The organism is Alkalicoccus daliensis (genome assembly GCF_900103955.1).
GTDB classification, from domain to species: Bacteria; Bacillota; Bacilli; order Bacillales; family Salisediminibacteriaceae; genus Alkalicoccus; species Alkalicoccus daliensis.
The window spans coordinates 1-57,671 of the sequence record NZ_FNIL01000014.1 but is presented as its reverse complement, the minus strand read 5'-3'; the positions used below and the strand labels follow the sequence as shown (position 1 = coordinate 57,671).

Sequence of the window (57,671 nt, the reverse complement as noted above, 5' to 3'; positions counted from 1 at the left end):
GAAACCAAGCATGAATGGTAGAAGCATCAGCCCAAAAGTTTCACTGTTCCATCCCATTAACGGCCACCAGTCTATACTGGAAAGACTTCCTGCAGGAAACAGAAGTGCCACCGGCAGAATCCAGGCACGTGAAACAATATGTTCTCCTACAATCTTCCCGCGCGGACTTTTTCGTAAAGCTGGCGAAGACTGGGCAGCACCATCTAGCAGTACGAGCACGCTTTCTGCAATCAGCAGGAGCACAAGCAGTGTGCCAAGCGAAAGCAGATTAACTTCATTTAAATCTGACAGCCAGCCGTCTACAAATGCCACACCTGTTCCGCCGGCAGGCAGAAATGGGAGCAAAAGAAGAATAACCGATAAAGTAACTGTCAAGCTGTACCAGCGCATCTGCCGGAATGGCATTTGCACCAGCCAGATAAGCGTGATCAAAGGAATAATTGCGTAAGGAAGTTCGATTCCTATCAAAATAACAGCTGCGGAAACTATCACCCCCACAATTAATCCCTTAGGTATAGGCGTAAGTATAGTCGAGACCACATCATGCACTCTGGTATGAAAATCTTTTCTTTCCCGTTTAACACGGCTTATGTGAAACCAAAGCAGTGCTGCTACAAATATGTAAGTAAGTGGATGTAAAAACAATCTGCCGATCCCAAGCAGTATTTCTATTAAAATATCTCCCATATCAGTACCCTCCTTCCTATAAAAGTCCTCTACCTTCCATTCTAAATGATTAATCTGAAAAGAAAAGTGCTTTCTCAGATTTTCTTTTCCAGCAGAAGAACCTTTAACAGGATAAAAAAAGACCACCCGCGGCCGAATTTTATCGACCGGCGGATGGTCCTGCTGCAATTTAAGAAGCTTGTTCTATTAACAATTCCAGACCTTCTTGATACTGAAGATCATTTTCTTTATCCTGCACAGATTCAATTACACGTTCCTGTAATGTATCTGCTGTTTCTTCATTGATTTCGCCAGTGACTTCAAGTCCTTCATCTTCCTGAAAATTCATCACGGCTTCTTCTGTGGCTTCATCAAAATATCCATCTTCCCGATCAGGATCATAGCCGAGACCATCAAGCATAAGCTGGGCATTTTCAATATCTTCATTCAGCATGTCCAGCACTAACGTTTCTTCTGCATCAATCGGAGCTGCATAAAAATAATCAGGCTGCTCTACTTCTACTGTAGGCGCTACCCCTTCTTCATGAATATTGTTTCCATCAGAGGTGAGCCAGCGGAATAAAGTAAGCTTTAACTGACTGCCGTCACCCATAGGAATCGTCTGCTGGACTGTTCCTTTACCGAAAGTAGTAGTACCGACAAGGTCATGTCCGCCAGCTTCTTGAAGCGCAGCCGCAAGAATTTCAGAAGCGGATGCACTGCCTCCATCTATTAAGGTGACAATTGGATATTCTTTTTCCCCTTCCATATTGGAAACATGTGTAATCCGTTCACCATCTCGATCTTCAATCTGTACGACAACTTCCCCTTCCGGAATTAATAAATCGCCGATATCTTCCACACTCTGCAGGAAGCCTCCGGGATTCCCTCTGACATCAATCATCAGGCCATCAATACCTTCCGATTCAAGTTCTGTAAGTTCTTCTTCAAATCTTTCTGCAGTATTTTCAGAGAAAGACCGAATTTCCAGTACACCAATCGAAGTATCATTCTCTTCAACAACCTCACCGTAAACCGTTTCCACCGGTATCTCATCCCGCACTACATCAATTTCCAATGTATCGGATGCACCTGGACGATCTATCGTAAGTGTTACTGTCGTGCCTTTTTCTCCGCGAATTTTCAATACAGCATCGTACAGAGATAACCCTTCTATGTTTTCTCCATCAATTTCAAGAATTTGATCATTCGGACGCAGCCCGGCATCTTCTGCGGGGGAGTCCCGGAAAGGAGCAACAATCGTCACTCTTCCATCCGTCATACTTACTTCAGCTCCGATTCCTTCAAAAGAGGAATCCAGTGAATTCATAAATTCTTCGGCAGTAGATTCATTCATAAAATCAGAATATGGATCATCGAGGGTTTCAATCATTCCCGAAATAGCACCTTCGATAAGCTGCTCATCCTCTACTTCATTCACATAAGATTCTTTTATAGTATCCATCGCCTGACGAATCTGATCTTCTTCGTTTTCATCAGCCGCAGTTTCTGTATTATCAGAAGCTCCCGATGTTTCGGTATCTCCCTGGCTTGAAGAAGCCTGTTCAGTTGAATTTGGTTCTGCCTGCGGAAGCCCCATAATTGACATCCCTGCATACATACCTCCAGCGCCAATTAAAAGTGCAAGCACAAAGACAACTGGTAAAAATATTTTATTTTTCACGTACCCACCCCATTCACTCTCATAATCAGCCCATTAAAGCATTTGTTTTCTATATAATAACAGAGAACCTTGTAAAGATGAAAGGAAGTGTTTTCAGTTACACAAAATTCCACAGGTATGTACCTTTTGTCTTACTGCTTTCGCTGAAGTGGTGCGCAGAACTGCTATCAAATTATTTTATCAAAGCTTTGCAAAAATCAAGCGTCTCTTCGAAGAGCAGCACATAACTTCCTGGATAACACAAAGACCAGCGTTCTTTTTTTCAAAGAACGCTGGTCTCCGGCTTGTTTTCTTCTGCTGATATAATTTTCCGCTTAAGGAAGGTACGGCGCGGGATTCACTGCTGAGCCTCCACCGGAATATCCCCCAGGGTGTACTTCAAAATGCAGATGGACTCCTGTAGAAACCCCTGTCGTTCCCATTACTGCGATTACTTCTCCTCGTTCTACACGCTCTCCCGGAGAAACGTTCATAGATGCCAGGTGTGCATACAGCGTAGTATAAGGCTTCCCATTAATAACATGGGAGACAAGGATTGTGTTCCCATAACCGCTCATCCATCCTGCTGAAATTACTGTTCCGCTTTCTGCTGCATAAATATTTAACCCGCCGTCACGGCCGAAATCAATGCCATTATGCGGACGCACAGTGTTATGGACAGGATGCAGACGATGCTTATCGTAGGGCGAAGTGACTCTCCCATCTGCCGGCCGGTGAAGAGTGGAGGAAGGAGATGTGGCAGGGACTGCTGCTTCTCTTGAAGTTTCTTCAAGATCTTCCGTATTCGTACCCGCTACTCCACTTTCTTCATTCGAAGAACTATCTTCTTCTTTTTCTTCCTGCTCCGATTCACTTACGTTGGCAGTTTCCTCTGCAGTTCTGGCTGCTTCTCTCTCTGCCTCCTGCACTGCTTCCTCTTCGGCTATTCTTGCGGCTTCCTGTGCTTTTCTTTCTGCTTCTGCAGCTTCTCTTGCCAACCGCTCTTCTTCTTCCCGCTGTCTTCTCTCTTCTTCCAGTCTTCGTTCCTCTTCCAGACGACGCTGTTCTTCTTCCCAGGCTGCAAGATCCTGCTTCGCAGCTTCTTCCTGTGCTTTTAACAACGCACGCTCTTCTTCGAGAGTCAGCAGGTCATCTTCCAGCACATATCCCTGTGCCTCTAATTCTTCTAATAATAGATCCTTGTCAGCACTTTGCTGCTTCAGTGAAGCCTGCAGCTGCTCCAATTCCTGCAGCTGTTCTTCATGGAGCAGAAGTTCTTCTTCCAGTGAAAGCTTTGCCTGCTCGAGAGATTCCATATCCTCGATATGTTCATCAAGGATAGATCGGTCCTGCTGCGCAATATTATGCAAAGTAGACACTCTTTCCAATAGATCACCAAAGCTTTTTGCCCCGAGAATTACTTCAATGTAATGGACGGTACTTCCGCTCTGATGCATGGAACGGACACGTTCCTTCAATACTTCGTCCCTGTCCTCTATTCTCTTTTCCAGTTCTTTTATTTCACTGCGCAGTTTGTCCGTCCGTGCAGTTGTCTTATCTATTTCCTCTTGCTTTGTTTCCAGACTTGAATTCGTCACAGCCATTTCTTCATCCAGCTGCTGAATTTCCGACTTCACCTCAGCAGCTTCCCGCTGCACTTGTTCCAGCTCTTTCTCTGTATCTTCAGCTCTCTTTTCACTGTGCTGCTGTTCTTCCTGAAACAATTCAATATCCCGCTTTAAGCCTTCTCCAGTATTTTCTGCAGAAGCAGAAAGCAGTGGAAGCTGTAAAACCAGGAAAAACACACAGACAGCAAGCAGTCCCTTTTGTAACATCAGCACTCCCCCGAATTCTTTTTATACACGCAAAAACTTTCTGACGCTCATAATGCTTCCCCACACTCCTACCAGGGCCCCGATCGCCAGCAACAGCAGCGACGTCTGCACCAGCAGCGGACCAGCAGGAAGAAAATCAAAAAATTCCAATCCGGTTGCTTCCCCTATCGCTTCATAAAACCGGGTATAGCCGTAAGATAGAATTATAATGGGAACAGCTGCACCGAATACTCCCAGCAGCAGCCCTTCAATAAAGAATGGCCAGCGGATAAAGCTGTTCGTCGCACCGACAAGCTTCATAATCTGGATTTCCGTTTTCCTGGCAATGATCGTCAGTTTTATTGTGTTGGCGATTAAGAATATCGCTGTAAACATTAATCCTAAAATAAGAACAAGACCCACTATTCTGACAAAGTCTGTAGCAGCAAAAAGCTGTTCAAAAATGTCCTGGCCATATTCTGTTTTTTCCACATGCTGCATCGCTTCTATTTCTTCTGCGACCAGCTCCGTCTGCTGCGGCTCTGCTGCCTGCACTACAAAAACATCATTTAAAGGATTTTCCTCCCGCAGTGTTTCGAAGTACTCTCCTTCATCACCGAGGCTGGCAATAAAAGTTTCCAGTCCTTCTTCTCTTGGAATATATTCAACTTCTTCCACTGCAGAAATTTCATGTATGGATGATTCCAGTGCAGTCTGGCTTGATGCTTCTGCAGAACGATCAATAAAGACTCTTACTTCCACATCACTTTCCAGTGAATCTGCAAAATGATTTATATTTAATATCATCAGCAGAAAAGTTCCTACGACGAAAAGCATGACCGTTACCGCACTCACAGAAGCAAAGGTCATCCAGCCGTTTCTCACAATATTTTTGCCGCCTTCTTTCATATGACGGACACCTGTTCTAGCTTTCATAGCCGTAACGCCCCCTGATTTCATCCCGGGAAATACGCCCGCCTTCAATTGCAATGACACGCTTACGCATATTATTTACAATTTCTCTATTATGCGTTGCCATTACAACGGTGGTGCCTCTTTCATTGATTTCTTCAAGAATGTGCATGATCTCCCAGGAAGTTTCAATGTCCAGATTTCCTGTAGGCTCATCTGCAATCAGCACCGCTGGGCTGTTCACGATCGCTCTGGCAATTGAAACACGCTGCTGCTCTCCACCGGAAAGTTCATGCGGCATAAAACGTGCTTTGTTTTTCAGCCTTACAATATCGAGAACATTCATGACGCGTTTACGGATATTCGCCTTGCTGGCCTCAATCACTTCCATCGCAAAAGCAACATTCTCAAACACTGTCATGGATGGAAGCAGCTTAAAATCCTGGAATACAATCCCCATATTCCTGCGTAAATAAGGAACTTTTTTTTCTTTCATTTCCGCCAGATTGCTGCCATTAATAGATATTTCTCCCCGTGTCGGCCTTTCTTCTCTGTACATCATTTTCACAAATGTTGATTTGCCTGCCCCGCTCGGGCCGACAACGTAAACAAACTCGCCTTTTTTTATGTAAACCGAAATTCCGTTAACCGCCATCACGCCATTAGGATACGTTTTCCAAACATCTTTCATTTCTATCATGTCTATCACTTCCTAAACTCAGGGTCCCTTTTCCACCACAAAAACAGGTTAAGGATGATTACTGTATTTTACAAATTATGATATACCGCTCTCCTGGATGCCTCGTACATTATATCACGAAGTTTTCTCAATAAAAGACGATTTCTTTTACAGTTTCATTTCAATTTTCACGCAAAAAAGCTCCCCTTTTACAAATCGCTGTAAAAAAGGAGCTCATATCTCATAATAAATCTAATTAATTCTGATCCGCTACCCATGCTGCTACATCTTCAGCGTCCTGGCCTTCTACAAGGTTCTCAGGCATGCTTCCAGGTCCTTCCTGAATCGCAGAAACTATCTCGTCTTCAGAGTAGCCTTCAAGTGCCGGGCCAGTACCGCCGCTCAAATCACCGCCGTGACAAGAAGCACAATTGCCTTCATAAAGTTCTTCGCCATTGGCCAGATCAACTTCGCCGCCGCTCTCTTCATTGTTTGCTGCTTCTTCGTTCGCATTACCACCTGCATTGTTTGTGTTGTCAGCTGGTTCGTTGTTTCCACCATCATCCCCACAAGCAGCAAGGAGCATCGTAGCTGCGAAAAGGCCTGCTACAATTTTCTTCATATGTTCCCCTCCTAAAATAAGTTAAGTATTCACCGGCAGAAACTTGCAGTCTGCCTATTCCATTATAACCCTTTTACTTTAATTTGAAACCTTCCCCAAGCACTTCTGAGGTGTCACTCACAATAACAAAAGCCTGCGGGTCGATCGTTTGTACTATTTTTTTCAGCTTCGTGATCTCATTTCTCCCGACTACACACATCAGTACCGGCCGGGAGTGATTGGTATAGCCTCCATACCCTGCCAGCTTGGTCACACCCCGGTCCACCTGCGTAAGCAGTCCCTGTTTCATCTCTTCTTCACAAGCGGAAATAATAATAACCATCTTGGAATACGCGAATCCAACCTGGACAATATCAATTGTTTTTCCAGTTACAAACAGCGCGATTAAAGCATATAAAGCATATTCAAATCCGAAAATTACTGCGGAGGAAGAAACGACAAGACCATCAATAATAAAAACACAGGCACCTAACGTCATCCCAGTATATTTATTAATAATCTGCGCAGCTAAGTCCGTTCCTCCAGTTGAAGAATTTGATCGAAATACAATACCGAGGCCTATTCCCACTCCTACTCCACCCATAATGGAAGCAAGTAAAGGGTCCTGGGTCGTCGGTTCCCAGTTTCTCGTCAGGAAAACTACATACGGCAGAAACAGCGTACCTGCCAGCGTCTTTGCGCCGTACAGCAGACTGCCGCGCAGGCTTCCTCCTAACAGAACTATTCCGGCAATAAATAAAGGTATGTTAAATGCCCACTGCGTATAAGCCGGCTCAAAACCGAACAAGGCAACAAACAGTGTGGAAATACCTGCTACTCCCCCGGAAGCGATCTGGTTCGGCAGTAAAAATAAGTTAAAAGTAATCGCCACGATTGCTGCACCGACTAATACATGGCCAAATTCAAATATAACGCGCTGGACCGGCGTTTTCGGCTCCAGCGTCCCATTTCTCTGCATTTTTTTCATCATATATATGTCTCCCCCGATTTACAAAATCCTAACGTAGTATATCACCGGGGTTGTCCCTTGTAAACGCGATTCCGCTAACGCTTTACAACGGTATAGCATTAACAAATTCAGCAGGGAAAGACGGTGGAATCTTCAGTTTCGAAACGTTTTCGTCGAAAATTCACTGCAACCACACTTCCTGCAAAAAACATCCACCTGGAAGAAAGGCCAGATGGATGCAGCTGCTTGCTTTTATTCAATTTGCGATCTCAGATAAGCATCAATAAACGGCGTAATTTCCCCGTCCATTACTGCCTGCGTATTTCCTGTTTCTTCATCCGTACGATGGTCTTTTACCATGTTGTAGGGATGAAACACATAAGAACGAATCTGGCTGCCCCAGCCGATGTCCGTCTGTTCTCCGCGAAGTTCATCTGCCTCTGCGCGCTTCCGGTCGAGCTCCTGCTGATACAGTTTTGCCCGGAGCATTTTCATTGCCTGTTCCCGGTTTTTAATCTGGGAGCGTTCTGCCTGACAGCTTACAACAGTATTTGTCGGGATGTGTGTCATCCGCACTGCAGAATCCGTTGTATTAATATGCTGTCCCCCCGCGCCGCTTGCCCGGAAAGTATCGACTCGTATATCTTCCGGAGAAAGATTCACCTCAAAATTATCATCTATCTCAGGCATGATGTCACATGAAGCGAACGAAGTATGACGGCGCCCCGAGGAATCGAAAGGAGAAATTCTTACAAGCCGGTGCACTCCCTTTTCCGCCTTTAAAAAGCCATATGCGTTATGGCCGGAGATTTTTAACGTCACACTTTTCACCCCGGCTTCATCTCCCGGCAGGTAATCCAGCGTTTCCACTTTATAATTCTGCGCTTCTGCCCAACGGGTATACATGCGGAGCAGCATGGAAGCCCAATCCTGAGATTCTGTCCCCCCTGCTCCGGGGTGCAGTTCCAGCATTGCGTTATTAGCGTCATGTTTTCCGCTCAGCAACAGCTGAAGCTCAAATTTATCAAGCTGCTTTTTCACTTTCGTAACATTCTCTTCCAGCTCTTTCCGAAGATCTTCGTCTGCTTCTTCCTTTACCAGCTCGTAAGAAACATCCATATTTTCCAGCTGCGATTCAATCGAGCGATATTCATTCGTAATAGCTTTTAATGCATTATTTTCTGCAATGACTTCCTGCGCTTCATTTTGATTTTCCCAGAAGGAGGGATCTGCCATCCGGTTTTCAAGTTCTGCAATGCGGGTCTCTTTTTCCTCTAAGTCAAAGAGACCCCCTGAAGTCCGCTAATGTTTTAGCCATAGTTTCCAACTGTTGTCTTATTTCTGCCATTTCCATATATGGATCACCTCGTGAATTATTTTCATCTGATTTCTTTACGGCAAGCTACCTTGAAAATAAAAGTTCCGCTAAAAAGAAGTAATACTGCTGCTTCACTTTCGGAGCGGCTTACCCAAGGGCTTGTTCTCGACTAATTTTGACGGAAAGAACGTCCGCAAAATGGATTCTCGAACGGCGCTGGTGCGTCCTCTCCTTCGTTACACAGCAGTATTAATTTTCATACTTCATGGTGCAAAAATTTTGCATGAGTGTCTCTGTTAATGTTCAGTGTTGATAAGAAAAAACTTCGCTGCAGCCGCCGTCTTTCGTTTCAATCATTCGACCATTTAAACTGTCTTTCAAAAAACTCTAAATCGGAGCGTTATTATCTGGAAAAATCTTCTTTCTTCGCCTGCAAAAGGCAAGCCCATCAGAGGCCTTCTGCCAGCTAATGGGCCTGCGGGCCGCTTTATTCTTCCCGGCCATGGCAGTTCTTATATTTTTTGCCGGAACCGCACGGGCAAGGGTCATTTCGTCCTACTGTTTCCCCTTTTACATACGGCTGGGCCTTAGGTTCTTCCTGCGGCTCCTGCGGCTGGCTTGCACTGCGGTGTACTGCCTTTCCTTCCGCCACCTGCTGGCGCTTCAGATTGGACTGCACCTGCGCTTTCATTATATAACGGGATACTTCTTCTTCAATCGAAGCAACCATCGTTTCGAACATTTCGTACCCTTCAAACTTATATTCACGCAGCGGATCATTCTGTGCATATGCACGCAGGTGAATTCCCTGACGCAGTTGATCCATCTGGTCAATATGCGCGGTCCATTTGGAATCAACAGTACGCAGAAGAATCACGCGCTCAAATTCCCGCATCTGCTCTGTCATAATTTCCGCTTCGCGCTGATTATAATCATTCAGTACTTTTTCCATGATCAGCTCGATCATTTCTTCCGGATCCAGTCCTTTTATTTCTTTTTCGCTGATTTCCGATTCAGCCAGCACCGTGATATTAATATATTCCACCAGTCCCTGCAGATTCCAGTCTTCCGGTACTTCTTCTTCCGGTGTATAGGAATTTACAACACGGGTTACGGTAGATTCAATCATGTGCTCTACGATCGGACGCAGATTTTCAGAATCCAGCACTTCGTTTCTCTGTTCATAAATAACATCACGCTGTTCCCGCATCACGTCATCATACTGCAGCAGCTGCTTCCGGGCATCAAAGTTATTTCCTTCCACTCGTTTCTGTGCCTGTTCCACTGCTTTCGTGATAATCCTGCTTTCAATCGGCTGATCTTCTTCCATGCCGAGGCGCTCCATCATTTTGCTCATGTTGTCTGAGCCAAATCGGCGCATCAATGGATCTTCCAGTGAAAGATAAAAGAGAGACATACCAGGGTCACCCTGACGGCCGGAACGTCCGCGGAGCTGGTTATCGATCCGGCGGGATTCGTGACGCTCTGTACCTAGTACAAAGAGTCCTCCAAGCTCTGCTACACCATCACCCAGCTTGATATCCGTACCACGGCCGGCCATGTTTGTCGCGATTGTCACCGCTTTTTTCTGCCCTGCCTGCTCAATAATCTCCGCCTCGCTTGCATGGTTTTTCGCATTGAGTACGTTGTGTGGTATTTTGTGCTTCTTCAATTTTTTTGAAATAATTTCTGAGTTATCTACACTTACCGTACCTACAAGCACAGGCTGTCCTTTTTCATACAGCTCTTCAATTTTCTTGATAATTGCACGATGCTTGCTTTCTACAGATTTAAAAATCAGGTCCGGTTTATCTTCCCGGATGATTTCCTCATTTGTCGGTACAGCGTAGACGTTCATATTATAGATATTCTGGAACTCTTCTTCCTCTGTCTTCGCAGTACCAGTCATCCCTGCCAGTTTTTCATACATCCGGAAATAGTTCTGGAACGTAATGGAAGCCATTGTCATACTTTCCCGTTTAATTTTTACGCCTTCTTTTGCTTCAATCGCCTGGTGAAGGCCGTCACTGAAACGGCGGCCTTTCATTAAGCGGCCTGTGAACTGGTCCACGATAGCAACCTCGCCGTCTTCCACCACATAATCTTCATCACGCACCATTACTTTATGTGCTTTTAAAGCCTGGTTAATATGATGATTCAGCTGCACGTGCTCCGAATCAAAGAGATTCTCGATATTAAATACACGCTCTGCTTTCGCTACCCCGTTTTCAGAAAGCTGTACCGTTTTTGTTTTTTCTTCGTACGTATAATCATGATCAGCTTTCAGCATTCTTACAAACGAGTTAGCTGTGCTGTATAATTCAGAAGTCTGGTTTGCCGCACCGGAAATAATCAGCGGTGTACGTGCTTCATCAATTAAAATAGAATCCACTTCATCGACAATTGCATAATGAAGCTTTCGCTGCACCATCTGCTTTTTATAAGTAACCATGTTATCCCGCAGATAATCAAAGCCGAACTCATTATTTGTTCCGTAGGTTACATCCGCCGCATAAGCTTCGCGCTTCTCTTCTTTGGACATGCCCGCTACGTTTAAACCGACCGTAAGCCCGAGGAAATTATACAGTTTCCCCATTGCTTCCGCGTCACGCCGTGCGAGGTATTCGTTCACGGTTACTACGTGCACACCTTTCCCCGTGAGGGCATTAAGGTATACTGACAAGGTACCTACGAGCGTTTTACCTTCCCCTGTTTTCATTTCTGCAATGTCACCGCGGTGAAGTACCACACCACCGACGAGCTGTACACGGAAATGTGTCATACCAAGCGCCCGTGTTGCAGCTTCACGAACAACTCCAAACGCTTCCGGCAGAATGTCATCGAGCTTTTCTCCATCTTCATACCGCTGCTTGAATTTTGCGGTCATTCCAGCAAGGTCTCCATCGCTGAGCTTTTTCATTTCTTCATGCTGCGTTTCGATTTCCTCAATCAATTTGTCCATTTTTTTCAGGTGGCGTGCATCTGAATCACCAATTACTTTTTTTAATAATCCTAACATCGGGCATTGCTCCCTTATTTCTTATTTTCCATTCGCCGTAAAAACGAAATTATAGTTAAAAACGAAAGAACGGAGCGTTATTCCCACTCCGCTGTTGTTTCCTTCATTAATTTATACGCTGCTATATATTTTATCAGTTTGCTGAAAACCTTACAAGGACGACAGGCTTCTTTAATTAGTTTCCCATGTTTATTCTTATTGATATTTATTTTAACTTAAAGCTATAATGGTCGATAGATTGTAATAGTACAGAAAGGGGATGCCGGGATTGGTTACTGTGAAAAAAGTCTTAAATAACAACGTGGTCATCGCTGAGCATCCGGATTATGATGAAGTTGTGCTGATCGGTAAAGGATTGGGCTTCGGCAAACAGGCCGGTGAAGAAATTGCAGGGGAGCATGCAGAAAAGTTTTTTGTGCTGCGGGATGAAAAGGAACAGGAGCAGTATAAAAGCCTGCTTGAATATGTTGATGAAGATTTCATCACACTCATGAACGAAGAAATCGAACGCCTGGAGGATAAATTCCGTTCCAGTCTGAACGAGCATATTCATGTTGGATTGACGGACCACTTGTTTTTTGCCGTAAAACGATTACAGCAGGGCCACGGAATTAAAAATCCTTTTCTTAGTGAAACAGAACTCGCCTATCCGCAGGAGTATCAGGCAGCAGTCGAGCTGGCCGAACGATTCGACGAAGCGCTTGGCATCCGCATTCCTGAAGGGGAGATCGGATTTATCACCCTGCACATCCACAGTGCGCTTACGAATCGTGACCTTTCAGAGGTAAATCGTCACACGCAGCTTGTAAGTGAACTGGTAAAAAGAATCGAAACTTATTTTGAAATATCTATTAACCGTAAAGATATTAACTACCTTCGGCTCGTCCGGCATTTAAATCACGCAATTGAACGGGTGGAAAATGAGACGTATGCAGAAAACCAGGATAATTTATTAAAAGTATTGCAAACGGAATATCCGCTCTGCTATAATCTGAGTTGGAAACTGATGAAAATCATGCAGCAGCGATTACAAAAGAAAGTTCCGGATGCCGAAGCAGTGTATTTGACGCTTCACATTCAGAGAATTGTATCGGGCGAACAAAAACGAATATAAACTAAGACGGACTTTTCCGTGTTACTGGTAAAGCAGGCATGAGAGAAAAGGATGGTCGACGGATTTTCAGCAGAGGGTGAACTCTACCCTTTTTGCTGGGTCTGCGCCTCTCTTTTTCTTTCATGCCTTTTTTGTGTTTTTACCCGGAAGCTGCGCTTTTATTTTCATTGGTTCATTTAAAAATTAAGAGGAGGAATTACTGTGTTTAAACGCTTTTTTGGACAGCTGCAGCGCATCGGTAAATCTTTGATGCTTCCTGTAGCGATACTGCCCGCTGCCGGTTTACTCCTGGCATTCGGTAACGCGATGCGCAACCCGAATATGATCAGCCTGATGCCGTTTTTAGAAAATGACATCTTCGCCAGTCTTGCCAACATGATGGAATCCGCCGGTGGTATTGTTTTTGATAATCTTGCACTCATATTTGCCCTCGGGGTCGCCGTCGGACTCGCAAACGGAGCCGGTGTTGCTGCACTTGCCGCACTTGTCGGTTTCCTGATTATGAACGTTACGATGGGTGTGATGGGCGGATTAACGGTAGATGGCGTTATTGCTTCCGATAATCCAGCGGAAGCACTTGTGCTCGGAATCCCTACCCTGCAGACCGGCGTATTCGGTGGTATTATCATCGGTGCACTCGCTGCCTGGGCTTACAACCGCTTCTATACGATTGAACTTCCTGCTTTCCTCGGATTCTTCGCAGGAAAAAGATTTGTACCAATCGTTACAGCATTTGCTTCTTTCTTTGTTGGTATCGCGCTGTTCTTCATCTGGCCGCCAATTCAGGAAGGAATGAACTCTGCTTCACAGTTTTTAATGGAAGAAGCGATGACAGTCGCGGTATTTTTCTTTGGTTTTATTAAACGATTATTAATTCCTTTTGGACTGCATCACATTTTCCACGCACCGTTCTGGTTTGAATTCGGTTCTTACACGAATGCAGCCGGCAACGTCGTTCGTGGTGACCTGAACATATTCTTTGCACAGCTGCAGGATCAGACGGAAATTACTGCTGGTCACTTTATGGCCGGGGAATTCCCGATTATGATGTTTGGCCTCCCGGCTGCCGCACTTGCAATGTATCACCAGGCACGTCCGGAAAATAAAAAGGTTGTCGGCGGTCTTTTAGGTTCTGCCGCACTGACTTCTTTCTTAACAGGTATTACAGAGCCAATTGAATTCTCGTTCTTATTCTTAAGTCCACTGCTGTTTGTAATTCACGCCTTTTTAGACGGGGTCTCCTTCGTCATATTATACTGGCTGAATATCAACATGGGGTACACCTTCTCCGGTGGTGCGATTGACTTTGTGCTCTTCGGTGTCGTACCGAACCAGGAAGCCTGGTGGCTTGTGATACTCGTTGGTCTTGTTTTCGCAGTAATCTATTATGTCCTGTTCACATTCATGATCAAAAAGTTTAATCTGATGACGCCTGGACGTGAGAAAAACGAAGGCGTAGACGGTGGAACTGGTTCTTCTGCGAAAAAAGGCGGAAACACAGAGCTTCCATTCTCCGTACTGAAAGCATTCGGAGGAAAAGAAAATCTTTCTCACCTGGACGCTTGTATTACACGACTCCGCATCACTGTAAAAGATGTTGACCAAGTAGATAAGAATGAACTGAAAAACCTTGGTGCTTCCGGCGTGATGCAGGTAGACAAAAACATTCAGGCAATTTTCGGTCCTCGTTCTGAAACAATCAAGAGTCAAATGGAAGACATTATCAGCGGTAAAACACCAACACCTGCTGATCCGGAGCCGGAAAAAGCACACGGACCAGTGGAAGGCAACTTCACTCTTTCTATGCCGTTAACAGGCGAACTGAAGCCGCTCGAAGAAGTACCGGACGATATGTTTGCACAGAAAATGATGGGAGACGGCTTTGCAATTGAGCCGACGGAAGGAAAAGTCATTTCTCCTGTCGATGGAAAAGTGGTACAGCTCTTCCACACGAAGCACGCAATCGGTCTGGAGTCTGCAGACGGAACAGAAATTTTAATCCACATCGGTATTGATACCGTGAACTTAAAAGGGGAAGGCTTCACTGCGTTTGTAGAGCAGGGAGATACAGTCAACATTGGAGATACGCTGATTGAATTTGATTTGGAAAAAATCCGGAAAGAAGCGAAAGCAGCAATCACTCCTGTCATCTTCACCAACCTTGATGACTCTCAGTCTGTCACAATTGAAAAGCCGGGCGAAGTAAAGCGCGGAGAGACTGGACACATTCGAGTACAATAGTAACAATCGACAAATCCACCCGCTGGTTCACAGCCGGGTGGATTTTTTTGATGCAGCGGAGGGTTTCTTTGAAAAGAAAGTTTGGTGATTCGGCGAAAGAAATTGGGGAAAAATGAATTAACCCTCTGTAAAAATAAATAAAAGGGAACTTGCCTGCTTAAAAATTAGTAAAGGAGTGCAGCACGGGAGTAAATTGCCCACGTGAGAGTAACACCCTGCTAAAAATGAGTAAATCCAGAATCACGACTAGTAAATCGATGTAAACGAGAGTAAAGAGGGAGATCAGCCTCCCCGCTCTAATGAATTCAGTACGATTTTTATGGGTGGATATGGTCCTCTTATTCTGTCATTAGCAGCAGTTATCTGTACACGATGACGTATTATCTGCTTTTATCAGGGGGTATTCTGTTATTAGTGTACGTATCTGTTACTAAAAGGAGGGAATCTGATTTTAAGCATGCAGTTTCCTTATTTATCTGTCATTAGCAGATGCGTATCTGTTATTAGCAAATAAGCACCTCCCCTGCCGTCACCTCTCCTATTGTATCAATTGGCAAGTTACCCATAAAAATAGTAACCTCCTGAACAAAAAAGAACTGCTCCCCGCTGATTCTGCGGAAAGCAGTTCTTTATATAAAATACAGCTTATTTTTTGAAGTTATTCGGGTTCAATCAGACCGTACCGTCCGTCCCGTCGCTTATATACTACATTTGTATCTCCATTAACGGAGTTCGAAAATACGAAAAAGCTGTGACCAAGCATATCCATCTGAAGGATTGCTTCTTCTGCATCCATAGGCTTCAGATCGAAACGCTTTGTGCGGACAATCTCATAGTCCTCATCAGGAAACTCTTCCTCTGCCAGTGGTTCCAGTTCATTTTTAAACATGTACTTTAAACTGTCATCTCCGCGGTAGCGGCGGTTGACCTTTGTTTTATGCTTTCTGATTTGACGCTCCAGCTTTTCGATAACAAGATCGACTGCTGCGTACATATCCGCGTGTTTTTCTTCCGCGCGGAGAAGGAGTTTCGGCATTGGGATCGTAATTTCCACCCGCTGCTCTTTATTAATTACGCTCATTTTCACATGTACATCAGAAGATGGTGCAGCATCGAAATATCTCTCCAGCTTTCCTACCTTCTTTTCCACGTGATCCTTCAGCGCATCTGTAATTTCAAGGTTCTCGCCACGAATATTAAAATTCATAAGCTAACAACTCCTTTCGGTTATACTAACAGTATTCTCCGTTCCCTTCAAAAACTCCTGCTTAAACATTCATTTTCTTTACAAAACTTTTATAAATACTGTGCCGATTCCCGAAAAAAACTATCCCCCTTTCAAGTGGGGTTGTTTAAAAAGGTGGAAAAGACGCCCCTTCTGAAAATAAGCAGCACGGGACGTCTGGTGAAACATAATATTTATTTTTTAGTTACATTGGATGCCTGCGGACCTCTCGCACCTTCTACCAGTTCAAATTCCACTTCCTGTCCTTCATCCAATGACTTATATCCTTCTTCATCAATTGCAGAATAATGCACAAAAACGTCTTCAGCTCCTTCAACTTCAATAAACCCGAATCCCTTTTCTGCATTGAACCATTTTACTTTTCCCTGCATAGGAATCACTCATTCCCTTCATTAAAAAATCAGCGGAAAGCTGTTCTGCCCTTTCAATATACCAACCACCCCGAATACAGTCAATCAATTTATCAGACAATTTCGTTTAATCTAACAAGGCTGAAATTTTAGTTCTTTGGACTCATTTTTCTTTTCATCTATTAGTTTATTATATTTTTAGCAAGTGAAAAATACCATAATTTTACTCTATTGTAATATGATCCACTTAACTTGGGTATAAACGGGATTCATCCCGAACTATACATATTCAATTAGAAAGGAGATTCGTACATTCATACCCTTCGCAGTAATTATCGCAGCATTTCAATCCACTACTACACAAAAAAAGGGAGCTAAACTAACATGTTAAATCAATTTATTTTTGTTGGACGCGTTGCTAAAAATCCCCACATCGTCACTACACAGAATGGTTCCTCACTAACCCGCTTCACACTGGCCGTCAGAAGATCTTTCCGCAACAGTAAAGGAAACTACGATACCGATTTTATCCAGATTGTCTGCTGGAATAAACTTGCAGACAGAGTAGCCGATTACTGCGGTACCGGTTCAATGCTTTCTGTAAAGGGAAGAATACAGATGCGCCAGCTTATCATAAGTGAAGAAAAGCAAATCACCGTTCCTGATGTAATTGCAGACACCGTTACTTTCCTAAAACTGAACAAAGTTTCCAACGATGAAGTTCCTGACTTTGATGATGATCTCGGACCGGAAATCACAGATTTCCCTTCTGATGACGATCTCGTTTCTTAAAGGAGGGCTGACCTTTGAGCGAAATAGATTTACTCAAAGCTGTACTCCGCCGGGTAGCCAAATTGGAAGAAACTTTGTTGAAGCATTACAATCTGCAGGACATTTCTGAGCAGCTTGATGATCAGGCGGACGCCATCCAGCATCTCCATGTAACGCTTGCAGAATTTAAGGGAGCAGTAGATTCTCATCATATGGAAAATATAAATTCAGATGATATGCTGCTTCGTTCCATTCTTCATCAAGGTACAGACAGGTAGCAGAAATAGAAGTGCCCTTCAAACCTTCAGCAGCGTATAAAATGGATAATTATTTAACTGCTTAGCAAAGCAGAAGAAACACCGGCAGAAACGATTCTCCCGGTGTTTTAAGTGTTTTATAATTTATTTGCCGGCACATGGATACGAAAGCTTTATGAACTGCCCTCTTGTAATAAAACTCCTTCTTCCCTTCCAAAATTTGTTACAGCAGTATTTTTTCAAATCAGCCAAATTAAATCACTTCATCTAAAACGTTTTCACGGGAAGTATTTAGGGTATCTTAAAATAAGTTACTTAAAACTGAATAGTTTCAATATTGAAAATAAAATAGGAAAGGGTGGCATTATGCAAAAAGAAGTGAGTATTCAAGTAAATGGCGAGTTGAAAAAAGCTGGAGAGAACCAGACCGTGCTCGAACATTTAAATGAATCGGGAGTCGAAGTCCCCCAAATCTGCTACCACGAAAGCCTTGGAGCAATTAAAACGTGCGATACCTGTATTGTGGAAGTTGATGGAAAGCTCGTACGTTCCTGTGACACAAAAATTTCCCAGGGCACAAAGGTAGAAACAAAACTGCAGGATGTAAAGGATGCACAGGTAATTGCGATGGACAGAATCTTACATAACCACGAACTATACTGTACTGTCTGCGATTACAACAACGGCAACTGCGAAGTGCATAACACTGTAAAAGACATGAAAATCAATCATCAATCCATCCCTTTTGAACCTGCCCCAGCGAAGAAAGATGAGTCTCACCCTTATTACAGATATGATCCTGATCAGTGTATTTTATGCGGCCGCTGTGTAGAGGCGTGCCAGGATGTGCAGGTTACGGAAACTCTTTCCATTGACTGGAATAGTCCCAATCCCCGCGTAATCTGGGATAACGATGTTGCGATTAATGATTCTTCCTGTGTGTCATGCGGCCATTGTTCCACCGTCTGCCCATGTAATGCAATGATGGAAAAGAGTATGGAAGGAAAAGCCGGCTACATGACGGGCATGGATCAGAAAACACTCCGTCCGATGATTGAGCTCACCAAAGATGTAGAGACAGGATATGGCTCTATTCTTGCTATTTCAGATATGGAAGCTTCTATGCGTGATGCAAAAATTAAAAAAACAAAAACTGTCTGCACATACTGCGGTGTAGGATGCAGCTTTGATGTATGGACCCAGGGAAGAGAAATACTTAAGGTAGAGCCGCAGGCGGAAGCTCCTGCAAATGGAATTTCCACTTGCGTGAAAGGGAAATTCGGATGGGATTATGTGAACAGCGGCGAGCGCCTGACAAAACCACTTATTCGCGAGGGTGACAAATTCCGCCAGGCAGAATGGGGCGAAGCATACGATCTGATTTCCAGTAAGATGAAAGAAATCCAGCAAGAGCACGGCAGCAATGCATTGAGTTTTATCAGTTCTTCCAAGACGACGAATGAAGAATCCTATTTAATGCAGAAGCTTGCCCGCAGCGTTTTTCAGACGAATAACGTAGATAACTGTTCCCGATACTGTCAGACTCCAGCGACACAGGGGCTGTTCCGGACCGTAGGACACGGTGGTGATTCAGGGAGCATCACTGATATTCAGCAGGCGGATCTCGTACTGATTATCGGTTCCAATACAGATGAATCCCATCCAGTGCTTGCAACAAGAGTAAAGAGCTCCCATAAGCTTCATAACCAGAAGTTAATTGTTTCGGATCTCCGCAAACACGGAATGGCAGATCGTGCCGACGTATTTATCCAGCCGAAATCCGGCTCAGACCTGGTATGGCTGAACGCAGTTTCCAAATATATTATCGATAACGATCTTCACGACACCGCTTTTATTGAATCGAATGTAAACGGGCTGCAGGATTATCTGCACGGCCTTGAAAAGTTCACACTGGACTATGCAGCTGAACATACGCATCTTTCCAAAGATGAATTAATTAAAGTGGCGGAAATGATTGCTTCTGCTGAAACGGTTTGCAGTCTGTGGGCGATGGGAGTAACGCAGCACCTGGGCGGCAGTGATACCAGTACTGCAATTTCCAATCTGATGCTGATTACCGGGAACTATATGAAACCGGGAGCAGGAACCTACCCGCTCCGTGGCCACAATAATGTACAGGGCGCGAGTGATTTTGGCAGCATGCCGAATAAGTATCCGGGCTACCAGGATGTAACAGATGATGAAGTTCGCAGAAAGTTTGAAGAAGCCTGGGGTACAGAGCTTTCCTCTGAAATTGGCTTAAACAACCACCAGATGGTAGACGCTATTCATGAAGGCAGCTTGAAATCAATGTACCTAAAAGGAGAAGATATGGGAATTGTAGATTCCAATATCAACTATGTCCATGCAGCCTTCGAAAAACTTGATTTCTTTGTTGTACAGGACGTGTTCCTTTCTAAAACGGCAGAATTTGCTGATGTGGTTCTCCCTGCAAGTCCAAGTCTTGAGAAGGATGGCACTTTTACAAATACAGAGCGCCGTTTTCAGCGGCTGTATCAGGCACTGGAGCCACTCGGAGATTCCAAGCCTGACTGGCAGATAATTATGGAGCTCGCGAACACTTTCGGAGCAGACTGGAATTACAGCCATCCAAGCGAAATTATGAAAGAAGCAGCTTCCCTTACACCGTTGTTTGCAGGTGTTTCCTATGACCTGCTGGAAGGTTACAACAGCCTCCAGTGGCCGGTAAATAAAGATGGCTCTGATACGCCGTTACTGTTTACAGAAGGATTCCCTTTCCCGGATGGAAAAGCACGTCTTTTCCCTGTCGACTGGACCAAGCCGATTGAATACGATGCCGAATACGATCTGCACGTAAACAATGGTCGTTTGCTTGAGCATTTCCATGAAGGAAACATGACTTATAAGGCAGAAGGAATTACAAGTAAAACACCAAGCGTATTTTTAGAAGTCTCCCCGGAGCTTGCTGAAGAGAGAGGCATCGAAGACGGCACCAAGGTTCGCCTTACTTCTCCCTATGGGTCCGTAAAAGTTTCGTGTATTGTTACCGACCGGGTGAAAGGAAAAGAAATCTACCTTCCAATGAATGATTCCGGAGAAGCTGCGGTGAACCAGCTTACGAGCAGTAAAGCTGATAAAGATACAGATACTCCTGCTTATAAAGAAGTTTCTGCGAAAATGGAAATTTTGAAGGCGAAAGGAGAAAGCCCGCTGCCGCAGACGAATCACCGCTACGGCAATCCTCAGCCGCAGATCGGTGTAAACGTGGAAGCGAAATGGGCGCGTGAAGATTACGTCTTTCCTGGCGATGTAGTTCGAAAAGGGGCTGAAGCAAATGGCTAAAGCAATCAAAACGATAGAGCCGATTAAAAAAACACAGGAAGAAATTCGTAAAGAAGCTCTTGAGGAAATCCAGGATGCCCTGGTTGATAATAAAGAGGCAGTCCTTGGAACGATCGACATGATGAAAAATTTAGAAAAAAGCGGCGTTACAAGATTTTTAAACGGACTATTTTCAGAAGCGGATCAGGTTCTGGAAGTTGTAGTGCAGGAAGCGGCAAAAGAGGAAAATACGAACGCGCTGCGAAATGCCCTGCTTCTTATGGGTACGCTCGGTACTATCGATATGAAGCAGATTGAACCGCTGCTGCTGAAAGTAAACAACGGGGTCGCCAGGGTGGCGGAAAACCCGGATCCGGAAAAGAAAACAGGCTATGTGGAATTAATGAAAAAATTAAAAGATCCTGAAGTGAACCGCTCCCTTACTATTCTTGTACGGTTTTTAGAAGGTATGGGGCAGACAACAGAAGAGGAAGAACGCAACTAAGTCTGCAGCTTTAAAGGAAAAGAGTTTGTCTTTGATTTTAGTTATTCAGAGAGCTGTTCCGAGCACTCACTGCCTGAACAGCTCTCTATTTTTCTTATAGAGGAGTGACACTTGATTATGGCAGAAGAAGCAAAGAAAAATCGTTGGCTGATTGCTGTAGCGGCAGTAGGTATCCACATCTCCATCGGTTCTGTTTACTCATGGAGTGTATTTTCAAATCCCATGAACGAAGCTTTCGGATGGAGCCTTACCGGTATTTCCATTACCTTTAGTATTGCTATTTTATTTCTCGGGCTCTCCGCAGCATTCATGGGGCACTTCGTTGAAAAATACGGACCTCGCACCTCTGGGCTTGTATCTACCGTTTTATTTGGAATAGGTATGATCGGCTCTGGATTTGCAATACAAATGGAGTCACTTTATATGCTGTATTTCTTTTATGGTGCCCTTGGCGGTATCGGTTTAGGAGTCGGATACATAACTCCGGTTTCTTCTTTAGTAAAATGGTTTCCGGATAAACGCGGACTTGCTACAGGCCTTGCAATTATGGGCTTTGGGTTTGCATCTTTAATTGCAAGTCCTGTCATTCAGCAGCTGATCGAAGCAGTAGGAATCGCAGGCACCTTCTATACACTCGGTATTATATATTTCGTTATTATGCTTGCTTCCTCTCTTTACCTCGAAAGGCCTCCGGAAGGCTGGATGCCGAAAGCAATGAGGGATAAGCAGGAGAGCGGTGAAGAAAAACCTAAAAGAGATATCTCCTATCTGCGTGCAAATGAAGCAATTAAAACAAGACGTTTCTATTTTTTATGGGTGATGCTGTTTATTAACGTGACTTGCGGCATCGGTATTTTATCAGTAGCTTCACCGATGGGACAGGAAATTGCAGGACTTACTGCCGCCGGGGCAGCCACAATGGTGGGAATCATGGGCTTCTTTAACGGTGCAGGCCGTCTCGCCTGGGCTTCCATATCTGACTATATCGGACGGCCGAATGTATACACAGCATTTTTCGTCATACAAATAGTTTCATTTTTCCTGCTTCCAAATCTGACGCACGCTTTAATTTTCCAGGCAATTCTGTTCATTATTATCTCATGTTATGGAGGAGGTTTTGCTTCAGTACCTGCTTATATTGGAGATATTTTTGGAACAAAAGAGCTTGGCGCAATTCACGGGTATATTTTAACTGCCTGGGCAGCAGCAGGACTCGTTGGCCCGATTCTCGTTTCCTGGCTGCGGGAAGTAACCCAGAGCTATGAATTAATCCTCTACATTTTTGCCGGGATGTTTGTTGTCGCTCTTGCGGCCTCTTTAATTATCCGGGTGGACATAAACCGCTTAAAGAAAGCGCAGCAGGAAGAGGAAGAAAACGCAGCTGTGAATTCATAAAATCTGCTGTGGGTTATTAAATAACATTAGTAAAAGCAGCTCTTTCCACTTGGGAAAGAGCTGCTTTAGTTTTAAAATATCAGTTGCAGTGCGGATCAGGAACTTGCAGGCCAACGTTTTACAGCTAGGCTTCTTCTCCTGGCTCTGCAACAATGAAGTGCAGATCACCTGTCCATTTCACACTGGCCGTATCAGCCGGAATCAGCAGATGGTCTCCTTTCACTACGTGTCTCGTTTCTTCATTCACTAATGCTTCACCCTCTCCCTCCAGCACTGTTACCAGCTGATACGGAGCACGCTTGCGGAGCAGCATAGAGCCATTCACACGGCAGCTTTTCACAGAAAAATAGGGATTATCAATTAATTCTTCAATTTTTCCATCGCCCTCTTCCCATTCTTTTCGCGGAGGAGCAGCATCTTCATGAGGCACCATCGTACAGGCAATTGAATCTTCAATGTGAAGCTCCCGCATTTTTCCATCTTGTCCGGGACGGTCGTAGTCATAAAACCGATAAGTAATATCTGAACTCTGCTGAACTTCCAGCAGCACAATTCCTGCACCAATTGCATGAACAGTTCCGCTTGGTACATAAATAAAATCTCCTGCTTGGACCGGCACAGTCCGGAACAGTTCTTTCCATTGTTCTTTTTCTACATATGCTTCCAGCTCTGCCTTCGTCTCTGCATGGTGTCCCAGCACAAGCTCTGCTCCAGGTTCAGCCGAAACAATATACCAGCATTCTGTTTTCCCATACGCATAATCTTCTTTTTGTTTTGCGTATTCATCATCGGGATGCACCTGAATTGAAAGGTCGTCCTGTGCATCAATAATTTTTACCAGAAGCGGAAATTCATCCTGGCTGCTCAACCCGAAAAGCTGAGGCTCTCCCTTCCATAGTTCTCTGAGCGTTTTCCCTTTCCAGCGGCCATCTTCCACCTTATTCGACCCATTTTCATGCCCGGAAATTCCCCAGCACTCCCCTGTCTGATCACTTGGAATATTATAATGAAACTGTGATGCCAGATTTTTTCCGCCCCATATTTTTTCCTTGAAAATAGGAGCTAGTTTTAAGATTGTATTCACGAAATGTTTCCCCCTCGTATGATTTCCTGCATGGACACCCTTCCAGGCAGATGCTATACTTGAAAATGAGTTTTGTGCACTTTTTTGTGCTAATTGCGCAAACGATTGCGCATATGTATAAACATTTTTTTACACTATTTCATAATAATACTTAGAAAGGCCGGTTGCAAATCCTTCCGGCTCAAGGAGGCAGTTTGATTGTTATTAGAAGCTATCTATCATCAGCCGAAATCCCACTACGCCTATGCCTATGATGCAGAAACACTACATATCCGGGTACGGACCAAACGCGGGGACATGGACCGCGTATCTGTTGTTTGGGGAGACAAATATGATTTTCATGAAGAAACAATTACGACAAAGAAAATGTCTGTATTTGCACAGGATGCTCTTTTTGACTACTATGAGGCAGAAGTAAAGCCTCCCTTCCGCAGGTTTGCTTATGCCTTTAAATTTGAAAAAGAGGACAGGGTCATTTTCTGGAATGAACTCGGTTTTAATGAAGGAGAACTGAGTTCCGGAGGTCTGGGGATGCTCTGGTCTCCATCCGGAATGTTTGAATTTCCTTTTCTGAATACCATTGATGTAAATACTCCGCCGGACTGGGTAAAGGATGCAGTATTTTATCAAATTTTCCCGGAAAGATTTGCAAATGGTGATGCGTCGCTGAACCCGCCGGAAGTAGAAACCTGGACAGCGGACGCGATTCCGACCCGCAGCAACTTTTTTGGAGGCGATCTGCAGGGAGTAATTAATAACCTCGATTACCTGAAGGACTTAGGAGTGAACTGCATTTATTTTACTCCGATCTTTGAAGCACATTCCAATCATAAATACGACACGATTGATTATTTGAAAGTCGATCCGCAGTTTGGAGATAACAAAACGGCGAAAAAACTTGTAGAGGAAGCGCACAGCCGCGGAATCCGGGTAATGCTCGACGCAGTGTTCAACCACTGCGGCTATTACTTCCCCCCTTTCCAGGATGCCCTGAAACATGGAGAGAACTCGCGCTTTAAAGACTGGTTTCATACAAGAGGTTTTCCTTTGACCGCAAGTCCTCTAAACTACGATGCTTTTGGCTTTGTTGCTTCCATGCCAAAACTCGATACTGAGCATCCGGAAGTAAAAGCATACTTATTGGAGGTAGCACGCTACTGGGTTGAAGATGTCGGAGTGGACGGATGGCGGCTCGATGTTGCAAATGAGGTGGATCATCGCTTTTGGAGAGATTTCCGGGATACCGTAAAAGCAGCCAATCCCGATGCTTATATTCTTGGAGAGATATGGCATAATTCTCTTGCTTGGCTGGAAGGAGATCAGTTTGATGCTGTAATGAACTATCCTGTCACCAACAGTATCCTTGATTTTTTCGTGAAAGAAGAAATTGATGCTCAAACTTTTATGGGACGGCTTGATACAGTGCTGGTTTCCTATCCGCGCCAGGCAAACGAAGCTGCGTTTAATTTACTGGATTCCCACGATACTCCGCGTTTACTTACGATCGCCGGTGGAAATAAAAAACGGATGAAGCTTGCTGCACTGTTTCAGCTCACTTATACAGGAACTCCCTGCATTTATTATGGCGATGAAATAGGCATGGATGGCGGAGAGGATCCCGGATGCCGGAAACCCATGATCTGGGAAGAAGAATATCAGGATAAAGAGCTGTTTCATTTTTATAAAAATTTAATTTCACTTCGTAAAAATCACCGGGCACTTCGCGATGGAACTTTCCGGGTGCTTTCTGCAGAGAAAGGAAAAAAGTATGTCGCGTACGAAAGAAGTGACGAGCTGCATCGGTTTATCATTGTGATGAACAGTGCGGAGAACAGGCAGACAGTTACTCTTTCCGACCTTGGTACAGGCACTTTTTATAATTTGGCAGATGATCAGGAACAAATTCTGGAAAACGGGAGGCTGCATATCGATCTCGCACCATTGGAAGCGGTGATTTTAAAAACAAAATAACATAAATAAAGACCGGCAGAAAAAACGGCCGGTCTTACTTTTAATTCATTTATGCGTTGCCTTCCTGCTGTGCCAAACGTACCAGCGCACGTGCAATATGGCGCTTTTCTTCGTCTTCTGCTACTTTCCAGAGTTCCTGTAAAAGCTTTTCTTCCGAATTTTGAGGCTCTTCATGGTTTTTCAAATGCTCAGCTACTCTTTCCGCACCTTTTGCAAGCTGCTCTTCACCAAGACCCAGCTTTTCACCGCGATTTACTTGCTTATTCAAATAATCAAGGAATCCTTGGAAGCTGTCAAGAATCTCCTGTTTGCGATCTTCTGAAGTATCTTCCAGTTTTTCTTCCGCTTGTTTTTTTGGATCTACCATTACTTAAAACCTCCTGTTGATATATTTAATTACGCTACACGTCTCTATATCACTTAACAGATGATGGTAAACCTAAACAAAGCATTCTTGTCAGAAAATTGCATAAACACTTCTAATTCCCTAGAGTTACTTGGTGAGAAATGACCATATGCGATCATGCATCCCGGGCAGATTTTCATGGGCAAAGTCCGGATAAATAACAACTTCTTTTTTGGAAGTGATGTTATTGTAGGCCGCAAACTGCGTGGAAGGAGGGCAGACGGTATCCATTAATCCTGTCCCCATCATAATTTCTCCCTTTATCCGGGGCATTAAATGCCTGATATCGATATAATTCAGCCTCGCAAAAAATTCTTCTTTTCTCTCATGGGTCGGATCGTGTCTTCGGAAATGTGTGCGCATTTCTTTGTATGCATCTACTGCCAGATCCATTTCCCATACGCGCAGATAGTCACTTAAAAACGGGTACACCGCTGCTGCTTTTTTCACACGCGGTTCCAGAGCTGCACAGGCAAGCGTCAGCCCTCCCCCCTGTGACCACCCAGTTACAGAGACGTCTGTTTCATCAATCTCTTTCATCTTCATGACGATTCTCGCCAGCTGTACTGTATCCAGATACACATTGCGGAAAAACAGCGAATCTTCTCCTTCTGCAGCCCCACGGATAATATGGCCTTCCAGTGTATTCCCCTGAACGCCGCCGGGATCCTCCGATTTCCCTCCCTGGCCGCGCACATCCATAGAAAATACAGCATATCCTGCAGCTGCGTAAGCAAGCTTTGAAGTCCAGTCTCCGGAATTCATACTGTATCCATGAAATTCAAGCACCGCTGGAAACGTATCTTTTCCTTCGGGAGGATGATGCGGCTGCACATACTTAGCATAAATACGCGCCCCTTTTACTCCCGTAAAGTATAAATCATAGCAGTCCGCAAACGATGTCTGAAAGCTGCTTTTTGAAATTTCCACTTCTGAATGTGTATCTTGAAGTTCCTGCAGGGCTCTGTCCCAATAAGCATCAAAGTCATTGGGCTTAGCCATCCTTCCATTATATGTATATAGTTTATCTAAAGGCAGATCAATGAGGGGCATATTGGTTTCCTCCGTTTGGATTGTATTTTTGCACAGTTAAATGCCACTGGTGCAGTGCCGGAATAAAAGTTTCGTGTAAAAATTGCATTTTTTCTTTTGTAGATGTGAATTCTTCTGTCAGCTGTGTTGCTGTCAGAACGGCGCTGTAATGATGCTGGAGCTGATCCATCGCTTCTTTATCCTCTATGAAAATAGAGGTGAGGGTCATATTTTCCGGATTATAAGGGATAAGCCCGGTACTTACAGAAGCAAGCAGCCTGTCTGCAATGTCTTCGTCCCCCTGGATATAACACTCCCCTGCATACTGCGCAGCATCATCTATTTCCTGCAGCAATCCTGCATACTGCGTTAAAAATATACGCTGTTTTTCTGTAATTCCCTTCAATTTATCACCCCATATACCTTTTTTTCATCATATCATTAGATATACCACCTACTCCAGCATCAACAAAAAAACGCCCCAAAGGACGTTTTCTGCGTGTTACCCTTTTGCCGCAGCAGCGGCGGCTGCCTGCTTCGCTTTTGCATAAGGATTTGATGCATTTGCTGCATATGGATTCTGCATCCGCGCCTTGGCATACGGATTAACGGTAGCATCTTGTTTCGAAGGAGCTGCGGCCGGTTCAGACGGTGCTGCTGCCGGCTCAGCTGGGGCGGCTTTCTGCCCGTGACGGGACTGCCTGTCTGCTTTAATAACTTCCTTCCACGTATCTCGGAAATCTGCCACAAACTGTGCAGCATTCTGAAGTGCTTCTTTATCGTTTTTCATATTTGCTTCAATCAGCTGATTTAAAATATAATCATACATCGGCAGCATGTCTTTACTAACTGCCACTTTCATATCCAAAGTAACCATCAGCTCACGTACAATATTCTGCGCTTTAATAAGATTCGTATTCTTTTCTTCCATCTGATTGTCATCTATTGCCTTTTCTGCCCGCTTTATAAACTTTAGGCAGCCTTCATAAAGCATTAACGTTAATTCCCCTGCGGACTTTGTCTCAAATGAATTCTGCTTGTATGTTGCGTATGGATTGTTTGCAGCCATGCTACATGGACACCCTTTCTATCATTAAAATCTTCGGCACATAACACATAGACTCTTCTGCCGAGCAGTTATTTTCAACCTGTCCCTTATATCGGCACACAGGTCGAAAGTTTTAGGTGTATGCTAGAAATTCTTTTCCAAAATGAAGGGAAGCCGCTCATTGTTCCGGGAAAGAGGGGAGCTTATTTTACTGTCACGCACCCTATTTTACTCCAAATCCGCTATGCTTTACTCCGATGCCGCTATGCTTTAATCCAAACCGGCTATACTAACATGCGAACCCTCTATAATGACATGTCACCACGCTATACTTTACTGACCCGAGAGCGCAAGTCGTAAAAGCATATTACCTTCTTCATTTAAAACCGTTTCCTGATAGAGAAACTTAAAATAAAGAAGTTAATTTACGTCCGTGCCCGTTTATATTACTGTCACGCACCTTATTTTACTCCAAATCCGCTATGCTTTACTCCGATGCCGCTATGCTTTAATCCAAACCGGCTATATTAACATGCAAACCCTCTATACTGACATGTCACCACGCTATCCTGTACTGATTCGGACTCAAAAGCCATAAAAGCATATTACCTTCTTCATTTAAAACCGTTCCCCGATAGAGAAACTTAAAATAAAGAAGCTAATTTACGTCCGTGCCCGCTTATTTTACTGTCACGCACCTTATTTTACTCCAAATCCGCTATGCTTTACTCCGATGCCGCTATGCTTTAATACAAACCGGCTATACTAACATGCAAACCCTCTATAATGACACATAAATCCTCTATACTGACATGTCACCACGCTATCCTGAACTATCTCCTCCAAATCAATAAAAAAACACAAAAGCGGAAAGAACCAGCATTGCCGGCTTTCCGCTGTTTGTGTTTTCCTTAAACTTTTTCGTCGATAATAATACCGGCGAATTCGAGCATGGAGGAGATCATATCCAGAAACTTTTCTGGAGGGATTTCCCGGACAACTTCTTCCGTTTCCCGATCAATGATTTTTACCATTGTCCGATTGAGCTTTTCATGATGCTCAAAGGCAAGGGATCTCTCTCTGAAAACAGAAAGATCATTCATTGCTTCTATGCCCCGGTCGAGATCGTCCTGCGACCACTCCTTGCTCCGCTCCAGAGAATGTGTTACATCCTCCCGGGAGCCTTTGTCTGCACTTCCTTGTGGTATTGAAGCCTGTCGCAGCTGAACAGGTGCTGCTTCCGTTTTTTTCAACGGCGGCAGTTCCTGTCCCGAGCGCATTGATTGCACTTCCATGTGATCAACTCCTCGTAATTGAAGTACCACATCCCTTATATCGGACGAAAGTCACAATTTTACACTCAATTCTAAAATTTATTTTTTTGAATCGAAAAAGACACCATCTGGAGTGGGACCATCGTATGGATTTTCATAACGGCGGCCAGTGTTCTTTTTCTGATTAAGCTGATTTATGTCTGTCTGGATCCGCTGCTGATTTGTTTTTAATTTTTCCTGAATCTCTTTATTTAACCGGAAAATCTCCTGTGCTACTTTTTTTTCACCGGATGTAGAGGGCGGCTGAAGAGATGTCATAAGCTGTTCCCGTTGATCAAGAAGTTGATTTACCTTTTCAATATAATTGTCTCTTTTTTCATCTTCTTTAGGGAAATCTTCCAGCAGATGATCGTAAAGAGCGCGAGTTGAAGCATACAGTTCTCTTAAGTTCGTCAATTTTCTTCCCCCTGCCCAAGCAAAAATTCATTAACAAGCTGATTTCCGTCGAAAAGCACCGAAAGTGTTACTGCATGCCTCCGTACATTTGTGCAAAAAGTGCTTCTCCCTGGGAATTTGCCCGGGATACCGCTTTTTCCATCGCAGTAAACTGTGTCCAGTAGCGCTGCTCCACCTGCTTCATCCGCCGCTCAAAATTCGTCATCCGGTCTTCGATATTGTTCATTTCCCGGCCGAGCGTAAACTGCTGGTTCACCGTTCGTCCCCGCATTCCTCCGGCTCTCTGCGCAATCGCTTCAATCATTGTATTCGCACTCGTCCGGACTCTTCTGGCAATTCCCTGCTCTGCCTGGGTGGGACCATCTGCCGCGAACAGCTGATAGACACCCTCTGCATCGCTTTCGATAGCTGCACGAAGACGATCTTCATTTACTTCCAGCTTTCCGCCGTCACGGAAATTGGACGTAGTGGTAATTCCTATCTGGGCAAGCTGCCGTATTTGCGTATCAATCCCGCCTGTTACCTGGCCGTACATCTGCTGGCGGAAATTATTCATGCCGTTTCTCAGCATGGAATCATTGCGGAGCAGGCCGCTCATTGCTTTTTCATCCCAGAGTTCTGCTTCCCGCTCTGATAACTCACGCCGTTCTTCTTCTGTCAGCGGTGGATAATCCCGGAAAAATTCCTGGCTTGTTTTACCATTCACCAGTTCGAGAAGTTCATTATATTCATTTACAAAAGACATAATCGTTTCTACAATTTTATCTGTATCCCGCTTAACGTTTAAATTCACTTCCCGGTTTGCAAAAGTTTCATGCAGCGTAATGTTCATGCCGTTGACCGAAAAAGTATTGGAACGCCTCGTTGTTTCCAAACCGTTAATCGTAAACGTTGCATTTTGTGCGGCAATTTCATTCGTATCGCTCAGCTTTAGTCCCTGTTCGAAAAAGGAGCCGGAAAAACGCATTTCACTGCCTTCCGGAGCAAAAATTCCAGTATCGTTCCGTACGATGGAGACACGGTCCGTTCCTGTATCATAAAAAGTGCTGACGCCTGCTTTTGAACGGTTCAGCATAGACATAACTTCATTCATAGTCTGATTACCGGTAACAATAAAGTTTTCCTTTACTTCCTGGCCGTCTTTATTAAAAGTAGTAATAGAATTCATGGAGAATTTATCCGTTCCTTCTCCTTCAATTGCCGTCACAACTTCCACCTTAGCATTCCGGGCTAAAGCAGAGCCGAATACAAGCTGTTTGGAATCCGCATCAAGCATTACCTGTGTTGCAGTTAGTCCGCCTTCCGGCATTTCTTCTACTACCTTATAAGAAACCCCATTGACCCGCACGACTGTGGAATCAGGATTTCCGAGCTCCACGTTCAAATCAATGGTAGATTGTGACTGCTGTACGGTCACCGTCTGCCTGTTTACCGTTCCTGTTTTCCACATTTCCCCTTCCGCTGCTTTAAAATTCTGTTCAGAAAGTTTTCCGGTCACATTTAATTTATCAGCTACCGGAGCACTGCTCGCATTTGAAGCTGCGGAAGCCAGTTTTTTCACTTCTGTTAAACGCAGCGTTCCTTCTAACGTAGATGCATTTCCTGTCGCAGTGACAAGCGATGCGTTGGAACTCACTACCGTATTCATCATCATATTGGCACGTCGCATGACATTATCAAACGTATTGTTTCTGAATTTATCCATCTTCACATTAATTTCTCTGTATTGATCAATCTTCCACTGTGTAGATGTTTTATTCTGCTCTAATTTTTTTAAAGGCATTTTTTCCGCCTGCATTAAATCCTTCACCATCTGATTGATATCCATTCCGGTAGCAAATCCGCTAAGCCGCATGTCTTTCACTCCTCTGACTATTCTGTTGTATGGAACTGTAAATTACCCGATATATTATGCTATTTATCATATCGGTTATTACACTTCCTGATTGAAGGATTTTTCCCGAAAACAGGGCTTAAGACATACAAGCATCGCACTTCTTTCCTATTCCTCTACCGCCCAGCGCCTGTCTTTCATAAAACAAACAGTCAGCCACTTTTTCGGAGCTGTCCCTTCCAGCACTTCTGCAATTTTTTCTCTTACATTATCCTGGACACTTAAAGATTCCAGAGAAGGATCACTGCCGGCCACTAAATCGATTTCCACCCAGATGGTCCTCCCTACGCGGGAGATTCTAATAAAGCTTTCTTCAATTTTGTGCTGCTTCTCAATTTCTGCAACTTTTTCCTGCACTCTTTCCCGCACATTATCTTCCGGCGCCATTTCCAGTACTTCCTTCCAGGCGTTTTTCATCTCTTTTAAAGGAAACTTCAGAAAATAGAGAGATACAAGCATTACCATGACCGGATCTATATAAGGCACGATGCCCTGATAGCCGAAGCGCTGCAATACGAGTGCACCGAGAAAGCCAATAAATACTCCTACACTCACAAGCGAATCCATCATCCACTGGTTTGCTTCGGCCCTTACCAAGGAGCTTCCCGTGTGACTTTTCTTTCGTAGATATACGTACACTCCAAGACAAGCAGCCATAGATACAGCTGCGTATAAAAAGGCGGGGCCTACCTGGAAATCCCTGCCGCCCTGAAACAGCGAGACTGCAGCTGCGAGGATGGAACCTGTGACAAGCAGAAGAATGACCGTATATTTTACAAGGATAACAATCGGTTCTAACATATCCTTCCCGAAAGGGTATTTTTCCCAATCAGATTGATTCATAAATTTTAATGCTGCCAGAGAAATATAAGAAAGCCCTACACTGATAAACGAATATAAGCCATCGAATAATATCATCTGAGAATCGAACAGAAGTCCCAGCGTTACTCCTGCCACCGAAAAAAGGATGGCTGCAATTACAGACATCCAAAGAATTCTTTTTTCTGATACGCCGTTCATTATTCCACCTCAAAATTTTTAATGTTCATTAAGCATAAAGTGCCTGTTTTGTAAATTTATAAAGCTGCTTCTTCATTTCTTTCCTGTCCCCAGCAGCGGTATGGGATAAATAATAAGATTCTGCACCGTGTTCAATTAAGCCGACCGTATAATTTACCTGATATGCCAGCGCTACATTTCCCGCTATTTTTTTATCGCTGCGCAGATGTTCAAATTGTTCCTCCAGCCAGCTGTAATACGGACGGTAGATTTCTTCCCATCGTTCGAAAGAATAATACAGCGCAATCCCTGCGTAGCAGAAGCTGATCAGCGATTTGTATTCTTCTGTAATATCAAATGTAATATCAATCAGCGCGTGCAGGAGCTCTTTGCGGGAAGGGCTTTCCCCTGCTCTCTCCTGCACCCTTTTCAGCTGCTCTGTCAAGATTCTTTCTGCGATCGCAGGAACAATTTCATTTTTGGAGGAGAAGTATAAATAGAAAGTCCCCTGCGCGACTCCTGCCCTTTTCACAAACTGAGAAACAGATGCTTTTTCAAATCCGTGTTCTTCAATAACTTCCATCGCTGCATCCACAATTTTCCTCTGTTTTTCTTCTCTCATTTCGCCCTCCTGCTTTTGACTGACTGTCAGTCATTTATAATTTTATCTTAACATGCCCTCTTTTTCTACGCAAGAAACCAGCTTTTAATCCGCTGGTATTTTTATATTAGATTTAGATGCATCAGTCTGTGAGTTTACAGAAGAAAGAATTTCATAAATAGATAATTTTACCGATTTAAGGTTCTCCTTCAATTCCCAACAGAAACCTGCCTTTCCTAAGCAGGAATTATAAGCTGATGCGGCTAAATCAATCCAGAAACATAAGATAAATACTTGATCATTATATCGTTTAATGATATATTATTAACAGATATATCATTAAACGATATATGGAGGTGAAGTAATTGGCAAGAAACGAATCCCTGAAGCAGGGAGAGCTCACTGATACAATGTATTATATTTTAATCACACTGCTGCAGCCGATGCATGGGTACGCAATTATGCAGGCGATTGAAAAGATGACTAATGGAACGCTGAAAATTGGTCCGGCTTCTATGTACACCACGCTGAAAAAGCTGAAAACAAAAGAACTGATCGTAGAGAAACTGGAGGAAAACAATAAAAAAGTCTATCTTATTTCAAATTATGGGAAAACAGTCCTGCAAAAAGAAGTGGTGCGCCGGGAAATGATGGTACAGCACGGAAAAATTGCACTGGAGGGAAATATCAATGAAGAAAAAATGGAGTAGCGGTTTAGCTTTTGGTGAGTCTGACGATATGGAAATGCTGCGTGAGGAATCGCAGAACGGAAATCATTTAAGCGGGTTCCGTGGACTCAATTATCTCTTTGAAAAAGGAGAGCCCGCAGATTTCACCTATAAAATTGATTTCCGGGACAATCCGGAGGCAGAATATTTTGAGATGTTCGAGGCAGCAGGATGGGAGCTGGCTGCTTCCCAGGGCTCTTTATATATTTTCCGGGCTCCGGCGGGAACGACTCCGATTTATTCTGACCCGGACACCCAGAAAGAATTTTACCTTTCTCAAATGAAATCTTATGCAAAGTATACAGTGTTTACCACTGTACCCTTCCTGCTCAGTTTGTTCTTATTGAATCAGTACACAAGCTGGATAACCGGGATTTTAAGTATCTTTTTTGTAGTTCCTTTTGTATTTACTGCTTATCCGCTGATAGGCTTTTACCTCTCTTACCAGTTCGGAGAAAATTCTGTATTTAGGAAAACCCTTTTAAAAGCAGTCCATTTTCTTATTATTACTGCTTTAATTGGCAGTATTCTCCTGATGATATTTTAAAATGAACTGCATTGCCAGTATGGAACCTGCCTACATTCCCTGCTTGCCGCCCATCTGCGACATCAGCTGTTCGGCCTGTGCGTTCGCACGGGCCATTGCCTGTTCCATAGCATTGAACTGGCTCCAGTAACGCTGTTCGACCTGCTGCATCCGTCGCTCAAAATTCGAAATTTGATCTGACTGCTGTTCGAGCTCCCTGCCGAGAGTAAATGTCTGATTCCCGGACATTTCCGTGCGTCCGGCACGCTGTCCGATCTGCTGGATGCTGTCGTCGAGCGTAGCACGGAGCCTTCTCGCTATTCCGCGCTCTTCCTGTGTTTCTCCATCTGCGGCAAATAAGTTAAATACCGCATCCGGATCTTCCGCGATAGAGGCGCGCAGCTGCTCCTCATTCACTTCCAGTATCCCGCCCTGGCGGAAATCGGTGGAAGTAGTTATGCCTATTTCTGTAATCTGTGTGAAAGCCTGATCACCATCCGCTGTATTCACCGGTTCATAAAACTGGGATCTCATGGAGCTGACCGCACCCGAAATAATACTGTCTCTCCGCAGCAGGCCGCTGTTTGACTTTTCCTCCCACATTTCCACCTCTGTGTCTGATAATTCTCTCCGCTGCTCATCTGTTAGAGGTGCATAATCCCGGAAATATTCTTCCCCTGTTTTTTCCTGCATTGCACTTACGAGCTCATTATAATCTTCAACAAATCCCATTACTGTATCAAATATTTTTTCGTCATCTGAAGATACACCGATCGATACTTGTTCAGTGAAGGGCTGATTCAAAGTTACATTTAACCCGTTTATTTCAAAAGAATTGCTGCGTCTTTCCATTTCACTGAGCCCATTCATCGTAAAGGCCGCATTTGCTGCTTCCTGCATCGGCGTATTGTTTTCCAGCCCAAAGGCCGTGGAAAAGAAATGCTGCTCTCCTGGTTCAGCTTCTATAAACTCCCCGTCTGCATCTATTTCCCCAAACTGAATTTCATTCCCAGTCTCATTAAAAACGCCCGTTTCTGCTCTCTGCAGAGAAATCCTTCCGGAGAATTCATCATAAAAAGCCTGTACACCTAATGCAGACTGATTCACATCATTGAGAATATCATCGAGACTGCTGCTTTCATCCACAGTAAATTCCTGCGGCACTGCAGCACCATTTTCATCAAATACTGCAATAGCAAACGCAGCTTCGGTCTGGCCTTCTTCTACGCCATGTAAAAGTTCTGCCTGCTGGAGAAAACTTTCACTGCGGTCAAATGCAGCTAGGTCATTTACAAAAGACCCGTTTTCTCCCGCCGCTTCAGATACGTGCATTTCCGCCCTGGCGAGAGAAGCATCGGATATGGTGTAGCTTCCCTCTGGCGTACTTGCGGAAGCCCGTGCAGTCACAGCAGCTTCATTGGAACTGACAGTTTCTCTTGACCGCATGTTAGAGGAGCGTAAAATACCGTCAAACGTGTTGTTGCGAAACTCCGAAAATTTTAAATTCATCTGCCTGTATTCATCAATTTTCAGCTGCAGCTCCATAGAATTCTGCTGCATAGGTTCCAGCGGTTGCCGCTCCGCTCGCATTAAATCTGATACCATCTGGTTTATATCCATTCCGGAGGCAAACCCCGTCATCCTGTTCATGCCATCCATCCAATCATCCCTTCGAATTTACTGTTATGCTTTCATTATGTAATTCATCTTTGTTAGATATAGAACACCTGAAAATATGCTGAAAAAAATAAAAAACAGAAAAAATCGGCACGAGGCTTCTTTTTTCTGTTTTTGCTTATCTTCTTCAATTTCGTTATTTTCTGCAGCACTTTAGAATTTCCATGTAGAAATTGATCCAGTCGGACCTTCTGCTGATAAATATAGTCATTATATGCGCTAAGTGTAATATCGGCAGGTGCACCGATTTGTTTAAGGAAATTTAATTATTTCTCCATGCGGCGGAAAGGTGAATTATTTTTTGCGGGACTTCCTTCCTCAACTTGTCTTAATGAACGATTGTTTCCAGTTCCGACTGGAGCTCTTCCAGTTCCGTCTGTTTTTCTTCTATTTGCTGCTGCAGATGCAACCGGTCTGCATCAGTCGCACGGTTGTCCGCAGCTTCTTCCGCTATTTCCCGCATTTCTCTCAGTTTATTTTCTATAGCATCATAAAGCGCCATTCTTTTTTTCGTCCACTCCAGCTGTTCCTGAAGAAACAATTCATTCGCATTCATAAGCATCCTCCTGTTTAATTGAGCATCAGCATATTATTCGTATCGAAACGGATCTATCGGTATACTAAAAAGGAAAAAGGAGCGTGATATTAATGGACGTACATCCACTCGTAACGACAGATTGGCTTTTTGAGCATAAAGATGATGACAACCTTCGTATTATTGATGCGACTGTATTTATGGAACAGACAGATGAAGGCCTTCGTATTACTCCCGGCGAGGAAGCTTATCAGCTGGCACATCTGCCAAACGCTGTTTTCGCGAACCTGCTTACACAGTTTTCCGATGTAGATGCCGCGCAGCCGCTTACCGCTCTCCCGCACGAGTCCTTTGTCCATGAAGCAAGGGGACTCGGAATCGACGATGACACTACCGTGGTGATTTATGACCGCGGTCCGGTAGTCGGCGCCACCTTCACTTCTTCAGACTGGGCATCGCGGTTATGGTGGCAGTTTCGACTTTCCGGCCATAATAAAGTATTTGTTCTCGGCGGCGGCCTGCCCAAGTGGAAACAGGAAGCAAAACCATTAACAGAGGAAATCCCGTTAACGGCCGCTGGTTCTTTTATCGGCAGATACCGGCCGGAACTTTACGCTACTATCAATGATATTAAAGATTCTATGTACGATGAAAAAACAATTATTATGAACTGCCTATCCAGTGAAGATTTTCGCGGGGAGACAAACAACTATCCGAGAAAAGGACATATTCCCGGCAGTGAGCATGTGTTTTTCGGGGATTTAAGTACGCCTTCCGGCTCTCTTCCGCACGAAGACACTTTAAGGGCAATTTTCACCTCCACCGGCGCGCTTGACCCGGAGAAAAAAGTAATTACGTACTGCGGGGGCGGCGTGGCAGCTACCTGGAATGCACTTGCGCTTGCCTCTCTGGGAAAAGAAGCGGCAGTGTATGATGGTTCCCTGAATGAATGGATGAGCGATAAGGAAAACCCGCTGTCTACTTCTTCAGAATAAGTAAAGGAGCAGTCCCAAGAGGCTGCTCCTTTTTGCAATATGTTTAAGACGGCATTTTCTCCACCTGTTCCCTGGCGAATTTCCCTGCGACAGGAAATTCATACCAGTGGCCCTGGTAAGCTTTCACCATGCAAAGAATCCAGATGATAAGTGCAACCGGTGCAAACAGCGGTGCGAGAATCCAGCCGATGATCGGAATAAAGCTGAGTATCGTGTTGATAAGCAGAAAAGCGAGGGATATGACTATTGACTGCATGGCATGATAGCGAATAAACTTATTATCTTTTTCCAAAAATAAAAAAATGAGTCCTGTAATGAATCCGAGCACATAACTTAACGTAGCTGCTGTATTCTGGTTCAATCCGGAACTGCTGACAGGGGGCGAGCCTTTTTCCTGCATCGTGCATCCCTCCATATTTGATATTCACTCAAAGCACAGCATTATACCACTAATATAACATAATTGTGCAGAAAATTAAGTATATTATTTTGAAAATTAAGAATTTTAAAATATAATGAATTTATGCATATTACTCTTGAGAGGAACAAATAAGGAATATACAGTCTATCCTGTAATCTGTCCTGCTTCTGCATACAAAAAAGCCATTCTCTATAGAGAACGACTTTTCCGCATGATGCACTATACGCGTACATCAACGATACCGCCTAAATACGGCTGTACCGACCTTTGCTGCTGATCAATCAGCTGCTGCATGATCTGCTGTTCCTGCTGCTCATGCTGGTGTTTCTGCTGCTGATTGTTCAACTCGGAAGCTGTGCCTACAGCTGCGGCACGTCCTTCCGGCTGAGTTGCTTCCTCCACCAGCTGATGCTGCTGCATCAGTTCAGATGCCTGCTGCTGGGTTTGGACCTGACTCGTGGCCATTGACATTCTGCCTACGTCCATTCTAACTTCCTCCTTTCTACGGGAGTGTCTCCCGTGCGGCGGAATACCGCTGAAACTATTATACTATACCACCTGCTCTTTTTTTAAAAATACAAAAATATATTTTTCAGTAAAGGTCTTGATTTATAAGTTGTGTACGTTATAATGAACATACAATTATTCTTTATAACGAACGGAGGGTTTTATGTATGAGGGAAAAACTTTATGTGGAGCAGACTCGCTTTCTCTGGGATGCTCCTCATACGATGCGACAACTGTCTGAGCAGCTTCGAAGTAAAATACCGGCTGATTCACGGCCTCTTGTACTTATTTGTATCGGCACGGACCGGTCCACCGGTGATTCACTTGGCCCGCTGACCGGCACTTTCCTAAAAGAGCGCCGCCTCTCCCATTTTCATGTGTACGGCACACTCGAAGCCCCTGTGCATGCAAAAAATCTGCAGGAAGTTTTACAAACGGTCCAGGAAGACCACCAGGACCCGTTCGTTATTGCGGTCGATGCCTGTCTCGGAAGTTATCAGAATGTAGGAACCATCGTCCTTGGAGATGGACCGCTGCTTCCAGGATCAGCACTCGGAAGAGATCTGCCGCCTGTAGGAGATATTTATTTAACCGGCATTGTTAACGTGTCCGGTTTTATGGAACTCTCAGTACTGCAGAGTACCCGCCTTTATACGGTGATGAATATTGCAAAGCTTCTTGCAGGCAGCTTGAAATTTGTTGATTGGAAAATCCACCGGGAACAAGAAGCGCTTATTCAGGAAGGAACAAATGTAGTTGCTTTTCAGCAGATGAAAAAAGAAGCTGATTCCGGCTGAAAATCCCGACCTTATAAAAAAAGAACCTCTCTCAAATAAGAGCAGAGGTTCTTTCCACTGATGCTTTAATTTCTTGCTTCCCTTACTTTTAACCGCTTGCCTTTGACCGTTCGCTCCTGCATTTCCTGCAGAACTACCGATCCTTTTCCATTGAGAATATCCACATAGGTTGCCAGCTGTTCGATAGAAATAACACCGATATCATCCGCTGTTACCTCAGGAATATTCGTAATGGTTCCTACAAAATCCACAGCTCTTAACTTCTTTTTCTTGCCGCCATTGAAATACAGCTTGGTAATATTTTTTTCGAGCGGCGCACTTTTATTTTTTTTCATCTGCGGCACTGTTTCCATTAATTGATCAAAAGCACGCTGATCTGCTGTCGTAACAAGCGGTGCTTCTTCCCAGTTTACAGTTTCATTTGTATAGCGTTCAATTTCCGCCACAAATCTTTTTTCTCTCGGTGCAGCTATCGTAATAGCCTCCCCGCTTTTTCCTGCCCGCGCCGTTCTTCCGGTACGGTGTACAAACTTATCTGCTTCTTCCGGTACATCGTAATTGACGACGAGCGGCATCTCGGAAACATCGATCCCTCGTGCTGCTACATCAGTCGCTACGAGATATCGCACAGTCCCCCGCTTAAATTCCTGCATCACACGCGTTCTGTCTTTCTGTTCCAGTCCCCCGTGAATCTTTGCTGCAGAAATCCCTTCATCCGTTAACCGGCGTTCCACATCGTCCACTGTTTCTTTTCTCGCACAGAAAAGAATTGCCGATTCCGGTCGTTCCACGGCTAAAAGCTGTGTTAATACTTTAAACTTCTCTTCCTCATCTGCCTGAATCCAGCGGAAAGAAATGTCCGGCTTCTGTGCAGCTGTTTTTACTTCAATTGTTTCAGGAGAACGCATATAAAAGTCAGCAAGGTCTCTTACCTTTCTCGGAAGCGTTGCAGAAAATAAAGAAGTCGTCCGTGCTTCCGGAACTTCTCCGATAATTTCCTCCACCTGATCAATAAATCCCATGTTCAGCATTTCATCTGCTTCATCCAGTACCAGATGCTTCACCTTATCCAGCGCAAGCGTTCCTTTTTTCAAATGATCAAGGACCCGCCCTGGCGTTCCGACTACTACATGTACCTTCTGCTTCAGCTCCACCCGCTGCGGCGCTGCAGGCTGCTGCCCTACAAGCAGGGAGGCTTTAATTCTTTTAAAACGGCCGATATTTTGAATTTCTTCCCTTACCTGCATCGCAAGCTCCCTTGTCGGGGTTAAAATTAATGCCTGCGGCTTATTTTCTTCCCATACTATCTGTTCACATATCGGAGCTGCAAATGCAGCAGTTTTTCCGCTTCCTGTCTGTGCCTTCACCACTACATCTTTTCGCTGCATCGCTTCAGGAATCACACGTTCCTGCACTTCTGTAGGTTCTTTATATTTCAAACCGTCAAGCGCCTCCACGATTTCTTCACTTAATCCAAACTGCGTAAATCCGTTCTTCATTATTTATTTCCCTCATTTTCCAACCGTACTCCGGTTCATTAGTATCTCTTTATCATACTACGAACAAGCGCTTTAAGGGGAGTGTTTTCTATTTTCCTAATTAATAGTTTATTACAAATTGGTTTATGGAGGAATTAGCTGCTTTTGTAAATACACATTTTTTCTTATTTTAATTCTTTCAAAAGATAATCTTTCGTCGTTTAATTTTGCTATTAATATGTAGACATTTGTTATGCATCCATTATGAAATAGGTGCACAATATGAAAAAGTGTCAAAAAGTCGTGTAGAATGTTTTAACATTACGGCTAAGTGTAATGAGAGGGAGTAGAGACATGAAAGCAATTATTAAGGAGGAATTATTACAATGAAAAAATCATTACAAATTTCAGCAATCTCAGGACTACTCGCAGCAGGGGTGCTTGCAGGCTGCGGTAACGATGCAGATAACGATGTAAATAATACGAATACCGGAACGGATAACACAGTAAACAATACTGAAGATAACGGTATGATGAACGATGACGATGACGATGATGACGATGACGCAATGATGAACGACGATGACGATGATGATGACGCAATGATGAATGACGATGACGACGATGACGATGCTATGATGAACGACGACGATGATGATGATGACGCAATGATGAATGACGATGACGACGACGATGATGATGGCATGATGAACGATGACGAAGACGATGATGATGGCATGATGAACGATGACGACGATGACGACGACCTTTAATTTTTAAAGCGGGCTCCCGGACTTCCGGGAGCCTTTTTATATTATTTCTCCTGGAAAACAACGTTTTAAAAAGCAAGAATCGTGTAATAGTCTTTTTATAAGAAGAGTATTTTTGAAGGAGGAAATTATAAATGAAAAAGTCTTTACAAATTTCTGCAGTATTCACTTTGTTATCTGCTGGTATTCTTGCCGGCTGCGGTAATAATGCAAATGAAGGTATTGATGATAACAATGAAGTGAATGAAGAAGAACAATTGATTGATAACGATGCAGACGGCAATACGATGCTGGATGATAATGGTGAACCTGTCGGAGAGAACGAGAACAATATGTAAGCTGGTTTCTGGGAATTCTCTTTCGAAAGAGAATTCCTTGTTTATGTTTGCTCCTGCAGATTGATGGAAGCCGTGCACCGCTTTGATTAAATTAATAGAGAGCATACCTTCGAGAAAGACTTTGCCGGGAGTGAAGCAGTAATAGAAATTCCTCTATGCTTCATACTTTTTCGTCTGAAGCATCATGGTAACATTGGTTTTCGTGTGTGAAATTATATGAATCCTGGAAAATATGTTTCAATTTTTTTGTAACCGTGAATGAGAAGATAAACGAAGGATAATAGGAGGAATACCAAAATGAAAAAATCACTTCAATTAACTGCTGCAGCAACTTTTCTTGCGGGAGCACTGCTCGCAGGCTGCGGCGGAACAGATAATAACAACGCTCCGGAAAATGGATTCAATGAAAACAACGGAATCAACAGTACTGATACCGGAAACGAAATGGAACATGACACCGGAAATGAAGAAGGTACGAGTAACGAAAGTAACAACACGTAACTGCTTAAAAAAGATGTTTTCTGCCACGGAGGCGGAGACATCTTTTTTTAATTGCAGCCGTATACATTAAACCTGTGAGCATAATTCTTGAAAGTCAGTAAAGGTCAAACTATACTATAGTCAAAGATAGTCAAATATCCGCTTTCTAACTTTATTTCCTTAGGAGGTTATTTTATATGAAATGTCAAAATTGTAATATTAGAGAAGCATCGATCAATGTACGTTTACAATATAATCAACAAGCGCAGCACGTAAAACTTTGTAAGAGCTGTTTTGAAGAGCTCCAGTCTGCTGCAAAAAATCATGCAGGAAATCCAGCTGGTGTCTTTAAAGAAAATATGATGAACCAATTCGGCGGATCTTCAGACAGTGAAGCTGCACAGCCCGGCCAGTCTCAGAAAAGTCAAAGCCTGCTTGATGAACTTGCCAGCAACCTTTCTAACGCTGCAAACGCCGGGTTAATTGATCCTGTGATCGGACGCGATCAGGAAGTGAAAAGAGTTACAGAAATTTTAAACCGCCGCACTAAAAATAACCCGGTGCTGATCGGGGAACCCGGCGTGGGAAAAACTGCAATCGCAGAAGGACTCGCTTTAAAAATCAGTAAAGGAGACGTTCCTTCAAAACTGCTGAATAAAGAAATCTATCTTCTTGATGTAGCATCTCTCGTAGCAAATACTGGGGTGCGGGGACAATTTGAAGAAAAATTAAAACAGCTTACTGCGGAATTGAAAGAACGCAAAAATGTGCTGCTGTTTATTGATGAAATCCATCAGATTGTAGGCGCAGGAAAAACAGAAGGTTCCATGGATGCCGGAAACATTCTTAAACCGGCGCTTGCAAGAGGAGAGCTGCAGGTCATCGGTGCGACCACGCTGAAAGAATACCGTAATATTGAAAAAGATGGTGCGCTGGAGCGCCGTTTTCAGCCGGTAATGGTCAATGAACCTGCCTTGGAAGAAGCAATGGAAATTTTAAAAGGACTGCAGAGTAAGTATGAAGATTATCATGAAGTAACTTACAGTGAAGAAGCGCTGCAGGCCTGCGTTACACTTTCCCACCGTTACATCCAGGATCGTTTTCTTCCGGATAAAGCAATCGACCTGATGGATGAAGCAGGGGCAAAAATGAACCTGGAGTCCGGAGATACTTCCCATAAAGAAGTAGAAGAAAGACTTGCGCGTATCGCAAAACAGAAAGAAGAAGTGCTCCAAAAAGAAGATTATGAAACAGCTGCAAAGCTTCGTGACGAAGAAGAAGCGCTGGAGAAAAAACTGGAGCAGGAACACTCTGCAGAAAAGAAAACGATTGAAGCAGAGAATATCCAAAAAATTGTCGAGAAAATGACGGGAATCCCTGTCGGCAAGCTGCAGGACAACGAAGCTTCGAAAATGAAGCGTCTCGCAGAGCATATTTCCGGCAGTGTAATCGGCCAGGAAGAAGCGGTGCAGAAGGTAGCAAAAGCGGTCCGCCGCTCCCGCGCCGGGCTGAAGCCAAAGCACCGTCCGATTGGTTCCTTCCTGTTTGTCGGGCCTACCGGTGTCGGAAAAACAGAGCTTAGTAAAACACTGGCAAAAGAAATGTTCGGCTCGAGCGAGGCGATGCACCGGCTCGACATGAGTGAATATATGGAAAAGCACGCGGTATCCAAGCTGATCGGTTCCCCTCCAGGGTATGTCGGGCATGAAGAAGCCGGCCAGCTGACCGAAAAAGTGCGCCGGAACCCATACTCCATTATTCTGCTCGATGAAATTGAAAAAGCACATCCTGATGTGCAGCATATGTTCCTGCAGATTATGGAGGACGGCCGCTTAACAGACAGCCAGGGACGCACTGTAAGCTTTAAAGATACAGTGATTATTATGACAAGCAACGCTGGCAGCGGTGCTGCAAAACAACGCTCCATCGGATTCAGCGAGAGCGAGTCATTAAAGGAAGAATCCATGCTTGAAAATCTGTCGAGCTATTTTAAGCCGGAATTTCTTAACCGATTTGATGCGATTATTGAATTCAACCACCTCGACAAAACACATCTTGTGAAAATTGTGGATCTCATGCTTGAAGAACTTCAGGAAACACTGACGGAGCAGGAAATTACGATTCATATTTCTGAAGAAGCAAAAGAAAAGATTGCAGAACTCGGCTACCATAAAGAGTTCGGAGCACGGCCGCTCCGCCGCGCGATTCAGCATGAACTGGAAGATAAAATTACCGAGCTGATCCTGGATCAGGAAGTGCTCGGTGAAGTGGAAGTAGTTGTGGAAAAAGAGGAAATTCAATTAAAACAGCGGTCTTAAGCTGTTTTCTAAAGCCGCACGCCGATTTCAGGCGTGCGGCTTTATATATTTATTTCACAGAGTGAAACTGCGGCACAGACGGGCCGTGCGGGAAAAAAATGGCTTTTACTCTTTTTTAGAGACCATTTTCTCATACGTAATAGAGGTTTACTCATTTTTCTTCGGGGTTAACTCTCGCGCAGACCATTTACTCACGCGTAAGTGGGGGTTACTCATTTTTAAGAAGGGAATTTTGAAGGAATTCATTTTTCCAGCGGTGGAATTCATTTTTTCAAATCCCCCGCACTGTCCCGGCTGCGCAAGCATAGAGTCTGCCTCCAGCCTCTATTTTAATACAACCGGCTTCCCTTGCTGCTTCACACTCTTATAGGCTCCTTCTGCCATTTGCACAATGGTCACTGCAGTGTCCAGTTCCAGTCCGCTCCCTGTCAGCTCGGTTTGATTTTCTTCTCCCAGCACCAAATCAATGAACTTATTTACAGGGACCTCGCCTGTCTCTTGCACATCTACCCGGGACGGTTTGTCCTGCCCGGAAGATTGATAGATGAGCGGCTCCTTTTCCCCATAGATCAGCAGGCTGCCTTCAGTGCCCGTGATTTCCAACAGATTATCAAGCGGTGCTGTTACTAAATTCGTATGCGCCTGTCCTATCGTCTGCTTATCTTGGAATGTGACCTGGATGCTGGCACTGTCTTCCACTTGCTTTCCAGAGATGTACCTTGTAACAGCACTGATAGTTTCCGGTGCACTGCCGATATAGGCAAGTAGAGACAGCCCATGTACACCGAGATCCATCAGCGCTCCGCCTCCCGCAGTTTCGGGTTCGTACCAGCTGGCAGGAAGAACATCCGTTTTCGCAAGGCCGTGGGACCGGCGGAAGTAGATGGATACAAGTTCGCCGAGGTTCCCCTTCTCCACTTCTTCCTTTGCATACTGATACGCGCGGATAGTAAGGGACTCGTGGGAGATCACGAATTTAACCCCTTCCTTCCTCACTGTCCAGCGAATATCTTCCGCTTCTTCCATCGTCGGTGCGAGAAGTTTATCTGTAAATATATGTTTGCCTGCACGCGCTGCCATCGTAATTAATTCGTGGTGAAGGTTCGTTTCTGCTTCTATCATTACTGCATCCACCGATGTATCTTCCAGGATGTCTTCCAGTTTTGGAACAAAAGGAACCTGGAGTTTTTCTGCAAACCTCTCTCCCCTTGCCTGATCGTGATCCCAGACTGCTTTCCATTCCACTTTATCCTTGGAAAAAGCGTCCAGTTTTTCAATAAATCCTTCCGTATGCACATGCCAGCCGCCCAGCAGTGCGAGCCTCACTTTTTTCTTCATCATCCTCACCTGCTTTATATAAAGTAGCGCGCAAAAATTTATTTTTCGAGCAGAATCTTATAAAGTGATAAAAAACTGGAAATGTTGTGCTGCGTGTAATCATTACGGATTTCATAGCTTGTTAAGCTTTCATGCAGTGCACCGAGGCACAGTTTTTTATGGTCCAGATATAATACACTTTCCGGCTGAAACTGCATCTGCAGCTGGAATTTCACAGCCTCTGCCATCGCATGTCTGCATCTCTCTGCCATGTCTTTTTTCTCCTGGCGCTGCGCCAGCCGGTAGACAGCGCCCAATCCTTCCGTGCGGCAGGCAGTCGGTGTCGAACGGGGAATGCCTTTCATTTCATAGGACCCCACCCATTCTCTGTCGACTTCATGCTGATCCAGCCGCTGGGTGTCCATAATAGCTTCTGCAATAAAATAAGAATGCGCGGCGTAATCTTCTTTCGGCCGTTCCTGATGCAGTTCATTTAAGGCGTAAAGAAGCCAGTGATCGTGTGTAATTGTTTTTTTCGTCTCCTTGCTGTCCCGGCGATGAATTAAATAATTTGCTTCTCCTTCTGCCGCGTCGAGCCATGCTTCATCCGGATCTACCTGATAAAGACGTACAAGCGAAAGAATTGCTTCTCCTGAATAATAATGAGAAACAAAATCCGTATGTTCCTTGGAGGAGTAAATCTGTTTGTGCACGGAAAACTTTCCCGTCTCATCTTGAATCGTGAGCATCCATTTCGCCATATCCCGCATAAGAGGAATATACTGTCTGTCTCCTGTCACCTTCGTATACTGCGCGAGCGCAATAATTCCCAGACCGTTGCCGCCGAGCTTAATATTATCGTTTTCCACGATAACCTGCGCATCGGTACCGTTCACTTCTATCCGCTTCACTTTCTTCAGCAGGTAACGGATCGTTTTTTCAATCGTGCGCTGCAGCTGTTCTTCCGGAAAAAATTCCTGTATTTCAAGCATGGAATAGGCTGTTCCTGCATGACGGAGAATGTTGTAGCCTTTCGGAACCTGGTTATCCTGCGGCTGAAAGGAATACACGAACTTCCCCTGGGCATTTACTGCCTGCGTAAAATAATTGTCCCTCGAAAGCTTCACAGCTTCTTTTAAATCTCCGGCCTGAAGTTCATTGAACACACGGTGTCCCCGGAAAAGCTCCCGGTAACCGTCGTCATCTATGTAAAAAGAATGCGTGCGGAATTTATAAACGTCGTGCCATTCTTCAGTAATGATTTCTTTGGAAAGACGATCTTCCGTAAGCAGCTGATGTTTATCAAAGGCACGGAAAATATGCTCCTGCTGCAGCTTCCCGCCACGGATCATCCCGTAAGCTTCCACTTCTTCCGGCAGAAACATAAGCGGACTGATTCTGTCACCGAACATGAGCCCGTCTTCCCTGCGCTTATAAGTAAGTGCATGTCTATTTATATTGATCCAGCTTGTATCTTTATTTACCGGCTGTATCCCGGTCAGAATGTCCAGCTTTACCGCATCTGCCGTAACGCCCTCTCCTTTTTTTACTGCATCTTGCACTGCTGCTTCGAGGCTGCCTCCTCTTCCCTGCAGCACCCGTGCTCTTGCACCGTTTTCTGAAAAAGAAAGAAAAACAGTCGCCTGTTCCTCTTTGTCGAAATATGTACGCGAATAATCTGTCTGTGGAATCTCTACCGAATTGTGATTCAGTCCCGCCCTTACTGCTTCCATAAGTTTCTGCATACCGCACCCTCCTGTTCCATGATAAAAGACTCAGTTTCTTTCATGAATGCTTATTTTAAGAATTGTAAGTTTCACAAGTTTTTCCACGTGGAATTAGGAGAAGACACGCACTTTGAAGGAGGCACTCCCATGAAAAAACTTATTCCCCTGATTACCAGCCTTTTTGCAGTCCTTGCACTTAGCGGCTGCAACGAACTGCAGCAGACTGTTTATCCTGTCGAAGAACAAACGGAAATTGATAAATACGACGATTAAGAAAATTGACGCAGTGAAGCGTCTTTTTTTCGTTACATACAATATTTCTACTGCGTCACATATCTGCGCAAAGTTTCTTCCATCGCCTTTCTCCATTCCTCAATTCCAGGCTTCAGTTCGTTCTCGACTGTTTCCTCCACTTTTCCTCTGCTGCCAGACTCAAAGGAGTATACAGTTTTCTGCAGCGCCTGATGTACCTGGGCCGCTGTAAGATGGACCATCTCCATGTCGCACTCTTTCTTCACAGGTTCAAAAGACCGCTGTATCGATGCAAAAGCGGAAATAATATCTTCTACCAGATAAAGCGGTTCTTCCAAATGCTTTTCTTTCAGCAGCCGTTCTACGTGCTTTACCGCTTCTTCCACTGTTACTGCAAGCTCCAGTCCCTGCTGCATGACAGGTAACAACTTCTCCATTTCCTCACCCCTTAAAACCTCTCTTTTTCTCACTATACCGGATAATTCCCTGGACTGTTATGAAAAAATCAGCCGCAGATTACGGCTGATTCTATCTGATTATTCGTTTTCTGATTCCAGATCACTGTCATCCATAAATTCAATTTCAACTTCAAGTTCGTCATAATCTTCTTCCAGATCAAATGCAGCAATTACCTGCTCCATCATTTCCTCTTCGGAGCTGTCCTCCGTAAGATCAAGCTCTGTTAAAGGTTCTTCCAATTCCTGCAGGGCTTCTTCGCCTTCCAGTTCGATATCTTCACCGCCACGGGTGTCTTCAATCTCGCCTTCCGGATTGCCATCGTTATATTCGTACTCTACCTCATATTCTCCATCTTCGTATTCTGCATCAAGCTGAAACTCATTAAATCCTAATGCTTCATACCATTCTCCGTCTGTTGCAGCACGCTCGTCAGAATTATCATCTGTGCCTGCGTCATTTTCTCCTGCGTTTTCATTCATGTTGTTTTCTACTTCATCTATTTCATTCGTGTTGCCGTTGTTGGTCTCCTCTGTATCTGCACCGTTATTGTCCGGCGTATCGTCCAGATTATTCTCTGCCTCATTATTTTCAACTGCTGCGTTATCTGCTCCATTGTTTCCTGTATTAGTGTTTGTATTTGCAGTATTATCAGTTCCATCATTATCGTTCGTTCCGCAGGCAGCAAGGGTTAATGCAAATGCCGCAGTTGCTGTAGAGAGTAGTGTCTTTTTCATTTACAGTCATCCTTTCGAAAAATTATTCCTTAAAAAAATAATTTCCCACTTACTAAGATCTTAAACATGAGGGGATTGTATAATTCTTCTCAGAAGCATTTATTCACGATTTTCGAATGTACCAGGTTTCTCCTCTTTCAGTACAAGCCTGCCCCGGGACTATGGTCTTTTAAAGCTACCGAGTTTTAAACGCTTTGCTTTTTCTTCTGCTCAGCGCTAAAGTGAGAGCAGAGGCGGTCTCTGCCATGCTGTCTGTGGATCGATGGAAGCCGTGCCCTGTGAGAGAACTTAGTCGAAAACAAGCCCTTGGGTAAGCCTCTCCAAAAGTGAAGCAGTATTACTACTTCTTTTTTAGTAAATTTTCATTTTCATGATAGCTATAGAAAAAGGATGAAATGAATGAATAATACTTTTATTTACACGTATAATGCGCGTGCGGAGGAAGAGAGTTTGTGCGCGCTTGAATTAAGAGCGTTTTTCGTAGAGGAAGGCAGCGGCGGTTCGTTAAGGAGCAGCATCAGCCTGGACCCCGGCCGCTCCCCTTTTTTGAAAGAAAAAATTGAGGTTCTATATGAAAGTGCTACATGGGAAGCTCTGTTGGAAAAGCTCCGCGCCCACCCTCCGCTGACAGCTTCTTTCAAAGTACAATTCGTGAAGAATCATGCCCTTCCTACCTCATTTGAAGATCGAAAACAAAGGGAAATTGCTGCTGCCGGTATGCTCGATGGGAAAATAAACCTGGCGGATCCGGCGCATCTTTTTGCAATTTTCCCCGCGCAAAACAGCTGGGTATTCGGTCCATTGACCTGCGGTTCTTCCGCGTGGAAAAAGCAGGAGCAGAAGCCGCACTCTTACTCCACTGCGCTGCCGGTAAGAGTGGCAAGGAGTGCCGCAAATATTGCCGTTCCAAATCCCTCGGGCATTTATGCAATTGATCCGTGCTGCGGTATTGGAACAGTAGTAATCGAAGCGAGATCGATGGGGATCCAAATGGATGGAAGTGACGTGAATCCCAAAGTAATGTACGGGCTCCGAAAAAATTTGTCCCACTTCGGTTTCGCGCCGGATACGGCGTTACAAGACATGCGGATGATAGAAAAAAGCTACGATGCAGCAGTGATTGATATGCCTTACAACCTATGTTCTGTTTTACCAGAGGAAACGAAACTGGAAATGCTGCAGTCTGCACGAAATTTCACACAACGATTGGTTATTATTACGATTGAACCGCTGGATCATCTATTAAAGAAAGCAGGATTTGCTATTATCGATCGGGGTACTGCAGGCAAAAATAAGATGTTTTCCCGGGAGATTCTTGTTTGTGAATAATGAGCAGACTTGCTTTTTCAAGTAGATCCCCGTACTATAGAAGACAAGTTAATTACACGGCAGGAGACATGGAGCAGGCCGGCGTTCGTTCAGCTGAAACAGCTGAACGGCGTCCGGCCTGCTCTTTTTTCATTCCATTGGCTTTTTGCACATTGGCGGCTTGTTACCTCAATTTAAACAAAAATAAAGGAGGAAGTTCCCTTGCAGCTTTTACAGAAAGCAGCTGACGCTCTCCCATTTATACAGGAGCTTCAATCTGACGACTGTTTTGTCGCACTTGCAGATCAGACAAAGTTTCTTTCGTATCTCCCAGGGACACATCTGGATCTTGGCATCCAGCCTGGTACGCCCTTCCGAAAAGGCGGTGTTAATGAAACCGTCCTGCAGGAAGGAAGAAAAGTGACACAATACGTAGAAGAAGAAGCTTACGGGACCTCCTATGTGGTCACCGGCATTCCGCTGCAGGAAAATGGAAAAACACTCGGCTGTCTCACCATGGGCGTTCTCCCTGACGCTGCACTGGATGGCAGCTGCAAGCACACTGCACTTCTGCAGGCCGTCATCCGTATCTCTGCGCAGGCAGAGAAGCTGCTGAGCGGATGCAGCGACACAGCAGTTGCCGCAGATAAAACGAATAATAAAACTTCCATCGCTTCTTATCAGCTGCAGCAGATGAAAGAAACCGCTGCTTGCCTCCACGAACCGGCCCCTGCTTCGCAGATAAGAGAAGAAGTTTCTGCAGCTTCTTTATTAAATGAACAGCTGGCTTCTTTAACACTGCAATTACACGCTGCAAAAGAAGCTGCTTCAATTACAGTCCAGCATAGTCGGAGCCAGCAGGAAACACTGCATCAGATTTACCGGCTGGCCGAAGAGATCCAGGCTTTGCAGACGAAATAACATGAAACAATAAAAAGGAATCCTGCGGGAAGGTGCAGGATTCCTTTTTATTGGGAAATTATTTAGCAGATTGACTGATAATGTAATGGAGACCCTGATGGGCCGTACTGAACGTGGAAATGTTTTTATCCACTTCCCCAAATGTCATTGCAAGCTTTGGAGTGATACCTACAATAATACATTCTGTACCGACAAGCTTCAGGCAGTCATACAAATAACGTATGCTGTATTGGAGTGCATCATCGTATTCATCCAGCCCATTTAATGCGAGCAGTACATATTCTGTATTTTTCTCCGTGCATTCTTCCAGTACTTTGGATACAAGCGCTTTTCCGCGATCCTCTGTAAAAGATCCGACAAGAGGAAGTGCTATCGTATTATCCCATATATGAAGGATCGGCACAGAAAGTTCGGCGATCAGTTTTTCATTGCGTCGTTCTTCCTCCGCACGCGTTGTTACATCCTGCAGCATAATCACATAACCTTCTGCGATACCATCGCTGCCTTTAATAGGAGTAATAATAATATCCGTTACCAGCGTGTCGCGAATAACGATTCTTGTTTTATGCACCTCATCCAGGTTTTTCATGATATATTCCTGATGGGCAGGATTCCGGTGAAACCGGTTCATGTTCATTCCAATCATATCTGATACTTGCTCTATATCGTAAAGAGGAGCAATTTGTTTAAAAAGTTTTACTGCATTGACGTTCATCCAGGTAATTGTATAATCGAGATCAGCTACAATTACGTTTTCTCCAATACTGTTCAGCGCATGTATCAGGGAAATATCTTTCGGCATTCTTCCAACAGCGTCCACTGCAAGCCCTCATTTCTGTACAATATAATTTATTATATCATACAGGCTGTTTTACGCACCTGTTTGTGCCACCCGGAATAAAGTATTTTTTATTCTGTGCCGCGCTTAACAAAGAGCTCTCAACGGCCCTTCTTTAACAGGCAGAGATGTCATTTGTAAGCTCCACTTTCACCGGATCCCTTCCTGTTCTCTCTTATTTCTTTTCCATGTTTTAACCCATTATCCTTTTCACTGGAAATATATCCATGACACTTGTCATATTACATTGCTGACATGTATGTCTTACCTGGTCCTAACAGGAGCTGTACAATAAGAATATAACCTTAAACAAACCCACTACTATATAAAATAAAACCAGGAGGCATACTATGAGTAAACAACAACAAGCAGAACTAAGAAAAAGTGTAGCCCCTTTCGCAAACTCAGATATGAAGCAGAGTATCTGGCAGCTCGTAAATTCTCTCGTTCCTTTTTTCCTGCTTTGGTTTCTTGCCTACCAAAGCCTGGCAGTATCATACTGGCTGACGATTCCGATTCTTATTCTTGCCGCAGGCTTTGTCGTACGGACGTTCATTATTTTTCATGACTGTACGCACGGTTCCTTCTTTAAGAATACAAAAGCTAACCGGGTTGTCGGTACGTTAACAGGAATTATTACGCATTTCGCTTTCGATAAATGGAAAAGAAGTCACTCTATTCACCACGCAACAAGCGGCAACCTCGATAAAAGAGGCACCGGTGATGTATGGATTATGACAGTAGAAGAATATGCAAATGCAGACAAGTGGGAAAGATTCAAATACCGCTTGTACCGTAACCCGATCGTCATGTTCGGTCTTGGCCCGATTCTTTTATTCGGCTGGGACAACCGCGTGAACCGAAAAGGTGCACGCAGCAAAGAAAGATGGAACACGCATTTGATTACCGCTTCTATCGCTGTAATTTATGCGCTCCTGATCTGGGCAATCGGCCTGCAGGCGTTTCTAATCATTCAGCTTCCGATTCTTATGATTTCCGGTTCTCTCGGCATCTGGTTGTTTTATGTACAGCATCAGTTCGAAGATTCCTATTTTGAGAATGAAGAAGACTGGGACTTCGTGAAAGCAGCTGTAGACGGCAGTTCCTACTACCAGCTTCCGAAAGTGGTACAGTGGCTGACTGGGAACATTGGTTACCACCATGTACACCATTTAAGCCCGAAGGTTCCGAATTATCATCTGGAAAAAACACACGAGCAGACAAAACCATTGCAGAAAGTTACGACGATTACGCTTCGCTCCAGCTTAAAAGCTGTTCAGTTCCGTCTTTATGACGAAACAAGCAAAACGTTCGTCAGCTTCCGCGAATTCAAAAAGAACTATAAAGTGAAGCCAACGCAGAAAGTACCAGCGTAAATTTCACAATATAATAGAAGAAAGAAAGCTCTTTTGCCACCACGGGAAAGGGCTTTTTGTTACACTGTAAAAGAGAGAAAGAAGGGAGGCCCGCCATGCAGAACTGGTTTCATATCGTCCCAAAGACCACAGGATTAAGTTTATATGCCTGGCTTATTTTTTGTCTGCTTCCTTTTTACTTTGTAATACGTTTGTCGACGTTTACAGAAATAATCGCAGGCGTCCTGATGATCGTTTTATTTTTCGCAGTATACCGGATCTCGTTCATTAAAGAGGGCTGGACTGTCTATGTCGCTGTAGGGATAGAACTTGTCATCAGCACGGGCATGACACTGTATTTTGGTTATGTATACTTTTTCTTGTTCCTTGCTTTTTTCATTGGAAACATCCGAAATAAAGCCGGATTTGTCACGCTGTATATAATTAATTTGATCACCGCACTCTCTTCTGCCGGCTTAGGATTTTACATGCAGAGCGAAATTTTCACCATGCAGCTGCCATTTGTTGTCATCAGCCTCGTCGGAGTAATCCTCCTTCCTTTTACGATCTATAACCGGAATAAACAGGAGATGCTGGAGAACCAGCTGGAAAATGCGAATGAGAAAATTTCCCAGCTGATGGTTATGGAGGAACGGCAGAGAATTGCGCGGGATCTGCACGATACCCTCGGGCAGAAGCTTTCATTAATCGGATTGAAAAGCGATCTCGCAGAAAAACTGGTGGAAGCAAAACCTGGAGAAGCCCAGAATGAAATGAAGGATATAAACCGGACAGCACGGCTCGCGCTGAAAGAAGTCCGGGAAATGGTTTCTGATATGAGAGGAATGAAAGTCCGCGAAGAGCTGCTGCACATCCAGGAAATACTGAAAGTCGCGCAGATAGAACTTTACGTGCACGGCAATCCGCAGTTCACCAATGTACCGCTCCTGGTAGAGAACGCACTCAGTATGTGCATGAAGGAAGCGGTAACGAATGTGGTTAAGCACAGCCAGGCAGCCCGCTGTGATATTACGATAACCCAGAGCCCCCGCGCCATTTCCATCGTGATCGAAGACAACGGCATCGGCATTTCCCAGCCGAACGTAACGATGCAGGAAAGCGGCATACAGGGCATGAAGGAACGGCTGGAATTCGTCAACGGCACCCTGACCATGGACTCGCAAAAGGGAACAAAGATCACGATGTTCGTACCGCAGGTGGTGCAGCATATGAAAAAGGAGGAGGAAGCTTGATGATCCGCATTGTCATTGCCGAGGATCAGCAGATGCTGCTCGGGGCCCTCGGCTCCCTGCTGGATTTAAAAGAAGATATGGAAGTGGTAGGAAAAGCGGAAAATGGAGAAAGAGCCGTGGAACTCGTAAAAGAACTGGATCCGGATGTTTGCATTATGGATATTGAAATGCCGGTCAAAACCGGACTGGAAGCGGCAGAGGATTTGTCAGACCACCGGTGTAAAGTAATTATTCTTACTACTTTTGCCCGCGCAGGTTATTTTGAACGAGCGCGGAAAGCCAAGGTAAAGGGCTATCTCTTAAAAGACAGCCCAAGTGAAGAATTGGCCAACTCTATCCGCACGATTATGGACGGGCGCAGAGCCTATGCTCCGGAACTGATTGATATGGTATATGATAATCCAAATCCCTTAACAGAACGGGAAGGCCAGGTGCTGCAGCTCATCGCAGATGGCCGCACGACAAAAGAAATTGCTGCAGACCTGCACATTACAAACGGTACTGTTAGAAACTACGTGTCATTAATTCTTGATAAACTGGAGGTAAGTAACCGCATCGAAGCAATTTCCTTAAGCAGGGAAAACGGCTGGATCCGCTGATTGTTTTATCCGGCAGCCGCCTCATGCAGCACCCAGATGGAAGACAGGTTAAATGGATGCTGCGCAGGCAGGTGGGATGCCGCATCTTTCGGCAGATCCAGCCAGACTTTTGTGTCCTCTTCTATTTCTTTTTCCAGCGACCTCTGCGCCGACGTGATGGTTTCCCAAAGTCCCGGCTCCTGGAAATCCTCCCACGGATAGCCGACGTGCAGGTAATGCGTCCGCTTCTGGTCATGCTTTGCCAGCACAAATTTTGTTCCTCCAGGATTTTCGTACATTTTCCAGGACGCCAGCTCCTTTTCTTCAAAAAGAGCAGCGGTTGCCGGAAAAGGATAATAGCACTGATAGGGAAAAAGGCTTCCTTCTTTTACATAAGTGCTTTCCAGCCATTCCCGTTTACGCGCAGGGGACGTTATCTCCTGCCAGGGTGCTGCGCCTGATTCGAGCATGCCCACTTCCGCAGCAACAGCTGCATACTGCGTAATCCGAGGCGCAAGTCCTGCCTTTTCAAGCACTCTTCTTGCCGGAATGTTTTTCTCCTCCGTATTTCCTCCCACCCAGTGCACCTTTTCTTCTTTTAACGCTTCTTGTTTCACATAGGTCATTAACTCCGTCGCCAGGGATTTCCCCTGAAACCGCCGGTCACTTCGCAGCCTGCCAAGCATCGCATAGTTTTCTGCATATATAGAATATCCAGCCATTACCGCAAGCTGTTCCTCCACGAACATTCCGTAAATCCTGTCTCCCGAATGAATAAAACGATGAAAAAAATGAGAAATATAATCATCTTCAATCCCCGTATCCATTGCCTGAAACAGGGAATAATCATCCTCTGTTAATCTTCGTATGTATTTATCCATGGAGCGTCCACCTCTTTTCCCGAAAATATCGTTGCTTATTATTATATTTGTTTCGGGAGGGGAAGGAAAGTGATGCCGCTTCACTTGGTGGCGTCTTAATATACTCAGATCTGCTTATACTTTACTGATCTTCCCTTTAATTTACTTCAACTCCTCTATATTTTACTCCAAACCTCCTATGCTTTAACCCAATTCCTCTATACTTTAATCCACCCATGCTATGCTGCACTCCACCCTGTTATGCCTGCGTCGGCTCGGTGCGGCAACCCCGTAAAAGCATATGACCTCCTTCATTCAAACCATTCCCATAATGGAAAATGACAGAGGAAAAGAAGCTAATTTATTCGCTTGCCCGCTTATTTTACTGTCGTGGCTGCTATTTTACTCCGATCCGCCTATAATGACATGAAAACAGGCTATGCTTTACTCCGATCCGCCCATACTTTAATAAAAACTTCCTATACTTTAATCCACCCATGCTATGCTGCACTCCACCTTGCTATGCCTGCGCCGGCTCGGTACGGCAAACCCTGTAAAAGCATATGACCTCCTTCATTCAAACCATTCCCATAATGGAAAATGACAGAGGAAAAGAAGCTAATTTATTCGCTTGCCCGCTTATTTTACTGTCGTGGCTGCTATTTTACTCCGATCCGCCTATAATGACATGAAAACAGGCTATGCTTTACTCCGATCCGCCCATACTTTAATAAAAACTTCCTATACTTTAATCCACCCATGCTATGCTGCACTCCACCTTGCTATGCCTGCGCCGGCTCGGTACGGCAAACCCTGTAAAAGCATATGACCTCCTTCATTCAAACCATTCCCATAATGGAAAATGACAGAGGAAAAGAAGCTAATTTATTCGCTTGCCCGCTTATTTTAC

Annotated in this window: 53 protein-coding genes and 1 pseudogene (1 of these 54 running past the window's edge); 22 read left to right on the top strand and 32 right to left on the bottom strand. The window is 44.3% G+C overall.

Annotated elements, in window-relative coordinates; all coding sequences use genetic code 11:
• From BLP92_RS15900 to secA, 9 genes are all read right to left on the bottom strand, one after another.
• On the bottom strand, positions 1-687 hold the 5' portion of the coding sequence (locus BLP92_RS15900; RefSeq protein ID WP_139148971.1) for a PDZ domain-containing protein. The gene continues 651 nt to the left of window position 1, outside the view; the window shows 687 of its 1,338 coding nt (coding positions 1-687); its start codon is at positions 685-687; its stop codon lies beyond the left edge, outside the window.
• A 169-nt stretch (positions 688-856) separates the two neighbouring features.
• A complete protein-coding gene (locus BLP92_RS15895) occupies positions 857-2,350 on the bottom strand; it encodes a S41 family peptidase (RefSeq protein WP_244516894.1) in 1,494 nt (497 codons plus the stop codon).
• 314 nt (positions 2,351-2,664) lie between these two features.
• Complete coding sequence (locus BLP92_RS15890; RefSeq protein ID WP_090843944.1) at positions 2,665-4,164, bottom strand: murein hydrolase activator EnvC family protein; 1,500 nt, start codon at positions 4,162-4,164, stop codon at positions 2,665-2,667.
• Between the two features lie 21 nt (positions 4,165-4,185).
• Positions 4,186-5,079 carry a permease-like cell division protein FtsX gene (ftsX, locus tag BLP92_RS15885; protein ID WP_090843943.1) on the bottom strand — a complete coding sequence of 298 codons (894 nt, stop codon included), beginning with the start codon at positions 5,077-5,079 and terminating at the stop codon, positions 4,186-4,188.
• The gene (gene ftsE, locus BLP92_RS15880; protein ID WP_090843942.1) at positions 5,069-5,755 is read right to left on the bottom strand and encodes a cell division ATP-binding protein FtsE; all 687 of its coding nucleotides are present in this window, start codon (positions 5,753-5,755) and stop codon (positions 5,069-5,071) included. Before ftsE ends, ftsX begins: the two co-directional genes overlap by 11 nt.
• Before the next feature lie 235 nt (positions 5,756-5,990).
• Positions 5,991-6,356 carry a c-type cytochrome gene (locus BLP92_RS15875; protein WP_090843941.1) on the bottom strand — a complete coding sequence of 122 codons (366 nt, stop codon included), beginning with the start codon at positions 6,354-6,356 and terminating at the stop codon, positions 5,991-5,993.
• Positions 6,357-6,429: 73 nt separating this feature from the next.
• Positions 6,430-7,326, bottom strand: coding sequence for a YitT family protein (locus BLP92_RS15870; protein ID WP_090843940.1), 897 nt, complete (start codon positions 7,324-7,326; stop codon positions 6,430-6,432).
• 231 nt (positions 7,327-7,557) lie between these two features.
• Positions 7,558-8,659, bottom strand: a protein-coding gene (prfB, locus tag BLP92_RS15865; RefSeq protein WP_139148970.1) for a peptide chain release factor 2 whose coding sequence is annotated in 2 segments (ribosomal slippage) — positions 7,558-8,586 and positions 8,588-8,659 — 1,101 coding nt in all. Because the reading frame shifts where the segments join, the coding sequence is not laid out codon by codon here.
• A gap of 451 nt (positions 8,660-9,110) precedes the next feature.
• Complete coding sequence (gene secA / locus BLP92_RS15860) at positions 9,111-11,642, bottom strand: preprotein translocase subunit SecA (protein ID WP_090843938.1); 2,532 nt, start codon at positions 11,640-11,642, stop codon at positions 9,111-9,113.
• 259 nt (positions 11,643-11,901) lie between these two features.
• Between secA and glcT the strand changes: the two genes are divergently transcribed.
• Together glcT and ptsG are read left to right on the top strand one after the other, a co-directional pair.
• A complete protein-coding gene (glcT, locus tag BLP92_RS15855) occupies positions 11,902-12,756 on the top strand; it encodes a glucose PTS transporter transcription antiterminator GlcT (RefSeq protein ID WP_090843937.1) in 855 nt (284 codons plus the stop codon).
• 201 nt (positions 12,757-12,957) lie between these two features.
• Entirely contained in the window at positions 12,958-14,997 is a 2,040-nt protein-coding gene (ptsG, locus tag BLP92_RS15850; RefSeq protein WP_090843936.1) for a glucose-specific PTS transporter subunit IIBC, read from the top strand.
• A 658-nt stretch (positions 14,998-15,655) separates the two neighbouring features.
• On the opposite strand, the gene hpf is transcribed toward ptsG, so the two are convergent.
• Positions 15,656-16,204: a ribosome hibernation-promoting factor, HPF/YfiA family gene (gene hpf / locus BLP92_RS15845; protein ID WP_090843935.1), complete on the bottom strand. Its 549-nt coding sequence runs from the start codon at positions 16,202-16,204 to the stop codon at positions 15,656-15,658.
• A gap of 212 nt (positions 16,205-16,416) precedes the next feature.
• Positions 16,417-16,614: a cold-shock protein gene (locus tag BLP92_RS15840; RefSeq protein ID WP_090843966.1), complete on the bottom strand. Its 198-nt coding sequence runs from the start codon at positions 16,612-16,614 to the stop codon at positions 16,417-16,419.
• Between the two features lie 363 nt (positions 16,615-16,977).
• Between BLP92_RS15840 and BLP92_RS15835 the strand changes: the two genes are divergently transcribed.
• The 5 genes from BLP92_RS15835 to BLP92_RS15815 all read left to right on the top strand — a co-directional run bounded on the left by BLP92_RS15835 (position 16,978) and on the right by BLP92_RS15815 (position 22,824).
• Positions 16,978-17,385: a single-stranded DNA-binding protein gene (locus BLP92_RS15835; RefSeq protein ID WP_090843934.1), complete on the top strand. Its 408-nt coding sequence runs from the start codon at positions 16,978-16,980 to the stop codon at positions 17,383-17,385.
• 14 nt (positions 17,386-17,399) lie between these two features.
• Positions 17,400-17,642, top strand: a complete 243-nt coding sequence (locus BLP92_RS15830; protein WP_090843933.1) for a hypothetical protein — start codon at positions 17,400-17,402, stop codon at positions 17,640-17,642.
• 345 nt (positions 17,643-17,987) lie between these two features.
• Positions 17,988-20,945, top strand: coding sequence for a formate dehydrogenase subunit alpha (gene fdhF, locus BLP92_RS15825; RefSeq protein ID WP_090843965.1), 2,958 nt, complete (start codon positions 17,988-17,990; stop codon positions 20,943-20,945).
• Positions 20,938-21,429, top strand: a complete 492-nt coding sequence (locus tag BLP92_RS15820; protein WP_090843932.1) for a helical membrane plugin domain-containing protein — start codon at positions 20,938-20,940, stop codon at positions 21,427-21,429. Before fdhF ends, BLP92_RS15820 begins: the two co-directional genes overlap by 8 nt.
• A 117-nt stretch (positions 21,430-21,546) precedes the next feature.
• A complete protein-coding gene (locus BLP92_RS15815; RefSeq protein WP_090843931.1) occupies positions 21,547-22,824 on the top strand; it encodes an L-lactate MFS transporter in 1,278 nt (425 codons plus the stop codon).
• Positions 22,825-22,948: 124 nt separating this feature from the next.
• Here the strand turns inward: BLP92_RS15815 and manA are convergent, their stop codons facing one another.
• Positions 22,949-23,908, bottom strand: a complete 960-nt coding sequence (gene manA, locus BLP92_RS15810; RefSeq protein ID WP_090843930.1) for a mannose-6-phosphate isomerase, class I — start codon at positions 23,906-23,908, stop codon at positions 22,949-22,951.
• Positions 23,909-24,106: 198 nt separating this feature from the next.
• Between manA and BLP92_RS15805 the strand changes: the two genes are divergently transcribed.
• Positions 24,107-25,879 (top strand): alpha-glycosidase, encoded by a 1,773-nt coding sequence (locus BLP92_RS15805; protein WP_090843929.1) that lies wholly within the window; start codon positions 24,107-24,109, stop codon positions 25,877-25,879.
• 49 nt (positions 25,880-25,928) lie between these two features.
• On the opposite strand, the gene BLP92_RS15800 is transcribed toward BLP92_RS15805, so the two are convergent.
• The 9 genes and pseudogenes from BLP92_RS15800 to BLP92_RS15760 form a co-directional block, all read right to left on the bottom strand.
• Positions 25,929-26,246 carry a DUF3243 family protein gene (locus BLP92_RS15800; protein ID WP_090843928.1) on the bottom strand — a complete coding sequence of 106 codons (318 nt, stop codon included), beginning with the start codon at positions 26,244-26,246 and terminating at the stop codon, positions 25,929-25,931.
• Between the two features lie 126 nt (positions 26,247-26,372).
• A complete protein-coding gene (locus tag BLP92_RS15795; protein WP_090843927.1) occupies positions 26,373-27,338 on the bottom strand; it encodes an alpha/beta fold hydrolase in 966 nt (321 codons plus the stop codon).
• Positions 27,325-27,723 carry a DUF8042 domain-containing protein gene (locus BLP92_RS15790; protein ID WP_090843926.1) on the bottom strand — a complete coding sequence of 133 codons (399 nt, stop codon included), beginning with the start codon at positions 27,721-27,723 and terminating at the stop codon, positions 27,325-27,327. Before BLP92_RS15790 ends, BLP92_RS15795 begins: the two co-directional genes overlap by 14 nt.
• A 276-nt stretch (positions 27,724-27,999) precedes the next feature.
• A pseudogene (gene fliS, locus BLP92_RS15785) lies at positions 28,000-28,386 on the bottom strand (flagellar export chaperone FliS); the annotation flags it as partial.
• 890 nt (positions 28,387-29,276) lie between these two features.
• A complete protein-coding gene (locus BLP92_RS15780; protein ID WP_090843924.1) occupies positions 29,277-29,660 on the bottom strand; it encodes a flagellar protein FlaG in 384 nt (127 codons plus the stop codon).
• Between the two features lie 78 nt (positions 29,661-29,738).
• The gene (gene fliT / locus BLP92_RS15775) at positions 29,739-30,095 is read right to left on the bottom strand and encodes a flagellar protein FliT (RefSeq protein ID WP_090843923.1); all 357 of its coding nucleotides are present in this window, start codon (positions 30,093-30,095) and stop codon (positions 29,739-29,741) included.
• 67 nt (positions 30,096-30,162) lie between these two features.
• Complete coding sequence (fliD, locus tag BLP92_RS15770; protein ID WP_090843922.1) at positions 30,163-31,950, bottom strand: flagellar filament capping protein FliD; 1,788 nt, start codon at positions 31,948-31,950, stop codon at positions 30,163-30,165.
• 147 nt (positions 31,951-32,097) lie between these two features.
• Positions 32,098-33,009, bottom strand: coding sequence for a cation diffusion facilitator family transporter (locus BLP92_RS15765; protein ID WP_090843921.1), 912 nt, complete (start codon positions 33,007-33,009; stop codon positions 32,098-32,100).
• A gap of 28 nt (positions 33,010-33,037) precedes the next feature.
• On the bottom strand, positions 33,038-33,610 hold the full coding sequence (locus BLP92_RS15760; RefSeq protein ID WP_090843920.1) for a TetR/AcrR family transcriptional regulator: 573 nt from the start codon (positions 33,608-33,610) through the stop codon (positions 33,038-33,040).
• Between the two features lie 344 nt (positions 33,611-33,954).
• Between BLP92_RS15760 and BLP92_RS15755 the strand changes: the two genes are divergently transcribed.
• Together BLP92_RS15755 and BLP92_RS15750 are read left to right on the top strand one after the other, a co-directional pair.
• The gene (locus tag BLP92_RS15755; RefSeq protein ID WP_090843919.1) at positions 33,955-34,299 is read left to right on the top strand and encodes a PadR family transcriptional regulator; all 345 of its coding nucleotides are present in this window, start codon (positions 33,955-33,957) and stop codon (positions 34,297-34,299) included.
• Entirely contained in the window at positions 34,280-34,864 is a 585-nt protein-coding gene (locus BLP92_RS15750; RefSeq protein ID WP_090843918.1) for a DUF2812 domain-containing protein, read from the top strand. The genes BLP92_RS15755 and BLP92_RS15750 overlap by 20 nt, the downstream gene beginning before the upstream one ends.
• 30 nt (positions 34,865-34,894) lie before the next feature.
• Here the strand turns inward: BLP92_RS15750 and BLP92_RS15745 are convergent, their stop codons facing one another.
• Positions 34,895-36,493, bottom strand: a complete 1,599-nt coding sequence (locus tag BLP92_RS15745) for a flagellar hook-associated protein 2 (RefSeq protein WP_175444331.1) — start codon at positions 36,491-36,493, stop codon at positions 34,895-34,897.
• 355 nt (positions 36,494-36,848) lie between these two features.
• Complete coding sequence (locus BLP92_RS15740) at positions 36,849-37,076, bottom strand: hypothetical protein (protein ID WP_090843916.1); 228 nt, start codon at positions 37,074-37,076, stop codon at positions 36,849-36,851.
• A 92-nt stretch (positions 37,077-37,168) separates the two neighbouring features.
• Here BLP92_RS15740 and BLP92_RS15735 point away from each other — a divergent pair, with 92 nt between their 5' ends.
• Positions 37,169-38,050: a sulfurtransferase gene (locus BLP92_RS15735; protein WP_090843915.1), complete on the top strand. Its 882-nt coding sequence runs from the start codon at positions 37,169-37,171 to the stop codon at positions 38,048-38,050.
• Positions 38,051-38,093: 43 nt separating this feature from the next.
• Here the strand turns inward: BLP92_RS15735 and BLP92_RS15730 are convergent, their stop codons facing one another.
• Positions 38,094-38,450 (bottom strand): DUF4870 domain-containing protein, encoded by a 357-nt coding sequence (locus tag BLP92_RS15730; protein ID WP_090843914.1) that lies wholly within the window; start codon positions 38,448-38,450, stop codon positions 38,094-38,096.
• Positions 38,451-38,690: 240 nt separating this feature from the next.
• Positions 38,691-38,957 (bottom strand): hypothetical protein, encoded by a 267-nt coding sequence (locus tag BLP92_RS15725; protein WP_090843913.1) that lies wholly within the window; start codon positions 38,955-38,957, stop codon positions 38,691-38,693.
• Positions 38,958-39,145: 188 nt separating this feature from the next.
• On the opposite strand from BLP92_RS15725, the gene yyaC reads away from it, so the two are divergent.
• Positions 39,146-39,775, top strand: coding sequence for a spore protease YyaC (gene yyaC / locus BLP92_RS15720; protein WP_090843912.1), 630 nt, complete (start codon positions 39,146-39,148; stop codon positions 39,773-39,775).
• A gap of 65 nt (positions 39,776-39,840) precedes the next feature.
• Here the strand turns inward: yyaC and BLP92_RS15715 are convergent, their stop codons facing one another.
• Positions 39,841-41,277: a DEAD/DEAH box helicase gene (locus tag BLP92_RS15715; RefSeq protein ID WP_210184578.1), complete on the bottom strand. Its 1,437-nt coding sequence runs from the start codon at positions 41,275-41,277 to the stop codon at positions 39,841-39,843.
• A 413-nt stretch (positions 41,278-41,690) separates the two neighbouring features.
• Here BLP92_RS15715 and BLP92_RS18105 point away from each other — a divergent pair, with 413 nt between their 5' ends.
• From BLP92_RS18105 to BLP92_RS15695, 4 genes are all read left to right on the top strand, one after another.
• The gene (locus tag BLP92_RS18105) at positions 41,691-42,026 is read left to right on the top strand and encodes a hypothetical protein (RefSeq protein WP_175444330.1); all 336 of its coding nucleotides are present in this window, start codon (positions 41,691-41,693) and stop codon (positions 42,024-42,026) included.
• Positions 42,027-42,157: 131 nt separating this feature from the next.
• The gene (locus BLP92_RS15705; RefSeq protein WP_090843910.1) at positions 42,158-42,361 is read left to right on the top strand and encodes a hypothetical protein; all 204 of its coding nucleotides are present in this window, start codon (positions 42,158-42,160) and stop codon (positions 42,359-42,361) included.
• A gap of 297 nt (positions 42,362-42,658) precedes the next feature.
• Positions 42,659-42,862, top strand: a complete 204-nt coding sequence (locus BLP92_RS15700; protein WP_090843909.1) for a hypothetical protein — start codon at positions 42,659-42,661, stop codon at positions 42,860-42,862.
• A 176-nt stretch (positions 42,863-43,038) separates the two neighbouring features.
• A complete protein-coding gene (locus BLP92_RS15695; RefSeq protein WP_090843908.1) occupies positions 43,039-45,159 on the top strand; it encodes an ATP-dependent Clp protease ATP-binding subunit in 2,121 nt (706 codons plus the stop codon).
• A 324-nt stretch (positions 45,160-45,483) separates the two neighbouring features.
• Here BLP92_RS15695 and BLP92_RS15690 read toward each other — a convergent pair whose 3' ends face one another.
• Both BLP92_RS15690 and BLP92_RS15685 read right to left on the bottom strand, forming a co-directional pair.
• Positions 45,484-46,497, bottom strand: coding sequence for a Gfo/Idh/MocA family protein (locus BLP92_RS15690; protein WP_175444329.1), 1,014 nt, complete (start codon positions 46,495-46,497; stop codon positions 45,484-45,486).
• Between the two features lie 38 nt (positions 46,498-46,535).
• On the bottom strand, positions 46,536-48,221 hold the full coding sequence (locus BLP92_RS15685; RefSeq protein WP_090843906.1) for a glycoside hydrolase family protein: 1,686 nt from the start codon (positions 48,219-48,221) through the stop codon (positions 46,536-46,538).
• A gap of 129 nt (positions 48,222-48,350) precedes the next feature.
• Here BLP92_RS15685 and BLP92_RS18295 point away from each other — a divergent pair, with 129 nt between their 5' ends.
• Positions 48,351-48,476, top strand: a complete 126-nt coding sequence (locus BLP92_RS18295; protein WP_280138105.1) for a hypothetical protein — start codon at positions 48,351-48,353, stop codon at positions 48,474-48,476.
• Between the two features lie 47 nt (positions 48,477-48,523).
• Here BLP92_RS18295 and BLP92_RS15680 read toward each other — a convergent pair whose 3' ends face one another.
• Both BLP92_RS15680 and BLP92_RS15675 read right to left on the bottom strand, forming a co-directional pair.
• Positions 48,524-48,892, bottom strand: a complete 369-nt coding sequence (locus tag BLP92_RS15680; protein WP_090843905.1) for a DUF8042 domain-containing protein — start codon at positions 48,890-48,892, stop codon at positions 48,524-48,526.
• A 99-nt stretch (positions 48,893-48,991) separates the two neighbouring features.
• Entirely contained in the window at positions 48,992-49,648 is a 657-nt protein-coding gene (locus tag BLP92_RS15675; RefSeq protein WP_090843904.1) for a YusW family protein, read from the bottom strand.
• 399 nt (positions 49,649-50,047) lie between these two features.
• Between BLP92_RS15675 and BLP92_RS15670 the strand changes: the two genes are divergently transcribed.
• Together BLP92_RS15670 and BLP92_RS15665 are read left to right on the top strand one after the other, a co-directional pair.
• On the top strand, positions 50,048-50,977 hold the full coding sequence (locus BLP92_RS15670; RefSeq protein WP_090843903.1) for a TRM11 family SAM-dependent methyltransferase: 930 nt from the start codon (positions 50,048-50,050) through the stop codon (positions 50,975-50,977).
• Positions 50,978-51,178: 201 nt separating this feature from the next.
• Positions 51,179-51,877 carry a hypothetical protein gene (locus BLP92_RS15665; protein ID WP_090843902.1) on the top strand — a complete coding sequence of 233 codons (699 nt, stop codon included), beginning with the start codon at positions 51,179-51,181 and terminating at the stop codon, positions 51,875-51,877.
• 58 nt (positions 51,878-51,935) lie between these two features.
• Here the strand turns inward: BLP92_RS15665 and BLP92_RS15660 are convergent, their stop codons facing one another.
• Complete coding sequence (locus BLP92_RS15660) at positions 51,936-52,697, bottom strand: RsbR, positive regulator of sigma-B (protein ID WP_244516892.1); 762 nt, start codon at positions 52,695-52,697, stop codon at positions 51,936-51,938.
• Between the two features lie 368 nt (positions 52,698-53,065).
• Between BLP92_RS15660 and desA the strand changes: the two genes are divergently transcribed.
• From desA to BLP92_RS15645, 3 genes are all read left to right on the top strand, one after another.
• A complete protein-coding gene (gene desA, locus BLP92_RS15655; RefSeq protein WP_090843901.1) occupies positions 53,066-54,091 on the top strand; it encodes a Delta(5) desaturase DesA in 1,026 nt (341 codons plus the stop codon).
• 95 nt (positions 54,092-54,186) lie between these two features.
• On the top strand, positions 54,187-55,323 hold the full coding sequence (locus BLP92_RS15650) for a sensor histidine kinase (protein ID WP_090843900.1): 1,137 nt from the start codon (positions 54,187-54,189) through the stop codon (positions 55,321-55,323).
• Entirely contained in the window at positions 55,323-55,922 is a 600-nt protein-coding gene (locus BLP92_RS15645; protein WP_090843899.1) for a response regulator transcription factor, read from the top strand. The genes BLP92_RS15650 and BLP92_RS15645 overlap by 1 nt, the downstream gene beginning before the upstream one ends.
• 5 nt (positions 55,923-55,927) lie before the next feature.
• On the opposite strand, the gene BLP92_RS15640 is transcribed toward BLP92_RS15645, so the two are convergent.
• On the bottom strand, positions 55,928-56,782 hold the full coding sequence (locus tag BLP92_RS15640) for a GNAT family N-acetyltransferase (RefSeq protein ID WP_090843898.1): 855 nt from the start codon (positions 56,780-56,782) through the stop codon (positions 55,928-55,930).
• Positions 56,783-57,671: the final 889 nt, after the last annotated feature.

Coding starts and splice junctions, on each gene's coding strand:
- BLP92_RS15700 (WP_090843909.1), top strand. CDS start 42,659: ATGAAAAAATCACTTCAATTAACTGCTGCAGCAACTTTTCTTGCGGGA.
- BLP92_RS15815 (WP_090843931.1), top strand. CDS start 21,547: ATGGCAGAAGAAGCAAAGAAAAATCGTTGGCTGATTGCTGTAGCGGCA.
- ftsE (WP_090843942.1), bottom strand. CDS start 5,755: ATGATAGAAATGAAAGATGTTTGGAAAACGTATCCTAATGGCGTGATG.
- desA (WP_090843901.1), top strand. CDS start 53,066: ATGAGTAAACAACAACAAGCAGAACTAAGAAAAAGTGTAGCCCCTTTC.
- hpf (WP_090843935.1), bottom strand. CDS start 16,204: ATGAATTTTAATATTCGTGGCGAGAACCTTGAAATTACAGATGCGCTG.
- BLP92_RS15705 (WP_090843910.1), top strand. CDS start 42,158: ATGAAAAAGTCTTTACAAATTTCTGCAGTATTCACTTTGTTATCTGCT.
- glcT (WP_090843937.1), top strand. CDS start 11,902: ATGCCGGGATTGGTTACTGTGAAAAAAGTCTTAAATAACAACGTGGTC.
- BLP92_RS15740 (WP_090843916.1), bottom strand. CDS start 37,076: ATGAATGCGAATGAATTGTTTCTTCAGGAACAGCTGGAGTGGACGAAA.
- BLP92_RS15890 (WP_090843944.1), bottom strand. CDS start 4,164: ATGTTACAAAAGGGACTGCTTGCTGTCTGTGTGTTTTTCCTGGTTTTA.
- BLP92_RS18295 (WP_280138105.1), top strand. CDS start 48,351: ATGAAAAAACTTATTCCCCTGATTACCAGCCTTTTTGCAGTCCTTGCA.
- BLP92_RS15680 (WP_090843905.1), bottom strand. CDS start 48,892: ATGGAGAAGTTGTTACCTGTCATGCAGCAGGGACTGGAGCTTGCAGTA.
- BLP92_RS15745 (WP_175444331.1), bottom strand. CDS start 36,493: ATGAACAGGATGACGGGGTTTGCCTCCGGAATGGATATAAACCAGATG.
- BLP92_RS15640 (WP_090843898.1), bottom strand. CDS start 56,782: ATGGATAAATACATACGAAGATTAACAGAGGATGATTATTCCCTGTTT.
- fliD (WP_090843922.1), bottom strand. CDS start 31,950: ATGCGGCTTAGCGGATTTGCTACCGGAATGGATATCAATCAGATGGTG.
- BLP92_RS15730 (WP_090843914.1), bottom strand. CDS start 38,450: ATGCAGGAAAAAGGCTCGCCCCCTGTCAGCAGTTCCGGATTGAACCAG.
- BLP92_RS15750 (WP_090843918.1), top strand. CDS start 34,280: ATGAAGAAAAAATGGAGTAGCGGTTTAGCTTTTGGTGAGTCTGACGAT.
- BLP92_RS15800 (WP_090843928.1), bottom strand. CDS start 26,246: ATGGTAGATCCAAAAAAACAAGCGGAAGAAAAACTGGAAGATACTTCA.
- BLP92_RS15780 (WP_090843924.1), bottom strand. CDS start 29,660: ATGGAAGTGCAATCAATGCGCTCGGGACAGGAACTGCCGCCGTTGAAA.
- yyaC (WP_090843912.1), top strand. CDS start 39,146: ATGAGGGAAAAACTTTATGTGGAGCAGACTCGCTTTCTCTGGGATGCT.
- BLP92_RS15695 (WP_090843908.1), top strand. CDS start 43,039: ATGAAATGTCAAAATTGTAATATTAGAGAAGCATCGATCAATGTACGT.
- BLP92_RS15725 (WP_090843913.1), bottom strand. CDS start 38,957: ATGGACGTAGGCAGAATGTCAATGGCCACGAGTCAGGTCCAAACCCAG.
- BLP92_RS15765 (WP_090843921.1), bottom strand. CDS start 33,009: ATGAACGGCGTATCAGAAAAAAGAATTCTTTGGATGTCTGTAATTGCA.
- BLP92_RS15820 (WP_090843932.1), top strand. CDS start 20,938: ATGGCTAAAGCAATCAAAACGATAGAGCCGATTAAAAAAACACAGGAA.
- BLP92_RS15645 (WP_090843899.1), top strand. CDS start 55,323: ATGATCCGCATTGTCATTGCCGAGGATCAGCAGATGCTGCTCGGGGCC.
- ftsX (WP_090843943.1), bottom strand. CDS start 5,079: ATGAAAGCTAGAACAGGTGTCCGTCATATGAAAGAAGGCGGCAAAAAT.
- BLP92_RS15840 (WP_090843966.1), bottom strand. CDS start 16,614: ATGCAGGGAAAAGTAAAATGGTTCAATGCAGAAAAGGGATTCGGGTTT.
- BLP92_RS15670 (WP_090843903.1), top strand. CDS start 50,048: ATGAATAATACTTTTATTTACACGTATAATGCGCGTGCGGAGGAAGAG.
- BLP92_RS15735 (WP_090843915.1), top strand. CDS start 37,169: ATGGACGTACATCCACTCGTAACGACAGATTGGCTTTTTGAGCATAAA.
- BLP92_RS15690 (WP_175444329.1), bottom strand. CDS start 46,497: ATGAAGAAAAAAGTGAGGCTCGCACTGCTGGGCGGCTGGCATGTGCAT.
- BLP92_RS15675 (WP_090843904.1), bottom strand. CDS start 49,648: ATGAAAAAGACACTACTCTCTACAGCAACTGCGGCATTTGCATTAACC.
- secA (WP_090843938.1), bottom strand. CDS start 11,642: ATGTTAGGATTATTAAAAAAAGTAATTGGTGATTCAGATGCACGCCAC.
- BLP92_RS15760 (WP_090843920.1), bottom strand. CDS start 33,610: ATGAGAGAAGAAAAACAGAGGAAAATTGTGGATGCAGCGATGGAAGTT.
- BLP92_RS15795 (WP_090843927.1), bottom strand. CDS start 27,338: ATGCCCCTCATTGATCTGCCTTTAGATAAACTATATACATATAATGGA.
- BLP92_RS15870 (WP_090843940.1), bottom strand. CDS start 7,326: ATGATGAAAAAAATGCAGAGAAATGGGACGCTGGAGCCGAAAACGCCG.
- fdhF (WP_090843965.1), top strand. CDS start 17,988: ATGCAAAAAGAAGTGAGTATTCAAGTAAATGGCGAGTTGAAAAAAGCT.
- BLP92_RS15650 (WP_090843900.1), top strand. CDS start 54,187: ATGCAGAACTGGTTTCATATCGTCCCAAAGACCACAGGATTAAGTTTA.
- BLP92_RS15685 (WP_090843906.1), bottom strand. CDS start 48,221: ATGCAGAAACTTATGGAAGCAGTAAGGGCGGGACTGAATCACAATTCG.
- BLP92_RS15875 (WP_090843941.1), bottom strand. CDS start 6,356: ATGAAGAAAATTGTAGCAGGCCTTTTCGCAGCTACGATGCTCCTTGCT.
- BLP92_RS15835 (WP_090843934.1), top strand. CDS start 16,978: ATGTTAAATCAATTTATTTTTGTTGGACGCGTTGCTAAAAATCCCCAC.